The following is a 57,510-nucleotide window of genomic DNA, read 5'->3' as shown; positions in this document are numbered from 1 at the left end:
GCCCCGCGCGGGATGGCCCGCAGCACCGGGCCGAACCACACCGTTCCGTCCACATGAATGGTGGGCGTGCCCACATACACGCCCGTGTCCGGCTCGGCGCCTGCCTCGTGACTGTGCCGTACCGCCTCGTCGTAGGACGGGTCGTGGGCGGCCGCCGCGAGGTCCTGGTCGAGTCCGAGTTCGGCCAGGGACGCCGCGACCACGGAGTCGAAGTCCTCCTCCCCGCGCTCGTGGATGCGGACGCCGAACGCGGTGTACAGGTCCCGCAGCACCTTCTCGCCGTGCCGCTCGGCGGCGGCCACCGCGACGCGCACCGGGCCGATCGACTTGTCGACCAGTTCCCGGTACCAGTCGGGCAGTTCGTTGCCGGTGTTGTGCAGGTACAGGCTCATGACGCGGAACCCGAGGTCGAGCGGACGCTCGCGTTCCACCTCCAGCAGCCAGCGGGAGGTGATCCAGGCGAAGGGGCAGGCGGGGTCGAAGAAGAAGTCGACGCGGGTCGGCGAGTCAGGGGTCATGCCGTCGACGCTAGTGCGCGATTGGCACAGGATCGCGGTCCAATCAGGAGGTCTTTTCGTGGGCCACCTGGCCCGCCGGGTCCACCTGCTCCAGCGCGTCCGTCCGGCCCGCCCACCCCCCTCGGTCCGCCGGATCCACCGCGTCAGCCAGCCGCACCAGTTCCGCCGGCGGCAGCGAGCCGGGCGCCCGGCGCTCTCGCGCGAAGGTGCCGGCCAGGTGCTGGAGCAGTTCGTTCAGCGGTGCCGGTACGCCGTGCAACCGGCCCAGGAGCACGATCTCCCCGTTGAGGTGGTCTGCCTCGATGGAGCCGGTACCGCGCACGAGGGACTGCCAGGAGGAGCCGCCGCCACGCGGAGCGCCGGGCAGCGGCACCAGGGTGATCTTGTCGCCGCGGACTTTCTGCTGCTCCTCGGCGCTCGCCCACGGGATGCCGGCGGCGGCGAGCACCGCCTCGCCCTCGGCGCGCACCCTCGCGTACAGGGCCCGCGTCTCCTCGTTGTCCAGCGGGCCGCTGACCGCCTCGATCGCGTTGGCGAGGTTGCCGAGCAGCTTGGCGTACTGCCAGCGGCTCACGTCCGGCACGACCGGCGCCTCGAAGCGCGCCGACTCCAGGTCGGCGGAGACACGCCGCAGGGTGTCGTCGGTGCCGCGCGGGTAGCGGCCCAGGTGCAGCAGGCCCGTGAGCGGGGTGCCGGCCGCCGAGACAGCACCGGGTTCGACGTGGGTCGCGGGCAGCCAGACGCAGACGCCGTACACGTGCCGGAAGCGGCGCAGGGCGAGCCGCTGTCCCTCCACCCCGTTCTGCGCGCACAGCAGCGGCAGCGTCCGCTCGGCCGTGCCGCCGCTCGCGACCGGCGCCGGGCCCCAGACCGCCAGCGCCGCCTCGGTGTCCTGTGTCTTGACGGCAAGCACGAGCACGTCGTCGGCGCGCAGTTCGCCGAGCGCCTCGGGCTCGTCCACGGCGGGCAGCCGGTACGTCAGCTCGCCCTCCGGCACCGTCAGCCGCAGCCCGCCCTCCCGCAGCGCCGCGAGGTGCGCTCCGCGCGCGACCAGCACGACCTCGCGCCCGCTCTGAGCCAGCCGCCCCCCGATGGCGCCGCCGACCGCCCCTGCCCCGATGATGATGTAGCGCATGGGACGAGCCTCCCACAGCCATCCGTACGCTTCACCGGACGACCGAGGAGACCCTGTGATCCCGGAGATGTTCACGCTCGGCGGCGACCTGCCCATGCGGCGCCTCGGCTACGGCACCGCGCAGCTCACCGGGCCCGGCTACTGGGGCCCGCGCGGCGACGCCCGGGACGCGGTGGCCGTGCTGCGGCGGGCGGTCGAGCGCGGGGTGACCCTGATCGACACCGCGGACAACTACGGGCCGTGCGTCGCCGAGGAACTGGTGGCCGAGGCCCTGCACCCCTACCCCGAGGACCTGGTGATCGCCACCAAGGGCGGGGTGGTCCGCACCAGCGACAGCGCCTGGCACGTCGACGGGCGGCCGGAGGCACTGCGGGCGATGTGTGAGGCGAGCCTGCGCCGGCTGCGGCTGGAGCGGATCGACCTGTACCAGCTGCACCGGCTCGATCCCTCCGTGCCGATGGCCGAACAGCTCGGCACGCTCGTCGAGTTGCGCAAGGAGGGCAAGATCCGCCACATCGGCCTGGACACCGTCTCCGCCGAACAGCTCGCCGCGGCACTGGAGTCGACCTCCATCGCCTCCGTCCAGAACCGCTACAACCTCCTCGACCGCGCGTCCGAGCCGCTGCTGGAGCTGTGCGAGGAGCGCGGGATCGCGTTCCTGCCGTGGTTCCCCCTGGGCAACGGCACGTTGACCGGGCACCCGGAGTGCGCCCGGGTCGCCGCCGCGCACGGCACCACACCGGGGCAAGTGGCCCTGGCGTGGCTGCTGCACCGCTCCCCCGTGCTCTGCCCGGCACCGGGCACGGGCACGCTCGCGCACCTGGAGGAGAACCTGGACGCGGGCGGCGTGTCCCTCCGCGCCGCCGAGCTGTCCCTGCTGGCCGCTCTCGGGTGAGCGCGCCCGCCCCGATCGCGTCGATCGCGTCCGCCCGGGTCAGGCGTCCGGGGCGGTCAGCTCGACGAGTTTGAGCACCGTGTTCCAGTTCCGGCTGGTGGCGATCAGGCCCTTGTTCAGCCGCTTTCTGGACAGGTGCTCGGCGAGCTTGGAACGGCCGAGCCCGTCCGGCACGTACAGGTACAGGGCCCGGTCGCCGAGGCGGAACTCCTCGGGCAGGTAGGCGTCCCGGTCGATCTCCGCGTAGCGCTCCGCCTCGACGGGCGCGGAGAAATAGGTCACGTGCAGCTGCCGGCCCTCCAGTTCCGCGGCCGGGAACGGGCAGGCCTCGGCGACCGCCCGCAGATAGGCGTGGTCGCGCACGATCACGTCCACCGGGAAGCCGAACCGCTTCTCCAGCGCCGCCGTGAACTCCGCTGCCAGCGACTCCTCGTCGCCGTGACCGGCGGCGAAGACGGCCTGGCCGCTCTGGAGATGTGTGCGCACGCGGGTGTGGCCGAGCTCCGCCACCAGGGTGCGCAGCTCGGCCATCGGGACCTTCTTGGCGCCCACGTTGATTCCGCGCAGCAGCGCGGCGTACGTCGTCATCCGCCCACGATAGAGCGGCCGGCGGAACGGGCACCCTGATCCGCGCCCCCGAGAAGCCGGGATAGGTGTAGGGGGTCGGCGTACTCCCCAGTGCGGAGGAAGCGGGGTCCGGCAGGAGGAGCCCCGGCGGGCGCACTTCACCGGTCAGCACGACGAGCGGGGCATCCCCCCGCCCCTACCTTCGATGCGGAGGGCGACGGCAGGGGGCCGTCGCCGCGCACGAGGTCCGCAGGGCCTTTCACGAAGGGGCAAGCCCGTCATGGTCAACGGAGAGACACGGGTGCGGGGCCTCGCCGCGCGGGCCGGCGGCTGGAGCGCCCGGCATCGATGGGCTGCCGTCGGTGTCTGGGTGCTGTTCGTCGTCCTGGCGATGGGGCTCGGCTCGGCGGCCGGCCGGCTGGACGTCAAGGAGAGCGACCAGCTCAAGGGCGAGACACACACCGCGGCGAAGATCATCGAGGACGCGGGGATCAAGGAACCGGCGAGCGAGACCGTTCTGATCCAGGCGAAGGACGGCTCCGGCAAGGCGACGGACGCCGGCTTCCGGGCGGCCGTCGGCGACGTGATCACGGCCGTCGAGGGAACCGGTCTGGTCACGGACGTGACCTCGCCGTACGACACGAGGACCATCTCCGGGGACGGCCGCAGCGCGCTGGTGCAGTTCGCGCTGCGCGGCGAGGCGGACACCGCGGGCGAGCGGGTGGAGCCGGTGCTCCAGGCCGTGGCGAACGTCCAGAAGGACCACTCCTCGCTGCGGATCGAGGAGATCGGCGGCGCCAGCATGCAGAAGCAGTACTCCGACGCCTTCGGGGACGACTTCAAGCAGGCCGAGTTCTCCGCCGTGCCCGTGGCCCTCGGCATTCTGCTGATCGCCTTCGGCGCGCTGGTGGCCGCGCTGCTTCCGGTGGCGCTGGCGATCACCGCGATCATGGCGACGATGGGCCTGATGGGCATCGTCAGCCATCTTCAGCCGATGAGCGACACCGCCAACTCCGTGATGCTGCTGGTCGGCATGGCGGTCGGCGTCGACTACTGCCTGTTCTACCTGCGCCGCGAGCGCGAGGAGCGGGAGGCCGGGCGGGATCCGGGGACCGCGCTGCGCATCGCCGCCGCGACCAGCGGGCGCGCGATCATCGTCTCCGGCGTCACGGTGTGCGTGGCGATGGCGGGCATGCTGTTCACCGGGGTCGCCGAGTTCGAGGCGATGGGCCTGGCCTCGCTGATGGTGGTGGCCGTCGCCATGGTGGGCTCGGTGACCGTGCTGCCGGCGCTGCTGTCGCTGCTGGGCGAGCGGGTCGAGAAGGGGCGTATGCCGTTCCTGCGGCGCGGACGGCGCGGCAACGGGGAGAGCAGGTTCTGGACGGCCGTGCTGCGGCGTGTGCTGGCCCGGCCCGTGGTGTCGGCCGCGGTGGCCGCGGGCGCGCTGCTCGCCGTCGCGGCTCCGGCACTGGGCATGAAGACCTCGCAGCTCACGCTGGACCAGGAGTTCGGCGACTCGCTGCCCATCGTGCAGACCTACAAGCGGCTCAACGAGGCCTTCCCCGGCGGCTCCCAGCCCGCCCAGGTGGTCGTGAAGGCCGAGGACGTCAACGCCCCCGAGGTGCGGCAGGCGTTGACCGCGTTCAAGGAGCGGGCCATCGCCTCGGGCGCCTCGCGCGGCCCGGTCGACATCAGGCTGCACGAGGACCGGAACGTCGCCCTCGTCTCCGTCCCGCTGGTCGGCGGCTCGGACCTCGACAAGGCGGGCAGGAGCCTGGAGAAGCTGCGTGACGAGGTGCGGCCCGCCACGCTGGGCAAGGTCGACGGCCTCCAGGCGCCGATCACCGGCCAGGTCGCCGGCTCGCACGACTTCAACGCCCAGCTCGTCGGCTCCGTCGTGCCGGTCTTCGTCTTCGTCGTGGTCTTCGCCTTCCTGCTGATGCTGCTGTCGTTCCGCTCGCTGACCGTCGCGATCACCTCGATCGTGCTGAACCTGCTGTCCGTGGGCGCCGCCTACGGCATCCTCGTCGCGGTCTTCCAGCACGGCTGGGGCGCGTCCCTGGTGGGCGCCCACGGCGTCGGCGCGATCGTCACCTGGCTGCCGCTGTTCCTGTTCGTGATCCTGTTCGGCCTGTCGATGGACTACCACGTCTTCGTGGTCTCCCGGATCCGTGAGGCGCGGCTGCGCGGCCGGAGCACGAAGGACGCCATCCAGCACGGTGTGGTCACCACGGCGGGTGTCGTCACCAGCGCCGCGGTCATCATGGTCGCCGTGTTCGCGATCTTCGGGACGCTGTCCATGCAGTCGATGAAGCAGATGGGCGTGGGCCTGGCGGCCGCGGTGCTCATCGACGCCACGGTCATCCGCGGTGTGCTGCTGCCCGCGGTGATGTCCCTGCTGGGCGAACGCAACTGGTACCTGCCCAAGTGGCTGCACCGCCTGCCGGACCTCACCCACGACGAGACCCCGGAGGCGGTCGCGGCCCCGCCCGCCCCTCCTGCTCCGAGCAAGGGCGAGCCACTGGGAGTGTGAGCCTCAGCGGGCGGCGCGTGTCACCTTCTCCCGGCGGGCAGTTCGGCCTCGATGAGGTCGGCCGCCCGCCGGGTGCCGCCTTCCTGGGCCATGGCGGCCTGGACGTCCTTCAGCCGCCGCGCCACCTCGGGGTCGCCGACGAGGGCGAGGGCGGTGGCACGCAGGGTCTCGGCGGTCGCCTCCTCCGTGGCGAGGCGGCGGGCCACGCCGAGGCCCTGGAGCATGTCCGCGTTGCCGAACTGGTCGACGGCCTGCGGTACGGCGATCATCGGCGTCCCGGTGGCCAGGCCCTCCTGGCTGCCCCCGGCCCCGGCGTGCGTGACGAACAGGTCGGCCTGGCGCAGGATCGCCAACTGCGGCACCCAGGAGCGCACTTCGACGTTCGCGGGAACGACGCCGAGTTCGTCCTGACGCACGTGCTTGCCGACCTGGAGCACCGTGTGCCAGCCCGGCAGCTCGCCGAAGGCCTCGACGCACTCGCGGTAGAAGGCGGGCTGTTTGGTGAAGGCGGAGCCGAGCGAGACGAGCACCACCTTCTCGGCCCCGGCGGGCCGCTCCCAGTCACCCTGCGCCGAGCGGTCGCCCTGGCAGGCGCCGACGAAGCTGTGGACCTTCTCGTCGACCCGGTCGGCATGGGGTTGCAGCGCGCGGGGGATCAGGACGATCGAGCGGTCGGGGCGGCCGGCGAACGGGTCCGGGTGCTGGGTGATCCCGTTCTCCGCGAGCCACGCCTCGAAGCGGGCGTAGTAGGCACGGCCCCGCTCGGTCTTCCGGGGCTCGGCCCACAGCGGTTCGGCGACCTCCTCCTCGTAGCCCTCCCAGGCCACGAGGTTCGGCGAGAGGGAGATCGCGGGCACGCCCCAGCGGTGGGCGAGGACGCGGGCCGGGTAGGAGGTGATGTCGTGCAGGACGAGGTCCGGCTCGTCGCCCCGGTAGGCCTCGATCAGCTGGGGCAGGGCCTGGATCGCGTCGTTCAGGAACGGCTCGACGTTGTCGAGCAGGGTGCTTCCCCAGGCGGAGGGGTCGTCGTCGGGCGAGGGCAGCGTGGAGTTCCAGGGCCTCACCTCCGCGCCGGTCTCGGCGACCTTGTCCGCGAAGACGGGCGGGATGGCGTACGTCACCCGGTGTCCGCGTGCGACGAGTTCCCGGATCACTTCGAGGCTCGGGTTCACGTGTCCGTGGGCGGCGACGGAGAACATGGCGATGTGGGTACGAGTGGGCATGTCCCGGACCCTAGGCGAGACGATACGTCTCGTGCAACGCGGTTTCGGCACCTGCGGACGGATCGCACCGCCCGGGACACCGGACACCGGTCCCGACCTGTGCGGATGCGACACTGACCCGGCGAAAAGGGCGGGGCCCCGGCGCGGTTGCCGGGGCCCGGACGAGGACACGGAGGCGGACGATGGACGAGGCGCGGGCTCGGGAGGTACTGGCCGTGACGGGGGTGTTGCCCGGTCCGGCACGTGACGCGCGGCTGCTCGCCCTGGGCGAGAACGCGGTGTTCGCCGCCGGGGACCTCGTCGTCAAGGTGGGCCGGGACGCCGAGCTGTGGGACCGGGCGCGGCGCGAGCTGCGGATCGCGCTGTGGCTGGCCGAGGCCGGTGTCCCCGCGGTGCGGGCCGCCGCCGCGGAGGCGATCCTCGCCGAGGGGCATCCGGTGACCGTGTGGCACCGGCTGCCCGATCCGGTGCGGCCCGCCGAGCCGCGGGACCTCGCCGAACTGCTGCGCCTGGTCCACGCCCTGCCCGCCCCCGGCTTCGAGCTGCCGCGCCGCGAACTGCTCGGCGGCGTGGAACGCTGGCTGCGGCTCGCGGGCGACTCGATCGACCCGGCCGACGGGGCCTATCTGCGGGAGCGCCGCGACGGCTTCGCGACGGCCGCCGCCGCGCTCACCCCGCAGCTGCCGCCGGGCCCGATCCACGGCGACGCGCTGCCGCGCAATGTGCACATCGGTCCGGACGGGCCGGTCCTGGTCGACCTGGAGACCTTCTCCTCCGACCTGCGCGAGCACGATCTGGTGGTCATGGCCCTGTCCCGGGACCGCTACGGCCTGCCCGCCGAGGCGTACGACGCCTTCACCGGGACGTACGGCTGGGACGTACGCGAGTGGGAGGGCTGCCCGGTGCTGCGCGGCGCCCGCGAGACGGCCAGCTGCGCCTGGGTCGCCCAGCACGCCCCCAGCAACCCCAAGGCACTGGCCGAGTTCGAGCGCCGGGTGGCGTCCCTGCGGGACGGCGACACCACCGTGCGCTGGTACCCGTTCTGACCTTTCCTCCCCGGCTCGGGATCCGTCGCCGAAGCGGCAGCAGCGGCCGGCGCGGGACGAGCGGAAACCCGTCCGCGGGCACGACGACCGTGGCCGACCAGGCAAGCCGACCGCGCCGAACCGGAGCCGCGCCGCGGGCCCGACGAACACGGCCGAACCGGCAAGTCGGCCGCCCGGACCGCACCCCTCGGCAACCGTGACCGGACCGGCAGCCGGACCGGCGGGCCCGCCGCGACGAGCGGAAGCCGCCCCGCGAGCCCGACGAGCGTGACCGGAACGGCGAAGCCCGCCACTCGGGCCGCGCCCCCGGCGCCCGGGGCTCAGATCGTCTCGCCCGCCGGTTGCCGCAGCGGCCATGCGCCGTCGATCACCGCGTCCGGGTCGCCCTTGCGGCGCAGGAAGTCCTGGAAGTCCGCCGCCCAGGCGGCGTGCCACTCGATCTGGCGGCGGTGCAGCTCCGCCGGGCCGAGGGCCGCGACCTTGGAGTGGCGGCCGGCTATCGCGGCGGCCAGCCGGGCCGCCGCGAGGGCGTCGGCCGAGGCGTCGTGGGCGGCGTCCAGGACGACGCCGTACTCCGCACAGACCGCCTCCAGGGTGCGCTTGCCCGGGCGGTAGCGGTCGGCCCAGCGGTCGATGGTGTACGGGTCGACGACCGGGCCCGGCTCCGCTCCGCCCAGGCGGTCGCTCAGGGACGGCAGTCCGTACCGGCGCAGTTCGGCGGAGAGCAGGGTCAGGTCGAAGGCCGCGTTGTACGCCACGACCGGCACGCCCGTCTTCCAGTAACCGGTCAGGGCGTCCGCGATGGCGTCCGCGACCCGGTCGGCCGGCTCGCCCTCGGCGGCCGCGCGTTCGTTGCTGATCCCGTGCACCGCCACCGCATCCGCCGGGATCTCCACGCCGGGATCCGCCAGCCACTCCCGGCGACCCGCCGGCTCCCCTCCCCTGACCTCGATCACGGCCCCGGTGACGATGCGCGCCTCGCGCGGATCCGTCCCGGTCGTCTCCAGGTCGAAGCCGATCAGCAGCTCCCGGTGCCAGCCCATGGCGGCCCCCCTTCTCGGTGGTGCGTTCCCCCAGTGGCCTCCACGATCGCACGCGCCACTGACAATCCGAGGACCACGTTCCGCTTTCCGCCCGGGGACTGAGGGCGTTTCAGGACACCGGGCGCGAATCCACCCACATCAGCTCGAACTCCTCGCGATAGGCGGAGAAGAGCCCGCCCTCGTCGATCTCGCCGGGTTTGACCACCTTGTTCCCGTTCCGCAGGACGAAGACGGGGGCCTCCATGCCACGGCTGCGCCGCAGATAGGACTGCACGACCGCGATGCCGTCGGATCCGTCGCCGTCGACCAGGTAGGCGGTGACGCGGGGAGTCTCGTCGTAGACCTGGATCTCGAAGGCGCCCGGGTCGCGCAGCCGGCCGCGCACCCGGCGCATGTGGAGGATGTTCATCTCCACCGAGCGGCTCAGCTCCCCGCGCTTGAGCCCGAGTTCGCGCTCGCGCCGCTTCACCGCGCTGGAGGCCGGGTTCAGGAACAGCAGCCGCACCCGGCAGCCGGACTCGGCGAGCCGCACCAGGCGGCGGCCGGAGAAGTTCTGCACGAGCAGGTTCAGACCGATGCCGATGACGTCCAGGCGGCGGGCGCCGCCGAAGATGTCCTCGGCCGGGAACTGGCGCAGCAGCCGCACCCGGTCGGGGTGCACCGCGACCACGTCCGCGTACCGGTCGCCGACGAGGTCCTCGACCGCGTCGACCGGGAGCCGCCGGGCGGAGGGCACGTCACCGCCGGTGCCGAGGATGTCGAGCAGTCGCGCGGAGGCCCGCTCGGCCTGACTGAGCACCGTCTCGGACAGGGCCCGGTTGCGGGAGACGACGTTGCGGGTCACCTCCAGCTCGTCCAGGGCGAGTTCGACGTCCCGGCGCTCGTCTATGTAGGGCGCGAAGCACGGCCAGTGCTGCACCACCAGCTCACGCAGCTGCGGCAGGGTGAGGAAGCTGATCACGTTGTCGTCGGCCGGGTCGAGCAAGTAGCCCTTGCGGCGGCTGACTTCGCGTACCGCGACGGCCCGCTGCACCCACTCCTGACCGGCCGGTCCGGCGGCGGCCACCACCCAGTCGTCGCCGTGGACGGGCTCGTAGACGGGGCGCAGCACGGCGGCCACGACGGCGCGCAGCCGCTGTTCGACGAGGTTCAGCCAGATGTAGGCGCGGCCGGCCCGCTGGGCGCGCGTGCGCACCTCTCGCCAGGCGCCCGCGTCCCAGTCCAGCTCCGGCCCGATGGCACCCGCGTCCATCGGCCGGGCGAGGGACACCGCACCGGACGGGACGTCTGCGGAGTGCCCCTCGTGACCCTCGTCACCAGGGGGCAGCTCCAGGCCTCCCGAGCCCACCCGTGCACCGCCTTCCGCTCCCCCGGGCACTCCCCGTCCCAACGATCAAGGAAGGGTACTCCGGGAGCGGCGCGCGACGCAGCCGGATGCATAGCTCCTTTCTCAACTTCCGCACGCTATCTGCCCGTTCCGACGGGCCGGGGCCTGCCGAGTGAGCTGATTCATAGCCGGTGACCGGCACCGGCCGCCGTCCGCGTCCCGGGCGGCGCCGTACGCCCCGTGCCCGCCACCCCGCCGGGTGAGGGCCGGTCAGCCCGTTGACCCACGGGCACGCCGGGCAGGAACCGCGTCCTGCGGCAGCGGCGCGGAGTGCTGCCGCATCCGGGTTCCGGCGCGCGGAGCGCCCTGGCCGCCTGCCCGGCGGAGCCGGACGAAAGCGAACGCGTGTACCGGCATCCGCCGATCGGGGCGATCGCACCGGAAGGACGGACTCCGCCCGCGTGATCCTCGTCCGGGCAGGTCCGGACCCGGGTGGTGCCGAGGGCGCAGACCTCCTGGAGCGCTGCTCCAGGGGGCGGCCCGAGCCAGGAGTCCCCTCTCCTCCGGGGAGGGGCTCAGCCAACGCACCGGTTCGGCACACGGACGTGCGTCATAGGCGCATCCCCGACTTTCGTGGAGACTCGGAGTCAAGGCGCCACCCGCGGCGCCGCACACCTGAAAGAGTCTTGTCCATGCAGGTCTGGCCTGGAGAGGCGTACCCACTCGGCGCCACGTACGACGGCGCCGGCACCAACTTCGCGGTCTTCACGGAGGCCGCGGACCGAGTGGAGCTGTGTCTGCTGCACGACGACGGCTCGGAGACGGCGGTGGAACTGCGGGAGAGCGACGCCTTCGTCCGGCACGCGTACGTGCCCGGTGTCATGCCGGGACAGCGGTACGGGTTCCGGGTGCACGGTCCGTACGCCCCGGAGCGCGGACTGCTCTGCAACTCGGCGAAGCTGTTGCTCGACCCGTACGCGCGTGCGATCAGCGGCTCGATCCGGTGGGGCGAGGAGGTGTACGGCTACCACTTCGACGACCCCGGCCGGCGCAACGACCTGGACTCCGCGCCGCACACCATGACGTCCGTCGTGGTCAACCCGTACTTCGACTGGGGCGACGACCGGCTGCCGCGCCGCGGCTACCACGAGACGGTGATCTACGAGGCCCATGTCAAGGGCCTCACCATGCGGCACCCGGGGCTGCCCGAGGAACTGCGCGGCACCTACGCGGGTCTCGCCCACCCGGCGGTCATCGACCATCTGACCGAACTCGGCGTCACCGCACTTGAGTTGATGCCCGTGCACCAGTTCGTGAACGATCACCGCCTGGTCGACCTGGGCCTCAACAACTACTGGGGCTACAACACGATCGGCTTCTTCGCCCCGCACAACGCCTACGCCTCCTGGGGCGACCGCGGCCAGCAGGTCCTGGAGTTCAAGTCGGCGGTCCGGGCGCTGCACGAGGCCGGGATCGAGGTCATCCTCGACGTCGTCTACAACCACACCGCCGAGGGCAACCACCTGGGCCCGACGCTGTCCTTCAAGGGCATCGACAACCCGCGCTACTACCGGCTCACCGATGACCCGCGCTACTACATGGACACCACGGGCACCGGGAACTCCCTGCTCATGCGGTCCCCGCACGTGCTCCAGCTGATCATGGACTCGCTGCGGTACTGGGTCACCGAGATGCACGTCGACGGCTTCCGCTTCGACCTGGCGGCCACCCTGGCGCGGCAGTTCCACGAGGTGGACCGGCTGTCGTCGTTCTTCGACCTGGTGCAGCAGGACCCGGTGGTCTCCCAGGTGAAGCTGATCGCCGAGCCCTGGGACGTCGGCGAGGGCGGCTACCAGGTGGGGAACTTCCCGCCACTGTGGACCGAGTGGAACGGCAAGTACCGCGACACCGTGCGGGACCTGTGGCGCGGCGAACCGCGGGCGCTCGCCGAGTTCGCCTCCCGGCTGACCGGCTCCTCCGACCTCTACCAGGACGACGGCCGCCGCCCGCTGGCCTCGATCAACTTCGTCACCTGCCACGACGGTTTCACCCTGCACGACCTGGTGTCGTACAACAACAAGCACAACGAGGCCAACGGCGAGGACAACCGGGACGGCGAGAGCCACAACCGGTCCTGGAACTGCGGCACCGAGGGCGAGAGCGACGACCCCCGGGTGCTCGAGCTGCGGGCCCGGCAGGCGCGGAACTTCGTCGCGACGCTGATGCTGTCCCAGGGCGTGCCCATGATCAGCCACGGTGACGAGTTCGCGCGGACCCAGCGGGGCAACAACAACGCCTACTGCCAGGACAACGAGCTGTCCTGGGTGCGCTGGCCGGAGCCCGGCGAGCAGGACGGCGAACTGCTGGACTTCGTCCGGGCGATGGCGGGGCTGCGCAGGGACCACCCGGTCTTCCGGCGGCGCCGCTTCTTCCACGGGCGGCCGGTGGAGGGCACGCACGACGAGCTGTCCGACATCGCCTGGTTCACCCCCGAGGGCCGGGAGATGACCCAGCAGGACTGGGACTCGGCGCGGGCCTCCGCGCTGACCGTCTTCCTCAACGGCAACGCGATCTCGGAGCCCGGCACGCGCGGGGAGCGGATCGCCGACGACTCCTTCCTGCTGCTGTTCAACGCCGCGCCGAAGCCGCTCGACTTCGCCGTGCCGGTCGATCACGGGCGCCAATGGCAGGTGGTGGTGGACACCGCGCGCACGGACCCGGTCCCGCCGGGCACCGGCCCCAAGGTGCGGGCCGGGGAACGGCTCACCCTGACGGACCGCAGCCTGACGGTACTGCGACGCCCGGCTTAGCGCTCCCCGGGGCCGGAAACCGGGGTGGCGCTCCGGGTCGGCGCGAGGCGCCGGTGCAGCGCGCACCCTCCCGGGCAGGGAGCCGACGTGAGACCCCGGCCGGAAGCCGACGTGGCGTTCCCCGGGGCCGAAGCCGGCTCGGCGCCTCCCCAGGCCTGGCCCCGGGTCGGACGAGGCGCCCGGCGCAGCGCCCGCCCTCCCCAGCGGGGAGCCGGCGTGGCCCCCCAGACCGGAAGCCCGGCGCAGCACTCCCGGACGGCGCGAGGCGCCGGTGCAGCGCCCACCCTCCCGGGCGGGGAACCGGCGTGCCCCCGGGCGGAAGCCGGCGTGCCCCCCAAGCCCGGCGCAGCACTCCCAGGCGGGGCGAGGCGCCCGGTGCAGCGCCCCCCTCCCGGGCAGGGAGCCTGCGTGGCACCCTCGGCCCGGAAGCCGACGTGCCCCCCCGGCCCGGAAGCCGACGTGGCGCCCCCACCGGGCGACAACAGGCTCCCCACCCGGGTGGGGGCAAGCGTCCGTCCGGGCGAGGGCGCTCGCCCGCCCGCGTGGGGCCCGGGGCACATGGCGGCCGGGTGACACCAAAGGCGGCCGGGCGGGTACGTAGCTCTCCATGACATCCGAGACACCCGAGCGTCCCGTGCCCGTCGTGCCCACGGCCACCTACCGGCTCCAGCTCCAGCCCGATTTCCCGTTCGCGGCCGCGGAGCGGGCCGTCCCGTACCTGGCCTCGCTCGGCGTCTCGCACCTGCACCTGTCGCCCGTTCTCCAGGCCGTACCCGGCTCCGCGCACGGCTACGACGTCGTGGACCCCACACGGGTGCGCGACGAGCTCGGCGGTGAGGAGGGCCTGCGGGCGCTGGCGCGCACCGCGCGGGAGCACGGGCTCGGCCTGGTCGTGGACATCGTGCCGAACCACGTGGCCATGGCCCCGCGGTACAACCACGCCCTGTGGGAGGTGCTGCGGGAGGGCCCCGCGTCGCCGTACGCGCGCTGGTTCGACATCGACTGGGAGGCCCAGGGCGGCAAGGTGCTGCTGCCCGTGCTCGGCCGTCCGGTCGGCCGGGAGGCCGGCGAGCTGAAGGCGGACGGCGACGTCCTGCGCTACCACGACCACGCCTTCCCGCTGCGCGAGGGCACCGGGAGACTGCCGCTGCCCGAACTGCTGGACGCGCAGTGGTACCGGCCGGTGTGGTGGCGACTGGCCCGTACGGAACTGAACTACCGGCGCTTCTTCAGCATCTCGGAGCTGATCGGGGTGCGGGTGGAGGACCCGGAGGTGTTCCGGGCGACCCACGCCAAGATCCTCCAGCTGCTGGCGGAGGGGGTGGTCGACGGGCTGCGCGTCGACCACCCGGACGGGCTCGCCGACCCCGACGCCTACCTCCGGCGGCTGCACGAGGCGACCGGCGGGCGCTGGACGGTCGTCGAGAAGATCCTCTCCGACGGCGAGCACCTGCCGGCCTCCTGGCCGGTCGCGGGCACCACCGGCTACGACGCCCTGCGGCACGTCGACGGCCTGTTCACCGACCCGGCCGGAGCGGCCGAGCTGGCCGGGCGCTACCGGCGGTTCGCCGCTCCGCGCGACGACGACGGCGGGGACTGGGAGGCGACCGTACGACGAGCGGCGTACACGGTGATCACGCACGAGCTGGCCGCCGAGACGGGGCGGCTGACCCGGGTGGCGAACCGGGTGTGCGCCACCTCCCCGGACCCGGCGCTGCGCGACCGCGCTCCCTGGGCGCTGCGCACCGCGCTGCGGGAGCTGCTGGTCCGCCTCCGCGTCTACCGGCCCTACGCCTCCGTGGACCCGGCGTCCGTGGTCACCCAGCAGGCCGCCGAGGAGGCCCGGCTCGCCTTCGTGGTGCCGGAGGAGGGCGAGGCCGTCGACGTGGTGCGCGACCTGGTCGTCGGACGGGCCGGATCCGGGCCCGGCGCCATGGAGTTCCGCGCCCGGTTCGCGCAGGCCGCCTCCGCGTTGCGCGCCAAGTCCGTCGAGGACACCGCCTATTACCGGTACGTGCCGCTGCTGTCGGCCAACGAGGTGGGCGGCGAGCCCGGTCACCCGGCGGTGTCCCCGGAGGACTTCCACGCGTACTGCGCCCAAATGCAGCGCGACTGGCCGGTCACCGGGACCGTGGTCTCCACGCACGACACCAAGCGCAGCGCCGACGTACGGGCGGCGCTGGCCGTGCTCACCGAGTGCCCGCGCGTCTGGGCGGACCTGCTGGACGAGGTGACCGGCGGCGGAGAGGGCGTGCCGGACCGGCAACTGGCCTGGGCGGCCTGGCAGACGGTGTTCGGCCTCGGCCCCGCCGACGGGGAACGCGTGCGGCAGGCGCTGCTGAAGCATGTGCGGGAGGCGGGCCTCCACACGAGCTGGACCGAGCAGCAGCCCGCCTACGAGGAGGCGGTGGCGCGGTTCGTCGACGAGGGGCCGTGCGGGGCGCCGGCGGGGCCGGTGACCGCCCTGCGCACCGCGCTCGAACCGCACATCCGGGTGAACGTCCTGGGTACGGCCCTGGTGCACCTGACGATGCCCGGCGTGCCCGACGTGTACCAGGGCACGGAGGCCGAGTACCGGGCCCTGGTCGACCCGGACAACCGGCGCCCGGTGCGGTTCCCGCCCGCCGACGCGGGCGACAAGGGCGCGGTGACGGTGGCGGCGCTGCGGCTGCGCGCCCGCCGGCCGGAGGTCTTCGGCCCGGCGGCGACGTACGCCCCGCTGCCCGCCGAGGGGCCGGCGGCGGCCCACTGTGCGGCGTTCGAGCGCTCCGGTGAGGTGGTCACGGCCGTGACCCGGCTGTCGCTGCGGCTGGCGGAGGCGGGCGGCTGGCGGGACACCCGGCTGCCCCTGCCGCCGGGCCGGTGGACCGACACGCTCACCCCGGGGCGGGAGTTCGAGGGGCACGTGCTCGTGGCGGAACTCTTCGAGCGGCTGCCGGTGGCGCTGCTGGAGCGCGCTTGACAGGACCCGGCGTCCGTGGGGTACTGCGGAATGCGAAGCCGGGAGGACAGGTCGGGGGTGAGTCTCCTGCCGGAGTTGCGCTACCCCAGTGTTCCCGAACTGGTCGCCTCCGCCCGTGCGCTGGCCGCGTACCGGCCGGACCGGTGTGTACTGAGGCAGGTCGGCCACTCCCGCGCGGGACGACCGCTGCACCTGCTGTCCGTCGGACACGCCCGGCGGGCGGTGCTGGTGGTCGCCGGCGCCCACGCGAACGAGCCCACCGGCGGCTCCACCCTCCTCGCCGTCGCCCGCCGCGTGCTGCGCGAGGAGCGGTTGCGGGTGGACACCTCCTGGCACTTCCTGCTGTGCGCGGACCCGGACGGGGCGAGTCTGCACGTCACTCCTGCCCCGCGCAGCCTGCTCGACTACCACCTCGGGTTCTTCCGGCCCGCCGGGCCCGAGCAGCCGGAGTGGTCGCCCTCCGTGCTGCCGCCCGACCGGCTGCCGCCGGAGACGCGGGCGCTGACCGGGGTGATCGACGAGCTGCGGCCCTACCTCCAGGTGACGCTGCACGGCACCGAACTGGGCGGCAGCTGGGTGCAGTTGACCCGGGACGTGCCCGGGCTCGCCGAGCCGTTCGGCAAGTCGGCGGCACGGCTGCACATCCCGGTGGAGACGGGTGCCTCGGACGCGGCGGGCTGGCCGGTCTCGGGGCCCGGGGTGCGGGTGATGCCGGGGCGCGGCGCGGACCCGGCGTATCCGAGCATGCCGGACGACGCGCGGCACAGCACCTGGTTCCGCCCGCACCGGTACGGCGGCATGACCGCGGTCGTGGAGGTGCCGATGTGGGCGAGCGACCTGGTGGACGACCCCGCGCCGCATCCCGCCCCGGCGGCGGCGATACGGCGGCTCGCGCACCGGCTGCTGCGGGACGCGCGGGAGGTGGAGCTGGTCCTCACCGACGCGCTGCCGCGCCTGCGCGGGGCGGACGGGCCGCTGCTGCGGGCGGCGAAGTGGGGGCTGAGCCTGGTGCCGGGACTGGCCGCGGACTGGATCCACACCCCGCCCGCGGACACCACGATGGCGTACGTCGGCAGCGTGGACGCGTTCGGGCGCCGCCTGCCGCTGCGGGCCGCGGCGATGCTCCTGCGGACCCTGCGCGAGACCGACGACCGCGCCGCCCCGGACCTGGAACAGCTCGTGACCACCTGGAGCGAGTCCTTCGCCCACCGCTTCCACGCCCGCTGGGTCCCCCTGGCACACCAGGTGGAACACCAGAGCCGCACAGTCGTCACCACAGCCCACCAGGCCCGCACCCCACCCACCTGACCCACCCGGGCCACACCGCCCTGCGCCGAACCGGCAGCGAGCATCCGCCACCGCACCGTGCACGCACGGCAGCGGCCGGCCCCGTGCTCCGTGCCCCGTGCCCCGTGCCCCGTGCCCCGTGCCCCGTGCCCCGTGCCCCGACGGCACCTTGAGCACTCACGCCCGCCGGACACACGGCCGTCGCCGCCCGCACCGGCCGCGCCGCCCCGTGCCGACCACAGTCCCTGGCCAGCGAGCGGGCGCCCGTCACGGCGCCGCATACGCACGGCAGCGGCCCCCGCACACCCGCCCTGGCACACGCGCGTACCGCCACCCACGGCGATGGCATCGCCCGGCCGGGCGTTCCAGCGGGCGTGCCCGCCGCCGCGCCGCACGTACGACAGCGGCACACCCCCGGAAGCCCGGCCTGGGCACGCGCGCGTGCCGGGTGCGCGGTGCACGTTCCAACCGCCGTGCGTCGGGCCTCAGTTGCCCATGGCGAAGACGGCGCCCGTGCGGGCGTTCAGTTGGCAGGTGTTGGAGAAGGTCTCCGTGTAGTGGATCGTTCGGCCGTGCCACTGGCCTCGGGCGTGGGCCGTTACCGGGGCGTAGACCATCGGGCAGAGGACGTCCCGGTGGGGGATGCCGTGGATGTCGCCGCCGGACGAGCGGAGCTGGGTACAGGCGGCGGCCGCGTGGGCGTGGCCCCGGGGCGGGTCGCACAGGAGCAGGGCGCCTCGGACATGACCGGAGCGCTCGTCGCCGTGGGTGACCGTGACGTAGAGCCAGTCGGACTGGCCGGTGGGCCGGTGGGCGGCCGTGGCCGGGGCGGCGCCGGCGAGCAGCAGCGCGGCCGCCGCCGTCAGACCGCGGCGCAGGCAGGTCGTGGCCGCCTTGGTGAGGTGGGTCATTCCCGCTGTATCGGCACGGCCGCCCGCGTGCCCCACCCCGGCTCACCCGATCGTGAGCGCACGCGCGCGTGCCGCCCGGCGAGTTCGCACACGGCCAGCACCACCCGCGTCTGGTACTCGGCCTGCCGGGCGACCGGTATCCAGCGCGCCCGCAGGTTGTCGTGGTAGTCGGCGCATCCCTGCTCGATGAACCGGTCCAGTTCGGGCAGGACGCCGGCCCTGTCGTGCCCGGCACCGCGCACGAGCCGGTGCAGCAGTCCGGCGGTGCGCAGCGCCAGCCGCCGCCCCGCGATGCGCAGCGCGGCCAGGTGGGCGTTGGTCAGCGGCGGGAGCGGGCGCAGGGTGCCGTCGTCGGTGTCGGGGTCCCACGCGTCGGCGAGCCCGGGGCAGACCAGGAGGTAGTCGTCCACCGGCGCGAGCAGCCGGTCCGCGTCCGGCACGTCGGCGAGGTACGGCCGGACCCGTTCCAGCAGCCGTTCCATGAGCCGGATGTCCTCGCGCAGGGCGCGGCTGACGGTGCGCAGCACGCCGTCCGGGTCCGCGGGCGCCGAGCCGTCGGACACGGCGTCCACACCCCACATGGGCGCTTCGACGACGGCGGTCACGGTGCCGTGCCGCTGCGGGTGGAACCACGTCGACTCCACGGCCGCCTCGGTGATGGCGGCGGCCAGGCCGCTCCGGCGCGGCGGCGGGATCCGGTAGACGGCGGGCCCCAGACGCGGCCAGTACAGGGGGTCGTACGGGCCGAGTTCGCGCGGGATGCCGAGCCGGGCCGCGGCGTGCCCCACGCGCCGTGCGAGGCCGGGCAGTTCGCGGGTCACCTCGACGAAGCCGCCGCCGACGTCGACGCCGTGCAGCGAGCACTGGACGAAGGGCCGCAGCTCGTCCTGGAGTTCGAGCAGCGCCCGGGTCTCCGGCAGCGCGGCGGCCGCGGCACCGTCGGGCAGCCATTCCGGCTGCTCCAGGAACCCGGGCCGGAAGAAGTCCCGGAAGTAGTGGCCGAGGGTGTAAGGGCCCTTGAGCCAGCCCTCGTTGCGCCGTGAGCCGTCGGGGTCGAGGCACAGCAGCAGGTTCCAGGTGACGTCGGCATCCGCGCCGCCGCCGCGGCCGGCCAGCACGCGTTCGGCCAGCCTCAGTACGGTGGCTCCGCCCACGGGCTCGTTGGCGTGCGGTCCGGCGACCACGAGGGCCTGGCGGCTGCCGTGGCCGACGGAGAGCAGCCACAGGGGCAGGCCACCGCGGGAGGTGCCGACGCGGCGCAGCCGGGCGTCCCGGGGCCGGCGGGCGACGAGTGCGGCGGCGTGCGCGCCCAGCTCGTCCACGGACGGATAGCACGGGAGTGGCGGCAGGGCACACCTCCACAGTGCGGCGCCGACGCTTCACCACATGTGCATGGCGTACACACAGTCAGTCATGACGTGTCGGATACGTCAACACCAGCGTCCGAAAAAGGACTTGACCCGCCATGTCGGATGAGCCGGGGCCGGTGGCGGCGGTGTGGTTCAGTTCGCGGAGAGCCGGAACGCCACCTGCCCGAACCCGACCTGGTCGCCCTCGCGCACGACCGCCGCGCCGACCACGCGCCGCCCGTTGACGGTCGTGCCGTTGGTCGAGCCGAGGTCCCGCAGCACCCACATGCCGCCCTGGTGGCGCAGTTCGGCGTGCACCCGGGAGACCGTCTCGTGGGTCAGCCGCAGACCGCTGGCAGGATCGCGCCCTATGAGCAACGGGTGACCACTGCCGGGAAGCGGCAGCAGCAGCTTGGGCAGCCGCTCGACCTGCCAGGCCCGGCGCAGCCGGACGCTGAAACCGGACACCGCCTCGACCGTGCCGAACACCAGCCGGGAGACGCGTCCCTCGGTGCGCAGGTCCGAGGTGAGCGCGGCGAGTTCGTCCGGCCGGCGGGCGGCCAGGGCCAGCTCCATCCGCCGTACGAACGTGTCGTGCGACAGCCGTCCCATCGCGACGCCGTCACGGAGCACCTTCAGCGCCTTGTCGCGCTGCGCGTCGGAGAGCCGCGCGGGGTACGTGTGGGACTCGAAGGACGACGTCACGTTGGTGATTGTCGGTCAGTCGACCCCGCGTGTCCAGCTACCACGGCGACGCACACCAGCCACGCGGATCCGGCGACACCCACCGTGAAAGGGGGAATTCAAAAGCGGATTGATCTCTTGTGCCGCACCATGGACGGGCTACGTCACGGTGAGCGAACGAAGGGGAACCGTCCGTGCAGTTCGAGGTGTGGGCACCACAGGCCGGCCGTGTGACGCTCCAGTGCGACGGCGCCACGCGCGCGCTGGAGCACGATCCGGAGCGGGAGGGGTGGTGGACCGGTGAGGCCGAGGCGCGCGACGGCTCGCGGTACGGATTCGCGCTGGACGGCGGCCCGGTGCTGCCCGATCCGCGCTCGCCGCGGCAGCCGGACGGCCCGGACGGGCTGAGCGCGGTCGTCGAGCACGCGCGGTACCCGTGGCGCTCCGCCGAGTGGCCCGGGCACCCGCTGTCCGGCGCGGTCCTGTACGAGCTGCACATCGGCACGTACACGCGTGAGGGCACCTTCGACGCGGCCGCCGAACGGTTGCCCCATCTGGTGGAACTGGGCGTCACCCACGTGGAGTTGATGCCCGTGTGCCCGTTCCCCGGCCGGTACGGCTGGGGCTACGACGGCGTGTCGCTGTGGGCCGTGCACGAGCCGTACGGCGGACCCGAGGGGCTGAAACGCTTCGTCGACCGGGCCCACGAGCTGGGCCTGGGCGTGGTCCTGGACGTGGTGCACAACCACCTGGGTCCGTCGGGCAACCACCTCCCGCGGTTCGGGCCGTACTTCACCGACACCCACCACACCCCGTGGGGCGCCGCCGTCAACCTGGACGCGCCCGGCTCGGACGAGGTGCGCCGGTTCCTGGTCGGCAGCGCGCTGGCGTGGCTGCGCGACTACCGGATCGACGGTCTGCGCCTGGACGCGGTGCACGCCCTGGTGGACACGCGCGCGTGCCACTTCCTGGAGGAGCTGTCGACGGCCGTGCACGCGCTCTCCGCCGACCTGGGCCGCCGTCCGTTCCTGATCGCGGAGTCGGACCTGAACGACCCGCGGATCATCACCCCGCGCGCGGAGGGCGGTCTCGGCCTGGACGCCCAGTGGAACGACGACTTCCACCACGCGCTGCACTCGGCGCTGACCGGCGAGTCCCAGGGCTACTACGCCGACTTCGGACGGGCCCCGCTCGCGGCGGTCGCCAAGACCCTCACCGGCGGCTACTTCCACGACGGGACGTACTCCGGCTTCCGGGGCCGCCATCACGGCCGCCCGCTGGACCGCACCCGGGTGGCCGGGCACCGGCTGCTCGGCTACAGCCAGACCCACGACCAGGTCGGCAACCGTGCCCGGGGCGACCGCCTGTCCACGCTGCTCGCCGGCTCCCCCGGGCTGCTGGCCTGCGCGGCCACGCTGACGCTGACCGCGCCGTTCACGCCGATGCTGTTCATGGGCGAGGAGTGGGCGGCCGGCACGCCGTGGCAGTACTTCACCGACCACACCGACCCGGAGCTCGCGGAGGCGGTGCGACGGGGCCGGCGGCGGGAGTTCGCCGAACACGGCTGGGCGGAGGAGGACGTGCCCGACCCTCAGGACCCGGCGACCCGTGACCGCTCCTGCCTGGACTGGTCCGAGCCGGGGCGCGAGCCGCACGCGCGTGTGCTGGCCTGGTACCGCCGGCTGACCGCCCTGCGGCACGAGCAGCCCGACCTCACCGACCCCGACCTCGCCGACACCAAGGTGGCCTACGACGAGGAGGCCCGCTGGTTCGCCTTCCGGCGCGGGGACGTGCTGGTGGCGCTCAACCTCGCCAAGGAGCCTGCGCGGATCCCCCTCGGCAACCGTCCCACCGAGGTGCTGGCCGCCTGGGAACCGGTCGCGGCACCCGGAGCGGACGGGCTGCTGCACGTGCCCGCGGAGTCGTGCGCGGTGCTGTTCCAGCACTGAGCACGGCACCGCGCCCGGACGGCGCCTACTCGCCGGTGTCCCCGGGGTCGGCGGGGTCAGCGAGGTGAGCGGGGTCTGCGGGGTCCGCCGGGTCCGCGGCGTCCTCCCGGAACTCCGTCACCCGCTCCAGCAGAATCGCCTCCCAGGCGTGGCGCAGCTGGGACCTGAGGAGCGGCAGCGGGCTTTCGTCGCGGCCGTCGAGGCGCGCGGCGAGGCGGATCACGGTGTCGCAGCGGGCCAGCCACAGGCCGCGCAGGCAGGGCCGGGCGCTGTAGCCGGCGAGGGTGGCGGCGCGCACCGCGGCGGGGGAACCCACGGCGACGGCGACGCCGGCGATGTCTTCGGCCGGGTCGCCGACCACGGCGTCGGTCCAGTCGAGGACCCCGCGCACCCGGCCGTCGGCGCTCACCACCAGATGCTCGCCCTTGAGGTCGTGGTGGACGAGCACGGCGGTGCCGGGCTGGGCGGCGAGCTGGGCCGCGGCGGGCGCGGTGAGCTGGGCCATCCGCGCAGGGTCGAACTCGTCGGCGGCGCCGAGGCGTACGGCGGCGTGCACGGCCATGCGGCGCAGCGCCTCCAGGGAGCGCGGCGCGGTGCGCGGGACGCCGAGGGTCCGGGCCTGCCGGACGGGGACCTCGCGCAGCCCGGTGAACAGCCCGGCCAGGTCGTCCTCGCCGACGGCGGAGACGTCGTGCTCGCCGGCCGAGCCGCCGGTGATCCGGGTGTCCAGCGTGTACGTCAGCCCGGGCGCCCATTCGCCGCGCGCGACGCTGGCCGGGACGGCGACCGGAAGGTGCGGGCGGACCAGTTCGCGCAGCCGCAGTTCGCGGCGCTGGCGCTCGGCGGCCTCACGGTCGGGGGCCAGGCGCAGCACATGGCGGGTGCCGACCCACCAGGTGGAGTGCTCGCCGCCCTCGGCGACGGGCCGGATCTCGGGTCCGCGGGCGGTGTCCGAGCCGTCCTTGAGCAGGGTGCGGACCAGTCTGCGGACCGTGTCCGTGGTGGGTGTCGGTGCCTGGGTCATCGTCGCGCCGTGTCGTTGCGGTTGCGGGGTGGGGACTGCCGGTGGTCAGTCCACTATGACCATCTCCCGGGTCGTGTCGTTGAGGCGGCGGCCCCCGTCCTCGGTCACGGTGACGATGTCCTCGATGCGCACCCCGAAGCGGCCGGGCAGGTAGATGCCGGGCTCCACGGAGAAGCACATGCCGGGTACGAGGGGCTGCTCCTCGCCCTCGATCATGTAGGGCGGCTCGTGCGTGGTGACGCCGATGCCGTGGCCGGTGCGGTGGATGAAGAACTCGCCGTACCCAGCCCGGGTGATGACCGCGCGGGCGGCGCGGTCGACCTCCTGGCAGGAGACTCCGGGGCGCACCGCCCGGAAGCCGGCCTCCTGGGCCTCGCGGACGATGTCGTGCACCCGCCGCTCCTCGTCGGTCGGCTCGCCGACGTGCACGGTGCGGGTGGTGTCGGAGCCGTAGCCGTCCTTGAGGCCGCCGAAGTCGAGGACGACCATGTCGCCGCGCTCGATGACGCGGTCGCCCACCTCGTGGTGCGGATTCGCGCCGTTGGGTCCGGAGCCGACGATGGTGAAGTCGACCTGGGAGTGTCCGAAGCGCCGCAGCAGGCCGGCGAGGTCGGCGGCGACCTCGGATTCGCGGCGGCCGGAGAACCGCAGCTTCCGGATCTCCTCGAACGCGGCGTCGGCGGCCGCGCCCGCCGCCGCGAGCAGTTCCACCTCGGCCGCGTCCTTCACCGCGCGCAGCATGGGCAGGGCCTCGGTGAGGGAGGCGTAGGAGGTCTTGGGCAGCGTCTGTTGCAGGGCGAGCAGGTGCATGGCCCAGGTGTTGTCGCTGATGCCGAACCGGCCGCGGTCGTCGAGGAGGGCGGCGGTGACGGCGTAGGGGTCGGTGCCGTCGGTCCAGTCGCGCAGGGCCAGGGCGGACGCGCCGGACGCCTTGGCGGCGTCCGGGGCCTCCAGGGTGGGCACGACGAGTACGGGTTCGCGTCCGGCGGCGAGGACGAGCAGCGTGAGCCGTTCGGTGACGGCGGTGGGCGCGTACCCGGTCAGCCACGCCAGGTCCGGCCCCGGTGCCACCAGCAGTCCGGCCAGACCGGCGTCGGCCGCCGCGCGGGCGGCGCGTTCCAGCCGGACCCTGTAGTCGTCGGCGGTGAAGGGCGCGAGCGCGGTGCCGGTCATCCGGGCCTCCGTATGCGGCTGAAACGGTGAGGAAGGCTACGGGCAGCATCCTGCCCGGCCACGCCGTGCGACGCGAGCCGGTCGGGGATCTCGACCACCCTCGCGTCGTCCGCCCGCACCGGCCCCTCGGCCGACGCACGGGGGACGAGCCACGGGACGGGACACGGGCAACGAGCCGGGGCAGGCCACGGACCAGGGCGGACCACGGGCCGCGGCGGGGCACAGGACGGGGCCGGGTACGGGGCATGAGCCAGGCCGGGCCTCGGGATGCGGCGGGAGCCGTCATGTGACGATCCCCGGGGTGACCGTCAGCTGCTGGTAGCCGCCGTCGGCGTGGCGCACGGTGAGGACCACCGGCTGCCCCGGGCGGGACCCGGCGACCGCGCGGGCCAGGTCCGCCGCCGTGTCCACCCGGGTTCTGCCGAAGACGAGGAGTACGTCGCCGCGGATCAGGCCCGCCGTGTACCCGGGGCCGGGGACGTGGACGCCGACCACCCGGGCTCCGGGCCTGCCGTCGTCCACCACCTCCACGCCCAGGGTCGGACGCACCGGTGCGGGCGCGGAGACGGGCGCGGAGACGGGCGCCTGATCCGTGCGCGCCCGGGTGCCGGCCGGCCGCTGCGGCTCAACGGGGGCGGGCCTGCTCGTGCCGATCACCGTGAGGCCCACCGCGCCGAGGCCGACCCCGGACAGGACCAGGACGATCGCGGCGAGCAGCCCGCACGCCAGGGCCGCGAGCCGGCGGCCGCGGCGGCGCGCGGCGAACGGGCGTCGTACCGGGCCGTGCTCGCCACCGCCGGGCTCCTGTCCCGGCATCGGCTTGGGACGCAACGCTGTCTGTTCCATCGACCGCCTCCGGCTGCCGCTGTTCGGTGGGCGGTCAGCCCACGGGGAGGGCGGCGACCGGCGGACGGTCCGGGAGGAAGGCGTGGGCCCGGCGGCCCAGCCACTCGGCCTTGTAGCGGTCCACGTTCCGGTGCCAGTTGAGAATGCCCGCCATCCAGTTCTGCAGGTCGGCGACATAGCCGAGCAGGGCCGCCCGCGCCTCCTCGGACAGCTCGAAGTCGTCCTGGACGACGGGCAGTTCGTGGGCGACGACGTGCTCGAACTGACGCATGCGCTGGTTCATCATGTCCTGGACGACCTTGAGGGCGGCCGGGTAGTCGATGCCGAAGAAGTGCTGTACGACCAGGATCGCGTTGTGGATCTCGCCCTCGTACTCGATCTCCTTCTGGTACGAGAAGACGTCGTTGAGAAGGCAGGCGTAGTCGACGGCCGCGTTCTCCAGGGAGCGGACCGGGCCGCTGCGGTAGACCTCCGCGGGGATGGCCGGGCCGTATCCCATCCGGCACAGGCTCAGGGTGAGGTCGGAGCCGAAGGTGGCACGCCGCATCTCCAGGTAGTCGACCGGGTCGGGGACGCGGTTCTGGAGCTGGTTGGACAGCTCCCACACCCAGCTCTCGGTCATCGAGTCGATGGCGTGCTTCAGGGTGCGCCGCTGGTCGGGGGTCATCTCCGCGGTGGTGCGCGCCCACAGGTCGGTCAGACTCCGCTCCATGGCGTTGAGCGGGACCGGCGCCGCCTCCCCCGCCACGGGCATGCAGGCCGACAGGCGTGCCGTGGTCGCCTTCGCGGCGACGAGGTCGCGGCGGTGCCCGTACACCAGCGGGTAGTAGTCGTCGCCGTAGGTGCCGAAGGCGAGCCACTGCGCGCTCAGGTCGAGTGCCTCGGGCGTGGCGTCCGGGTCGATGCCGGCCGAGCACAGCGCGAGGTCGTAGGCGGCGAGCTTGTCCTCGTCCCACACGCCCTCCTCGAGGATGCCCATGCTGTGGCACCAGTCGACGAGCCTTCGCCGGGAACGGTCCAGATGCGGGCTCAGCCCCAGCGGGTAGGGCATGCGGAGGTCGGGGATGCGGGACGGACCGACCTTCTCGAAGGGCACGTGCGTGTACGCGCGCAGCCTCTCCGCCCCGGCCGCCGCGAGCAGCGCGCCCACGTCGGCCGCCGAGGTGCCGGGGCCGGCCAGTCGCTGCCAGGGGCTGGTGGGCCGGGCCCGCTCGTTCATGTACCGGCTGGAGCGCGTGTGCCACTCGTGGCCGCCGGACTGCCAGTCCTGGAGGCCCTTGGCGTACGCCGCCACCGCCGCGGTCTCGACCGGGGTGAGGCCCTTCTCCAGGGCCACCGCGGGCACTTCGGTGAGCGCGGTGTGCTCGAACTGGTGGAGGCGGGAGGTGAGGACGTCGTTGACGGAGTCGGCGGCCTCCTGGGTGGTGCACCCGAAGAAGGTCTCCAGGACCAGGACGCCGTTGCTCAACTCCCCCTCGTCCTCCACCTCACGCTGGTAGGAGAACAGGTCGTTGCGCAGGTGCACGGCGTCGGAGAACGTCTCCATCAGCACCCTGAGCGGCCGGGTTCCGGCGACGGCGGCGGGCACTTCGGCGGTCGCGTACTCCACCAGCCCCGCCGACCAGGGCGCGCCGCCGACCTTGCGGCGCATCTCGATGTACTCGACGGGGTTGGCGATCCGCCCCTCGTTGATGTTCGACAGCTCCCACAGGGACTCGTTCAGCAGGTGCTCGGTGGCCACCGCGAACCGGTGGCGCCAGTCGGCCGACATCGACGGCACCGTACGCGCCCACAGGTCGGCGAGGCCGGCCTCGACCGGGTTGCGCGGCTCGGGGACGGGGGTTTCGGGGTCGAGGGGCATGAACAGGGGAAGCCGGTCCAGGTAGGCCTTGCCGCCCGCGCGGTCCTGGCTGCGCTTGAAGGTCTCCAGGAAGTGGTCGTCGAAGAAGAAGACCCACACGTACCAGTCGGTGATGAGCGACAGGGCGGGCCCGTCGCAGTCGGGGTGGGTGTAGGCGCAGAGCAGTCCGTAGTCGTGCGCGTCGAGGTCGGACTGCTCCCAGATCCCGGAGCCCTCCAGCATGCCCATGTCGCGCGCCCACCGCGTCGAGTGGGCTCGGGCCTCGTCGACGTTCGGGTTGAGCCGCGCGGGATACGGCATGTAGAAGTGCGGGAGTTCGAAGGGCTGCTGCGTCATGGCCGGGCCCTACCCGCGACACTCCGGCACCATCCGTACGCACCAACTGGATCACTCCATCGCGTGAATCCGCACGTGAACGGGGTTGTCGCGCGGTGCGGCCGGCCGGCGGCTCAGGTCCCGACCTGGATCAGCGCGTGCGTGCCCGCGACGCGCCAGCGCTCGCCCTCGGCGGCGTCCAGCGCGGCCTCGGTGTCCGCGTCCAGGCCGGTGATCACGTCGGACTTCAGGGTGCGCAGGGCGGCGAGGGGGCCGGGGAAGTAGCCGGTGGTGTCCGCGAACGGCGTGGTCGGGGGCCACAGCCGGTCGCCCACCAGCCGCCGGTAGTTCAGGTCGCCCTTGAACACGGTCAGCGTGGCCGCGGCGAACTCCTCGCGCAGGTCGGCGGGCATGTCGGCGTAGGGCAGCGGGGCGCAGGAGAAGGGGTGTGCCCGGACCGTCAGCCGGCCGTCGGCCATCGCCGCCCACAGGCGGCGCCCGTGTTCCGCGGCCGCGCCGGGAGCCGCCGTCAGCCGGCGCACGGCGTCGACGACGTCGGCGGTGGTGGCGTCGGAGACGTAGTACGGGTACGGCTTGACGTGCAGGACCGCCCGCCGGACGCGGCCCTGGGCGAGGAGGTGGGCGACGAGGAGGAGATCGGGGACGAGTTCGCGGCCGGCGTTGTCGGCGACCAGGCAGAGCGTGCCGGTGCCGGAGGGCGGCAGCAGCGACCAGAGGGCCTCCCTGTCGTCGGCGACCAGGGCGGGGACGGGCGGTCCGGCCTCGGCGCCGCCCGCCGACAGCCGGAAGCCGAGGTCGGCGCGGTTGCCCCAGAGCGAGCCGTGCAGCAGGGCGTCCGCGCGCTCCGCCGCCGGCTTGCCCTCCAGTTCGTCGAGCGCCGCCAGTTCCTCGTCGGTCTCCGGGGATTCGAGTTCGGCGAGTTTGGACGGGCGGAAGGGGTCGATGCCCTGCCAGGGGCCGGGTGCGAAGTAGCCGACGGCTTCGAGGAGCCGGCGGTAGAAGTAGCTCTCGGACCACAGCCACGGCACGTCGAACCAGGAGTGGCCGGCGTACTGTCCCAGGCCCCAGTCCTGCCAGCGGTCGCGGTCGGGCGCGGCGGCGGGAAGGTCGTCGATCACGCCCTCGGCGCAGCTCTCCAGCAGCGTGTCCAGGGCGCGGTGCTGCCCGGGTCCGTAGGGGAACGCGTCGCGCACCTGCCGGATGACGGCCGGGTGCCGTTCGGCCAGCACGCTGTGCGGGAAGGAACCGGGTTCGTCGCCGACGAGTACGGGCGCGGACGGGTTGGCGGGCATGCGCCTCACCGTACCCGGCGGGTCATACGACGACGATCTCCCGCTCCAGCCGGGTGGCGAGGCTCAGATAGCGGGGGCGCCGGTGCACCGGCACGAGGCCGCGGATCAGCAGGTGCCACATCTCGGTCGTCCTGCGCGGCAGCCGCGCCATGGGTTCCAGGGGCCGGCCGGCGACCCGGGTGCCGACGAAGAAGCAGACGAGGGAGTGCGCGACGGCGTGGACGTCGACGTCCTGCTGGATCTCGTACTCCTTGACGGCGCCGAGGAGTTTGCCGGTGGCGATGTCCAGCCACTCGGTGAACGGGTGCCGCAGCGGCGGGCGCACCTCGACTCCTCCGGTGGCCAGTCGCAGGCCGGCGCGGGTGACGGGGCCCTCCACGGTGAGGCGGGTGAGCGCGTAGGTGATGCGTATCAGGGCTTCCAGCGACGAGTGGCCCTGCTCGTCCACGCGACTGGTCACCTGCCGGGCGGCCCGGGACTGCAACTCCAGGATGGCGTGGGCCAGATCCTCCTTGGCCGCGAAGTGGAAGTACAGGGCGCCCTTGGTGACGTGTGCGTGTGTGACGATGTCGCTCAGGCTGGTCCGTTCGTAGCCGTGCCGGTCGAACAGGTCGGCGGCGGCCGTGATGATCGTCGCGCGGGTCTGTTCGGCGCGTAACTGCCTCGGCATGGACAGAACACTCCCGGGGCCGTAACGAACGGGGCGTGCCGTTTGTTTCTCACTCCGCGTACACGATAGCTCACGGCTCCGAGGCGTCCACCAGGGCCCCTTGGACCTTCCTCCGTCACCCCCGGCGCTCCGGAAACGCGCGCCGCCGGTGGAACCAGACGGGACGCGCTGTATCGGCACCCGCCGCCCGTCCGCGCTCATGTGCCGCCACTCGCGGGCCGGTTGAACGCTTCGCGCCCGCCGCCCGTACTGGACCGCGCAGCAGCCCGTTTCCCCGCCGGCCCAGGAGACGTCTCCCGATGACCCGGACGACCGCGCCCCTCGGGCGCACCGCAGCCGCTACGGCGGTGTCGGCCCTGCTCATGGTGTGGGCGGCCGGGCCCGCACACGCGCACGGCGCCCCGACCGACCCGGTCAGCCGGGTGTTCGCCTGCTCGCCGGACGGCGGCGGCCGGGCCGGTTCGGCCGCCTGCCGGGCGGCCGTCGCCGCGAACGGAGCCCCCTTCACCGCGTGGGACAACCTGCGGGTGGCGAACGTGGGCGGCCGGGACCGCCAGGTCGTCCCCGACGGAAAGCTGTGCAGCGGAGGACTGCCCGCGTACAAGGGCCTCGACCTCGCCCGCGACGACTGGCCGTCGACCCGTCTGGTGCCGGGCGCGGGGCTCACGATGGCGTACGCCTCGACGATCCCGCACGAGGGCACGTTCAAGCTCTATCTGACCAGGCAGGGCTACGACCCGACGAAGCCGCTGACCTGGTCGGACCTGCCCGCCCAGCCCTTCGCCGAGGTCAAGGACCCACCGCTGACGGGCGGCGCGTACCGCATCGGGGCGACGCTGCCCGCCGACCGGGCGGGCCGTCATGTGCTGTTCACCATCTGGCAGAACAGCAGCACGCCGGACACCTACTACTCGTGCTCGGACGTGGTGTTCGCGAAGGCGACAAAGGCGACAAAGGGGGCCGGCGGCACGAGCGGTTCGGGCGGCACGAGCGGAACGGCCGGGCCGGCCAAGCCGGGTGACTCCGGCCGCTCGGGCGGGAGCCCGGCCGCCGGTACGCCGGAGCCGGGCACGCAGGCCGCGAGTCCGGGCCACTCGCACGGGCCGCACACGACCGATCCCGCGCGGCAGACGCCGAACTCCGCCGCCGCTCAGGCGCGTTCGGGCGCTCCCGACAGCAGCCCGGTGGCGTCCGCGACCGACGCCGGCCAGGGTCCTTCCGCGCCACTGCTGGCGGGCGGCGCCGCCGCGGTACTGGTGCTCACCGGGGGCGCCGCCCTCGCCCTGCGGCTGCGCGGCCGCTGAACACGCTCGTGCCGGCTTCCTGACCAGGAGCCTCGGCGGCGTACCCGGGCCCGACGGCTTCCGGAGTTCGCCGCTCGTACCGCCGGACCGCCGCCGCGAGGGCGAGTCCGTACGGTGCCAGGACGGCGGCGAGCAGAACGTAGTAGGGCAACGGAAGCCCCGTCATGCCCAGCGGCGGGCCCAGCGGACTGACCGGGAGCAGCAGCCCGGCGAGGGCGAGGCCGGCCGCGGCCCGGCCGACGGGTCCGGGCAGCCGCCGCCGGCCGCCCTCGTCCCGGCCGGTGCGCAGGAGCACCATCACCAGCGCCTGGGTCAGCAGGTTCTCGGTGAACCAGGCCGAGTGGAAGACGGCCTCGTCGTTCAGCGCGTCGGGTCCCCACAGAACGAGGGCGAGGACGGCGAAGGTCGCGAAGTCCGCGACCGCGTTGAGCGAGCCGAACCCGGTGATGAACCGCAGGAAGGCACGCGGCCGCAGCGCGGTCGGACGGCGCAGCGCCGCCCTTCCCGGACGGTCGTGGGCGAAGGACGACTGGGCCGCGTCGAAGCAGAGGTTCTGGACGAGCACCTGCACCGGGAGCATCGGCAGGAAGGGCAGCAGCAGGCCCGCGACGAGCATCGCTATGACGTTGCCGAGGTTGGAGGAGAGCGTGACGCGCAGATAGGAGGCGATGTTGCCGCTGGCCCGCCGGCCGGCGACCACGGCGTGGCCGATCGCGGTGAGGTCCTTGTCGGCGAGCACCACGTCGGCGCTGTCCCGGGCGATGTCACAGGCCGCCCGCGGTGCGACGCCGACGTCGGCGGCCCGCAGCGCGGGCACGTCGTTGGCGCCGTCGCCGAGGAAGCCGACGGTGTGCCCCGCGTCCCGCAGCGCGGCCACGACCCGGGCCTTGTCGTCCGGCGTGCAGCGGGCGAAGACGGTGGAACGGGCTGCGGCCGCCGCGAAGTCCCCGTCCCCGCCGGGCCCGGGGCCCACCGTGTGCACCTCCCCCACCTCCAGCCCCAGGTCACGGCAGACGCGCGCCGCCGTGCCGGGGTGGTCGCCGGTGAGGATCTTCACGGTGACACCGGCCTCGGCGAGCCCGCGCAGGGCCTCGGCCGCAGTCGGCGCGAGCGCGTCACGGAAGGCGATCAGGCCCCGGAAGGTGAGGCCGCGCTCGTCGGCGGGGGTGTAGTCGCCGGTGCGGGCGGCGCGTTCGGCGGTGGCGAGGGCCAGCAGCCGCAGCCCGGCGTCCGCCTCGCGCGCGGCGAGCTCCCGCAGGCGCTCGCGCTCGGCGGGCTCCAGCGCGCAGCGCTCCAGTACGTCCTCCACGGCGCCCCGGACGACGAGGACGTGCCTGTCGAACCGGCCCCGCACCACGGCGGTGGCCAGGCGCCGTACCGGGTCGAAGGGGACGGCCGCGACCCCGTCGTGCTCCTCGCCGACCGCTCCGGCGGCCTCCAGGAGTGCCTCGTCGAGCGCGTCCGGGGCGGGCAGTTCGGCGAGCTGGAGGGTCCACCAGGCGCCGACCGCGGCCCAGCGCAGCACCTCCGGGTCGTCCCGGCCGTCCGCGTCGAGGGCCCGTTCGACGACGGGCCGGTCCTGGGTGAGGGTGCCGGTCTTGTCGACGCAGAGCACGTCGACGGCGCCCAGGTCGTGCAGTGCGGGCAGCCGCTTGACGATGACGCCGTGCGCCCCCGCGAGCTGCCGGGTGCCGCGGGCCAGGCAGAGGGTGACGATCACCGGCAGCATCTCGGGTGTGAGCCCGACGGCCACCGCCACGGCGAAGGGCAGCGTCTCCAGGCCGCGCCCGCGCAGCGCCGCGTTCGCCACCAGCACCAGCGGCGGCGTCAGCAGCATGAACCGGATGAGCACCCAGGAGATGCCCTGCACGGAGCGGTCGAAGGCGCTGAGGGCCGTCCGGTCCCCGCGCCCGCGGCCCGCGGTGCCGTGGGCGGCGGCGAACCGCGTGCGCGCGCCCGTGTGCACCACCACGGCGGTGGCCGTGCCGGTGGCGACGCTGCTGCCCTGGAAGCACAGGTGCGCCTGTCCGAACGGGCCGCTTTCCCCGAGCCCCGGCTCCTCCACGGCCGCCTTGGCGACCGGGGCGGACTCGCCGGTCAGCGCGGCCTGATGCACGGTCAGCCCTCGGGCGCGCAGGAGTCGTACGTCGGCCGGTACGCGGTCGCCGGGGCCGAGCCGGAGCACGTCGCCCGGCACCAGTTCGGTGACCGGGACCTCCCGGGCGCGCGGCCGTTCCCCGCCGGCCGTCCGCCGCAGCACGGTGGCGGTGCCGGCGACCAGTTCACGCAGGGCGGCCATGGACCGGTCGGCCCGGTGCTCGCCGGTCGCGCGCAGCACGCAGCTGACCACGACCAGGCTGAGGATCACCGCGGCGGTCCCCCAGGAGGCGACGAGCGTGGAGACCAGGCCCAGGCAGAGCAGTACGGCCGTGAACGGGTCCCGCAGGGAGCGCACCCACAGCAGGGGCCAGGACGGGGTGCGCACCTCGGGGACCGTGTTCTCGCCGACCGCCGCCAGCCGTGCCTCCGCCTCGGCGTCGGTCAGCCCGCGCGGACCGCTGTCGAGCCGCCGCAGTACCTGGAGGGGTGTTCCCTCCGGCTCGGCCGGGCGCGCCGCCGCGAGCTCAGAGGCCACGGAGGCGGCGCGCCGGGGCGTCGGCGTCGGCTCCCCGGTCGGTGAGCCGGGCGACCGTGAGCCGTACGACGTCGACCACGTCGGGGTCGTCGACGAAGTAGACCTGCCGCCGGCCCTCGCGGCGGGAGCGGACGAGCCCGGCGAGCTTGAGTTTGGTCAGGTGCTGGCTGACGGCGGGCAGCGCCCCGCCGACCCGCTCGGCGAGCCCGGTGACGTCGCTCTCGCCCTGGGCCAGTGCCCACACGATGTGCAGCCGGGCGGGCGAGGCGAGCAGCCCGAAGGCCGCGGCCGCCTCCGCGAGCACGTCGGCGGGCGGATCCTCGAAGCCACTGCCGGCTGCCGCCACGGTCGTCTTCCTCCTGTTCGCGCACGCCCGCACGCCAGGTACGAGCCGCACCAGTCTAGGCGGCCCCGTACGAACGGGACCCGCCGGAACTCGTCCACCGGAACTTATCCGCCGCTCCGCTAGTTTCTACGTTGCTGTAGATGCAGCACGGAACGTGTTAGGCCACCCGACACCACACTTGGAGAGCACATGGCCCTGTGGGACCGCATCAAGGACTCCGCGACGCAGATGCAGACCCAGCTCGTGGCGAAGAAGAACGACCTGAAGAGCGGTGCCTTCCGGGACGCGAGCATGGCGATGTGCGCCCTCGTGGCCGCCGCCGACGGCACCGTCGACCCTTCGGAGCGCCAGCGTGTCGCACAGCTGATCGCCACCAACGAGGTGCTGCAGAACTTCCCCGCGGACGATCTGCGCCGCCGCTTCGAGGAGAACCTGAACAGGCTGACCGCGGACTTCGACTTCGGCAAGGTCAGCGTGATGCAGGAGATCGCCAAGGCGAAGAAGAAGCCCGCCGAGGCGCGTGCCGTCGTCCAGATCGGCATCGTCATCGGCGGCGCGGACGGCGACTTCGACAAGACCGAGCAGGCCATGGTGCGCGAGGCCTGTTTCGCCCTGGGGCTGCCGCCGCACGAGTTCGACCTCTGAGCCGGCGGGTCCCGCGGCTCGACGCCTCGCCGGGTGCCGGACGGTCGTCCGGTACCCGGCGAGGCGGTGTCACGGCCCCGCGGGCGTCCCCACCGCGGTCGGTCAGTCGAGGCCCGCGGACTTCAGCCAGGCCTTGGCCACGTCGAGCGGGTCCTTGTTCTGCGACTGCACCTGGGTGTCCAGGTCCAGCAGGGTGGCTGTGTCCAGCTTGACGGAGACCGCGTTGAGCGCGTCGACCCCCTTCTGGTCCAGGCCGGACTTGTACACCAGCGGCTGGACGTTCTCGAAGCCGAAGAGGTTCTTCGGGTCCTGAAGGACGACGAACTTCTCCTTGGCGATGGTCGGATCCGTGGTGAACAGGTCGGCGACCTGCACGGTGTTCTTCTTCAGCGCCGCCTGGGTCAGCGGGCCGCCCGCGTCCAGCGCCTTGAAGGACTTGAACTCCAGCCCGTACTCGGACTTCAGGCCCTTGAGGCCCTGGTGCCGGGCCTGGAACTCCGGCGAGCCGCCGATGACCAGGTCCTTGGCGGCGCCCTTGAGGTCCGCGATGGAGGACTTCTCGGTGAGGCCGTACTTCTTCGCCGTCGTGGCGTTGACGGTGACGGAGTCCTTGTCCTCCGCGGGCGCCGGTTCGAGCAGCGTCAGCCCGGAGTCGAGCTTGGCGCCGATGGCGGCCGTCGTCGCCTCGACCGTCTTCGGGGCGGCCTTGGAGTCGAGATACGCCAGCAGCGCCCCGTTGTACTCGGGCAGCACGGTGATCGAGCCGTTCTTGAGCAGTCCGTAGGTGGTCTCGCGGCTGCCGATGTTGGGCTTGTACTCGACCTTGATGCCCTTGGCCTTCAGGGCCTCGCCGTAGATGTCGGCGATCAGGATGCTCTCGGCGAAGTTGTTGGAGCCGACGACGACCGTGCCGGCGCCCGCCCTGCCCTCCGCGAGCGGGTCCTTGCCGGAGGAGCCGCCGGACGAACACCCCGCGAGAAGCGCCGCGGAGGCGGCGAGTGCGACGGCGGCCGCCCCGAAGTGGCTCTTGCTGGACTTGGTGCTCTTCGTGTTGGAAGTCACAATTCCCGTTCCCGGCTGAGAGGTTGGTCGGGCACATGGCAGCGGCGGCAGCACGCGGGACGCGAGCACCGCCGTTTGATCCAATCCAGCGGCTTCTTCGTCAGTCAAGAGGCGCCGGGTCACCGATCGGCTTCGATGCGTGGCAGGTGGTGAGGGCGGAGGGCGCCCGGGGAGGCCGGGGATCCGCCCCGGCCCCGGGGTGCCGCTTCGCCGCCCGCGGTCAGCCGCCACGGCGCACCCCGGGCGACACCGTCACCCGCGCGACCGCCCAGAACACCGCGAGCGTCGCCAGCGCCATCACGGCGACCAGCGTGGCCCCGCCCACGACCTTCTCGTAGTCGTGCTGGTAGAGGCCGTCGACGATGTACCGGCCGAGGCCGCCGAGGCTGACGTACGCGGCGATGGTGGCCGTGGAGACGATCTGGATGGCCGCCGACCGCAGTCCGCTGAGGATCAGCGGGAGGGCGACGGGCAGTTCGACCTGGAACAGGACGCGCGACTCGGCCATGCCCATGCCCCGGGCCGCGTCCACCGGCGAGGGGTCGACGGAGCGCATCGCCTCGTAGGTCGTGATCAGGATCGGCGGAACGGCGAGGACGACCAGCGGGATCATCACGGGGATCTTGCCGAAGCCGAGCAGGATCACCATCAGCACCAGCAGACCGAAGCTGGGCAGCGCCCGCCCGGCGGTGGCGATCAGGGCGAGGGCGTTGCCGCCGCGCCCGTAGTGCCCGGTGACCAGGCCGACCGGCAGGCCGATGACGGCGGCCAGGCCCAGGGCCATCAGGGAGTACTGGACGTGCTCCGCGAGGCGCGTGGGGATGCCGTCGTAGCCCTTCCAGTGGGCCGCGTCGCTGAAGAAGGCGTTGACGAAGTGGAGTACGTTCACCGGGCGGCGTCCTCCCGTGCGGGCGTGGCCGGTTCGGGCCGGGCCTCGGGGTCCGTGGGAGTGCCGCGGCGGGTGCCGCGCGGCATCCAGGGGGTCAGCAGCAGGCGTACGAGGACCAGCACGGCGTCGACGACGACCGCCAGGGCCGCCGTGGTGAGGACGGAGTTCCAGGCGAGTTCGGGCCGGTTGTAGATCTGCGCGTCGTGGAGCAGATTGCCGAGGGCGCCCTGGTTGCCGATCAGCATCCCGACGCTGACGAGCGAGATGCTGGAGACGGCGGCCACCCGCAGCCCCGCGATGATGGCGGGCACCGCGATCGGCAACTGCACCTGGAGGTACCGGCGTACGGGCCCCAGGCCCATGGCGGTGGCCGCGGCCAGTGTCTCCTGCGGCACCGAGCGGACGCCGTCGACGATCGCCGGGACGAGCACGACGAGGCTGTAGACGGCGAGCGGGATCATCACGGTGAGCTCGGTCTGGCCGGTGTAGTCGATGAGGACGACGAAGAACGCCAGCGACGGGACCGCGTACAGCACGGTCGTCAGACCCAGCACGGGCGGGTACAGCCAGCGGAAGCGCACACACAGCTGGGCGAGGGGCAGGGCGGCGAGGAGACCCGCCAGCACCGGCAGCAGCGCCTCGCGCAGGTGCAGTCCGATCAGGCCGAACCAGCTGTGCTGAAGGTCGCTCGGAATATCGAAGAATCGGTTCATCCGGCGACCCCGGCCTCAGCGCCGGCTTCCGCTCCGGCGTCGGCGCCGGCCTCCGCCGCGGCCCCCGCGCCGGCCTCCGCCCCGGTACGCCCCTCGGCGTGGGCGCTGCGGATCGCCTCGCCGATGGTCTGCTGCGAGACGACGCCGACCGCGCGGCCAGTGCCGTCCACGGCGACCGCCCAGCCGGTCGGCGAGAGCACGGCGCCGTCGAGGGCGGCGCGCAGCGAATCGGTGCCGTACTCGAAGGGCCGCCCGTAGGAGAGGAGCCGTGCGGCGTCGAGGGGGCCGTCGCCCAGCGCGCCCGGCTCGCTCCAGCCGAGGGGCCTGCCGTCCGGGTCGGTGACGAGGAGGTAGGGCACGTCGGGGATGGCGCGGGCGGCGATCTGCTCGGCGGTGGAGTCGGCGGTGACGATCGGGGTCTTCGTCAACTCCAGTCCCCCGGATGCGAAGAAGGACAGCCGGCGGATGCCGCGGTCGATACCGAGGAAGTCCTCCACGAAGTCGTCCGCGGGCGCGGAGAGCAGTTCGGCGGGCGGGGCGTACTGGGCCAGCCGGCCGCCGGTGCGCAGGACCGCGACCATCGTGCCGATTTTGACGGCCTCGTCGATGTCGTGCGTGACGAAGACGATGGTCTTGCCCAACTCTTCCTGGATACGGAGCAGTTCGTCCTGGAGGCCCTTGCGCACCACCGGGTCCACGGCGGAGAACGGCTCGTCCATCAGCAGCACCGGCGGGTCGGCGGCGAGCGCCCGCGCCACGCCGACGCGCTGCTGCTGGCCGCCGGAGAGCTGGTACGGGTAGCGCTTGGCGAGCGAGGCGTCGAGGCCGACCCGCTCCATCAACTCGGCCGCCCGCGCCCGGGCCTTCTGCTTGCCCCAGCCGAGCAGGCGGGGCACGGTCGCGATGTTGTCGACGATGGTGCGGTGCTGGAAGAGCCCCGCGTGCTGGATGACGTACCCCATGGACCGGCGCAGGGCGTTGACGGGCTGTTCCTGGATGTCGACGCCGTCGAGGAGGATGGTGCCCCCGGTCGGCTCCACCATCCGGTTGATCATGCGCAGAGTGGTGGTCTTGCCACATCCCGACGGTCCGACGAGGACGGTGATCGAGCGGTCCGGTATGTCGAGCGAGAGCCGGTCGACAGCCAGCGTGCCGTCCGGATACCGCTTGGTGACTGAATCTATCCGTATCAAAACGCCGAATACCCTTCGGGTCTGGCAGGAGCTGTCCGCTCTCCGCCAAGGTCGCGCGGGCCGTTGCAGGAATGGTCCGAGCACCTTGTGACGTGCGACGACCGCACGTGACACCCCCGTCCCCCGTAACCGCACCGTGCGCAAGCTGTGAGCCCGGCGCGCGGGCCCGCCCGACCGGACGGTTCCCAGGCCCCGTGGCGCCTTTCGACACCGACGCCTACCCAGCATCGCGCCCGCGACACCGGTCGGCCTACGCGATCCGCGCCACGTCTCCGCCCCGCCCCGCCCCCGGCGCCCCGGCCCCGGCAAGGGGCGGGGGCGGGCCCGAAGGCCCGTCCCCTGGACGGGTGCGGCCGGGGCCGGGTCAGGTCCGGCCGGGGCCGCCACCGCCGAAGGATCCGCTGCTGCCCGGGTGCCAGCGCCGCCGGTGCTGGTCCTGACTGCGGCGGGTTCCGGTGGCGTGCAGCTCATAGGGCATGAGCCGCTCCCCGTCGTCCGGGTGGAGCTCGTCCAGCTCCCGCATCTCCCTGATCTCGTGGACGGCGCCGGTGACCGGCAGGTGCGGCTGCTCCGCCTCGGTCGGCCGGTCCGGCTCGCGGCGCATCACACCGATGCCCATGCCGACGGCCCACACCAAGGCGATCACGATGACGAGTCCACCGATGAAGGCGCCGAAGGTGGCCCACACATTGGGCGCCACGGCCAGTACGGCGTAGGAGGCTATGTCCATGTCTTCCACCCGCCTCACCAAGGAAAGCGAAGAGTGCCGGTGGCGCCGATGACGCCACCTGTGTCCCACATTGTCCCACCGTGCGAGTGCCCCGCAAAGTGCCCGCGACTCCCCGGGCGGCCGCCGCCCCGGTAGCCGCCGGTGACTCCGCCGTGGCCGCCGGTGCTGGAAAATGAACACATGGCCGGACTTCTCGACCGATGCCGGATCCTGATGTCCAACGTCCGCACCGGCCGTCGTCCGCTCCGGCACCGCGCGGACCCGGAGCCGGAGCGGGGACGGCGGACTCGGACCGGCGACGCGCACGGGCCTCGGCACACGCCCGCGTGGCGGCGGCGCCCGACGCCGGGCGTGCGCAGCTTCGCCGCGCAGGCGTTCGCCGTCCAGATGGTGATGCTGCTGGTGCTCATCATCGCCGCGGGCGCCGTCCTCGTGCTCGAGACCTGGAACAACAGCCTGGCGGACGCCCGGCACCGCACCCGCTCCGTCGCCGAGTCCTTCGCCAGTGCCCCCGGGACGGCGCAGGCCCTCGACAGCCGCGATCCGACGGCGATCCTCCAGCCGCGCGCCGAGGAGACCCGGAAGCGGACGGGTGTGGCCTTCGTCGTCGTCTACCGGCCGGACGGGATCCGTCTCACGCACCCCGACCCCGCCCTGATCGGCAAGCACGTCGTAGGGCCGTACAAGCAGGCGATGGAGGGCAGGCCCTTCACGGAGGTCATCAACGCGAGCCGCGGCCCCGCGGTCGACTCGATCGTCCCGGTCTTCCGGCCGGACGGCTCGGTCGCGGGCGTCGTGAGCGTCGCGATCACGCTCGGGACGGTGAACACGACGGTCCAGCACCAGTTGCCGGTCCTGCTCGGCGGCGTGGGGGGCGCGCTCGTCCTGGCCACGTGCGGATCGGCGTGGGCGAGCAGGCGGCTGCGGCGGCAGACCCATGGTCTGGGCCACGTCGAGCTGACGCGGATGTACGAGCACCACGACGCCGTCCTGCACTCCGTGCGGGAGGGCGTCCTCGTCCTCTCGGGCGAGGGCCGGCTGCTCCTGGCCAACGACGAGGCGCGGCGGCTGCTCGGCCTGCCGGCGGACGCGGAGGGACGCCGGATCGCCGATCTCGGCCTCGAACCGCGGGTGGCCCAGCTACTGTCCTCCGGGCGGGTGGCCAGCGACGAGGTGCTCCTCGCGGGAGACCGGCTGCTGATCGTCAACACCCGTCTCACGGACCGCGCCGGAGGCCCGGCCGGCAGTGTGACGACGCTGCGGGACACCACGGAGCTGCGCGCACTCTCGGGCCGGGTCGAGGAGGCTCAGGAGCGTCTGCGGCTGCTGTACGACGCGGGTGTGCGGGTCGGCACCGCCCTGGACGTCGTACGGACCGCCGAGGAACTGGCGGAGGTCGCCGTCCCCAGGTTCGCCGACCTGGTCACCGTCGAGCTGCTGGAGCCCGTCCTGCGCGGCGACGAGCCGACGGACACGGCGGACATGCGCCGCACGGTCATCCTCGGCGACAGCCTGGACCCGCCCGTCTTCCCTGTCGGAGGGCGGATCACCTGGGTGCCCGGCACCCCGATGGCGGCGGCGCTGGAGACCGGTCACGCGGTGCTGGAGGCCGATCTGGGCGCCGCCCGCGACTGGCGGGTCCAGAGCCCGGAGACGGCCGCGAGGATCCTCGACCACGGGATCCGCTCGCTCATCGCGGTACCGATGCGGGCGCGGGGCGTCCTGCTGGGACTGGCCGACTTCTGGCGGACGGACCGGCGCAGCCCCTTCGACGACGACGACCGCTCCCTCGCCGAGGAGCTGGTCGCGCGGGCGGCCGTGTCCATCGACAACGCACGCCGCTACACCCACGCGCACGGCGTCGCCGTGACCCTGCAACGCAGCCTGCTGCCCCGGGGGCGGCCCGAGCAGAACGCGCTGGAGGTGGCCCACCGCTATCTGCCCGCGCAGGCCGGCGGCGTGGGCGGGGACTGGTTCGACGTGATCCCGCTGTCGGGCGCGCGCGTGGCCCTCGTCGTCGGCGACGTCGTCGGACACGGTCTGCACGCCGCCGCCACCATGGGCCGCCTGCGCACCGCGGTGCTCAACTTCTCGGCCCTCGACCTGCCGCCCGACGAGATCCTGGTCCACCTCGACGAACTGGTCACCCGGATCGACCAGGACCGGGCGGCCGAGGCCGAGGCCGACACGGTCACCGGGGCCACCTGCCTGTACGCGATCTACGACCCCGCCGGCGGACGCTGCACCGTGGCGACCGCGGGTCACCCCGGGCCGGCGCTGGTACGTCCCGACGGCACGGTGGTCTTCCCCGAGGTGCCCGCCTCCCCGCCCCTCGGCCTGGCGGCGGGCCTGCCCGTCGGGACCGCCGAACTGGACCTGACGGAGGGTTCGCTCCTGGTCCTCTACACCGACGGGCTGGTCGAGGACCGGGACAGGGACATCGGCACCGGCCTCGCCCTGCTGCGCGACACCCTGGCCGGCCGGCCCGACCGGAGCCCGGAGGAGACGTGCCGGGAGGTGATCGACGCCGTGCTGCCACCGCGCCCCAGCGACGACGTGGCACTGCTGGTGGCCCGCACCCGGCTGCTGGACCCGGCGGACGTCGTGGAGTGGGACGTGCCCCGCGACTCCGCGTCCGTCGCCCCGGTGCGCGCGGCGTGCGCCCGGCAGCTGGACGCGTGGGGACTGGAGGAGGTGGGTTTCGACACCGAGCTGATGCTCAGCGAACTGGTCACCAACGCGATCCGCTACGGCAGCGAGCCGATCCGGGTGCGGATGCTGCGCGACCGCGACCTCATCTGCGAGGTCTCCGACGGCAGCAGCACCTCACCGCACCCGCGCCGGGCCGCCCTGACGGACGAGGGTGGACGCGGCCTGTTCCTCGTCGCCCAGCTGGCTCGGCGGTGGGGGACCAGGTACACACCCCACGGCAAGGTCATCTGGACCGAACAGCCGCTGCACGGCGGGTCGGCGCGGCCCGGCGGGGACCTGGGCGACCTGCTGCTCGACCAGTGGGACGACGAGGCGTTGTGACGGGCGCGCCGTCCGTGCTCCCGGACACGGTCGCGGGTCCCGGCGTCCGCCGGGACCCGCGACCCGCCGCCTCAGCCCTCGTCCGGCACCAGCCGCAGGGAGATCGAGTTGATGCAGTACCGCTGGTCGGTCGGGGTCGCGTACCCCTCGCCCTCGAAGACGTGCCCGAGGTGCGACCCGCAGCGCGCGCACCGCACCTCGGTGCGCAGCATCCCGTGGGAGCGGTCCTCCAGCAGCTCCACGGCGTCGGTGTCCTTCGGGTCGTAGAAGGACGGCCAGCCGCAGTGGGACTCGAACTTGGTGCCGGAGGTGAACAGTTCCGCGCCGCAGGCCCGGCAGGAGTAGACACCCTTGGTCCTGGTGTCCGTGTACTCACCGGTGAAGGCGGGCTCCGTGCCGGCCTTGCGCAGCACGGCGTACTCGGCCGGGCTCAGCTCGGCCTGCCACTGCTCGTCCGGCTTCTCGACGTCGTACGGCATGGGTCTCGCGCCCCTCACTTCGACAGACGGTCCAGGATGCGCGGTCCGAGGTCGGTGACGTCGCCCGCGCCCATGGTGAGAACAAGATCGCCGGCCTTCGCCATTCCCGCGACCGCGTCGGGCACCTCGGCCTTGTCGTGGACGGCCGTCACGTCGGCGTCCGCCGCCCGCGCGGCGGCGATGATCAGCTCGCTGGTGACACCGGGGACCGGGTCCTCGCGGGCCGGGTAGATGTCGAGGACGACGGAGGCGTCCGCGAGGGCCAGCGCCTGGCCCATCTCCTTGCCCAGCTCCTGGGTGCGGGAGAACAGGTGCGGCTGGAAGACGACCAGGATCCGGCCGTCGCCCGCGGCCGCGCGCATCGCCTCCAGGTCGGCGGTCATCTCGGTCGGGTGGTGGGCGTAGGAGTCGACGACCTGGACGCCGGCGGCCTCGCCCTTGAGCTGAAGGCGGCGCTTGACACCGGTGTACGCGGCCAGCGCGGAGGCGAGCTCGGCGGCCGGGACGCCCAGGGCGGCGCCCGCGGCCAGCGCGGCGACGGCGTTGTGCGCGTAGTGGCGGCCGGGCACGGAGACGGCGAAGGTGAGCTCGGCGCCGTCCAGCAGGACGGTGACCTCGCTCTTGAGACCCTGCGGAACGACCGACAGGATCCGTACGTCGGCGTCCTCGGACTCGCCGTACGTCACCGTCCGCACCGCACCGGACACACGCCGGGTCAGTTCCCGCGCGCCCGGGTGGTCGGCGGCGATCACCAGGGTGCCGCCGGGGACGATCCGGTCCACGAAGGTCTCGAAGGACTCGTAGATCTCGTCCATCGAGGCGTAGTTGGCATGGTGGTCGAGCTCGACGTTGAGAACGATGGCGACCTCGGGCGCGTACTTGTGGAAGCTGCGGTCCGACTCGTCCGCCTCGGCGACGAAGATCTCGCCGTCGCCGTGCAGCGCGTTGGAGCCGGGGGCGTCCAGGTCGCCGCCGATGGCGTACGACGGCCGCAGGCCCAGCTCGCCGAGGGACACGGCGAGCATCGAGGTGGTCGTCGTCTTTCCGTGGGTGCCGGCGACCGCGATCGGGCGCAGGCCCTCCATCAGGGCGGCCAGCGCGTCGGAGCGGTGGACGACCGGGATGCCCAGCTCGGCCGCGCGGGCCAGCTCCGGGTTGTCCTCGCGGATCGCCGAGGAGACGACGACGCAGCTGGCGTCGTCGGCGAGGTGCCCGGCCGCGTGCCCGATGTGCACGGTGGCGCCCAGCGCGCGCAGTGCCTGCGCGGTCGCCGACTCCTTGGCGTCGCTGCCCGCCACCTTGGCCCCGCGCTGGGCGAGGATCTTCGCGATGCCCGACATCCCGGCGCCGCCGATGCCGATGAAGTGCGGTCGGTCCATGGCGGTAGGAAGGCCGGGTGCCATGCGCTTTTCTCCCCAGGTGGTGCGGCTGCGGTACGACGGTGCGAGCGCCCCCGTGCGGGGGCGCCGCCCAAGCCTATGCCTTGCTGTGGGAGAAGAGCTTCAGGACCGGTACGCCCACCTTGTGGCGGGCCCGGGAGGCCCAGTCGCGGTGGAAGAACTCCTCCACGTAGTGCGGGTCGGTCAGGACGATCACCTCGTCGGCGTCGACCTCGGCGACCAGGGACTTCAGGGCGTCCAGCGGGTGGTCCTCGACGAGCCGGCCGTCGGCCCGGCTGCCCGCCGCGCGCAGCGCGAGGAGGGACACGTCCAGGGCCTGCTCCCCGGCGCCCTTCGCGGCCGCGCCCTCCGGGGTCTCGCCCTCGCGCGCCGCCTCGTCGAGTTCGCCGAGCGCGATGTCGTCGATGGCCCGCAGCAACCGGTCCGCCTGATCCCCGCGCGGCTGGAGCAGCACGTGGAAGAACACCGGCTCCTCGCCGTGCAAGGTGGTGACGAACTCCACGTCGGCGGACGTCAGGGCCTTCTCGATCATCAATACGCTTGTGAACACCAGGCGCCCTTTCTCCTCCGAGGGTCCCTGGACCCTCCGTCTCCCTCCACGGGCCGTAGCAGCCCCTGCGGAAACCATCCTGCCCCGTGATCGCACGGGTATCGCGGGATTTGGCGCACCCGGCGCACACGGATCGGAACAATTGATTCCGCTGGCCCGGAGCGCGAGCCCCCGGGCAGCCGGACGGCGGGGCTCCGGTCAGGGGCGGCGGTACCTGCCGAACAGGAAGCCGTCGTCCTCCAGCAGGGAGGCCAGGGTGAAGCGTTGCGGGACCGCGACGGAGGGGCCGCTCGCGATGCGCTGGGCGTCACCGGCGGTGAGCATCGGGGAGAGCGTGAGGCACATTTCGTCGAGGACGCCGGACGCCACCATCTGACCGAGCAGGCGGGGGCCGCCCTCGGTGAGCAGGCGGGTGTGACCGAGTTCGGCCAGCGCCCGCACGGCGCGGGCGGGGTCGACGCCGGCGCCGTCACCGGCGATCACCACCCGGGCGCCCGCCTTCTCCGCGGCCGCGATCCGTTCCGGGGCCGCCGCCGCGCCCGTGAGGACCAGCGTGGGCACCAGCGGCGAGGTGAACAGCGGCAGCGAGAAGTCCAGCTCCAGGCTCGCCGTGACGACCGCGATCGCCGGAGCCGGGCCCTGCCCGGCCGCCTCTCGCAGCGCCGCGAACTCCGCCCGGGCCCGGGCCGGGCGGTACCCCTCCTGGCGTACCGTCTCCGCGCCGACCACCACCACGTCGGCCAGTGCCCGCAGGGTGCCGAAGATCCGCATGTCGGCGGCGCTGGAGATGGGCTGCGAACGTCCCTCGTGCTGGGCGGCCCCGTCGAGGGTGGCGACCATGTTGGCGCGCAGCCACGGCTCCCGCCCCGCCACCCCGCGCTCGGGGTAGGCGTACGCGGCGGCCAGCTCGGCGAAGGTCCACTCCCGGTCCACGAGGGCGCCGGGCGCGCTCGTACCACCGGCCCCGTGCGCCCCCTCCGGGGTCTGGGCTGCTGTTTCGTCGGTCACAGGGAACAGGCGTCGCATGACGTGCAGTGTTCCACGCCGCTTACCATGGGGAACCGTGTCGTCCTCCACAACCGCCTCCGGGCTCAGCTCCCTGACCGCCGCGGCCCCGCTGTCCCTGTGCGCGCGCGAGCCGCACGTCCCCGCGGACCGGCTGGTCGCCGAGATGGTGCCGCCGCCGCGCTTCGACTCGGTGCGCTTCGCGACGTACATCCCGGACCCGAAGCAGCCCAGCCAGACCGAGGCCGTCGGGGTGCTGGACGACTTCGCCGCCGGACTCGGCGTGGCGGCCGCGGCCGGTTCCGGCAGGCGCGGCCTGTTCGGCTTCGGCAGGAGCAGGACCGACGACAAGGGCAGGACGAAGGGCAAGGGCAGGGCCGCCGGTGCCGGGCCCCGCGGTGTGTACCTCGACGGCGGTTACGGCGTCGGCAAGACCCACCTGCTGGCCTCCCTGTGGCACGCCACCCCGGCCGAGCCCGCCCGCAAGGCGTTCGGCACCTTCGTGGAGCTGACCAACCTAGTGGGCGCCCTCGGCTTCCAGAAGACCGTCGAGACCCTCTCCGGCCACCGCCTCCTGTGCATCGACGAGTTCGAACTGGACGACCCGGGCGACACCGTTCTGGTGTCCACCCTGCTCGGCAGGCTGGTCGACGCGGGCGTCGCGCTCGCCGCCACCTCCAACACGCTGCCGGGCAAGCTCGGCGAGGGCCGCTTCGCCGCCACGGACTTCCTGCGCGAGATCCAGGGCCTGTCCGCGCACTTCCGCGCGCTGCGCATCGACGGCGAGGACTACCGCCACCGCGGCCTGCCCGAGGCGCCGGCGCCGTACTCCGACGAACAGGTGACGAAGGCGGCGTACGCCACCGAGAACGCCTCGCTCGACGACTTCCCGCACCTGCTGGACCACCTCGCCAAGGTGCACCCCAGCCGTTACGGCGCCCTGACCGACGGGTTGGCGGCCGTGTGCCTCACCGACGTGCGGCCGGTGCCGGACCAGTCGACGGCGCTGCGGCTCGTGGTGCTCGCGGACCGGCTCTACGACCGCGAGGTGCCCGTGCTGGCCTCCGGGCTGCCCTTCGACCGGCTGTTCAGCGAGGAGATGCTGAACGGCGGCTACCGCAAGAAGTACTTCCGCGCGATATCCCGCCTGACCGCCCTCGCCCGGGACGCCAAGGGGCTCGTCGAGACGCACTGACGCGACAGCGCCCCGGCGGACGGCTCCCCGGGGTCTACCGTGTCCCCTGGCCAGTTCTTGATCGTTGGCCGGTCCGCGCCGGAGACACGGAGTCACCCCATGCAGCCCCTGATCCACAACGCCCGTACGTTCGGACGGCGCCCCGAGGACTTCGCCCGGCTCGCCGAGGGCCAGTCCCCCGAGGTCCTGTTCATCACCTGCTCCGACTCCCGGGTCGTGCCGGCCCTGATCACCGGCGCCCGGCCCGGTGAGCTGTTCGAGTTGCGCACCGCGGGCAACATCGTGCCGCCGTACGCCTCGGCACGGCCCACCGCCGAGGCGGCCACCATCGAGTACGCGGTGGAGGTGCTGGGCGTCGGCGACATCGTCGTCTGCGGCCACTCCCACTGCGGTGCGGTCGGCGCCCTCGTGCGCGGGGACGACCTCGACGCCGTGCCCGCCGTACGGGACTGGCTGGCCCACGCGACACCCCGGCCCACCGGAGCCGTCGAGGACCCCGCCGTCGCCGAGGGCGTCCAGAGCCACGCCCTGACCCAGCTGCTGCGGCTGCGCTCGTACCCGTGCGTCGAGAAGCGGCTCGCGGACGGGCGGCTCACCCTGCACGCCTGGTACTACGAGGTGCACACCGGCGCGGTGCTGGCGCACTGCCCGCGGACGGACGCCTTCACGGCCCTGTGACGGGCCTGTGAGCCGGGGCCGTCCGGCGACTCGACCATGACCTCGGAGCGGGCATATCGTTGAAGCGGCGCATAACGCGCATATCGGCGACCGGTCGAGGAGTCCTCGTCATGGTGCAGGAACTGGTGACCGCCGTGATCAGCGCGGGCTGCGTGGGGTTCGTGTACCTCGCCGCGGCGATGCGGGTCGTCAAGCAGTACGAGCGCGGGGTGGTGTTCCGCCTCGGGCGGCAGAACGGCGAGCCGCGGCCGCCGGGCCTGGCCATGATCATCCCGTTCGTGGACCGGCTCTACAAGGTCAACATGCAGATCGTCACGCTGCCGATCCCGGCCCAGGAGGGCATCACCCGGGACAACGTGACGGTACGCGTGGACGCGGTCGTCTACTTCAAGGTCGTCGACGCCTCCAGCGCGCTCATCCGGGTGGAGGACTACAAGTTCGCGGTCTCGCAGATGGCGCAGACATCCCTGCGCTCGATCATCGGCAAGAGCGACCTGGACGACCTGCTGTCCAACCGCGAGAAGCTCAACCAGGGGCTGGAGCTGATGATCGACAGCCCGGCCGTCGGGTGGGGCGTGCAGATCGACCGCGTGGAGATCAAGGACGTCTCCCTGCCGGACACGATGAAGCGGTCCATGGCCCGGCAGGCGGAGGCCGACCGGGACCGGCGCGCCCGCATCATCAACGCGGACGCGGAGTTCCAGGCGTCCAAGAAGCTGGCCGAGGCCGCCCAGCAGATGGCGGACACGCCCGCCGCGCTGCAACTGCGGCTGCTCCAGACGGTGACGGCGGTCGCCGCCGAGAAGAACTCCACCCTGGTCCTGCCCTTCCCGGTCGAGCTGCTGCGCTTCCTGGAGAAGGCCCAGCGGGAGCCGGAGCCGGAGCCGCACCGGAGCCTGGACCGCAGCGCCGCACCGGCGGCTCCCGGCCCGCCCGAACAGCTGCCGGAGGGTGCGGGGGCAGCCGCGGATCCCGGCGACCCCGCCCCCGAGGAGGCACCGATCACGCCCGTGCGGAGCACCGCCGACGCGGTCACCCCCGACCCGGACGGCAGCGCGGCCCGCACCAGGAGCTAGCTATAGCTAGGGTCTTTCGTTTGGATCAGGCCGGATCAGGGACCCCGCGAGCCCGGCACGATCCAAACGAGAGGCCCTAGGTGCCGCGGCAGGCGACGTCTGCCCCTGAAGGAGCGGCGTCCGACGCGTCAGGAATGCCGGGCGTCGCGACGGGGCGAACGCTGTCCGTCGCGGCACTGGCTTGCCTCCGGCCCATCCCCTGTCCCCGTACCCCACCCGTCCCCCGGTCGGCCCCGCGCGGTGGCGGCGCCGTGGGGCCGTCGTTAGCGTGCGAGGCATGCGCAGCCGGTTCGTGGGGGTTGTCCTGATCGCGACGCTGGGGGGCGTCGCGGGGTGCGGTGGCGGCGGGGGCTCGAGGGCCGCCACGCCGAGCGACTCCGGCACCGCCTCACTCGGTGCCGCGGGTCGGATCACCGTGTCGAGTCCGGCGTTCACCGACGGCGGCACCGTTCCCGGCCGCTACACGTGCACCGGGTCGGACGTCTCGCCGCCGCTGGCGTTCTCCGGGGTTCCCGCGGGCACGGCGGCGCTGGCCCTGCTGGTCGAGGACCGGGACGCCCCGGGAGGCACGTTCACGCACTGGCTGGTCTGGAACATGGACCCGCGCACCACGAGCCTGCCGACGGGCGCGACCCCGCCGGGAGCCGCCCAGGGGCGCAACGACTTCTCGAAGACGGGCTACAGCGGCCCCTGCCCGCCCCCGGGCAAACCCCACCGCTACGTCTTCACGGTGTACGCCGCCGACCGCCGCCTCGCCCTGAGACCCGACGCCACGGCCGCCGACGTCCGACGCGCGCTGAGCGGCCACACCCTCTCCACCGGTACCCTGACCGCCCGCTACGGCCGCTGAGCCGGGACCGCGGCGCCCGGCCACCGGCCGGGTGACCGGACCGCCGTGCCGCCGTTCTCGTGACCGGAGAAGGTCATATGTTCATCGTGTGATCACACTTGTACGACGCATCACCGCCGTCTGCGCTCTCAGCGCCGCCCTGGCCGCCTGCGGCGGCGGCACCGAGGCGTCCCGCACCGGTATGACGGCCCCCGCCACGTCCGCGTCGGCCTCCCCCTCCGCTCCGCCCAGGCCCTCGCCCTCCCGGCCTCCGGCCCTCACCCCGGGACCCGGCGGTCTGACCCCCGTCTTCAGCCACGGCCCCCGCACCAAGGGGAAGACGGTCGCCCTCACCTTCGACGCCGACATGACCGCCGACGAGGGACCGCGCGCGGCGGCGGGCGAGCACTTCGACAACCCGGAACTCATCGCCACCCTGCGCGCCCTGAAGGCGCCGGCCACGGTGTTCATGACGGGCCGCTGGGCCGAGCAGTACCCCGACCAGGCCCGCTCCATCGGCAGCGACCCCCTGTTCGAGCTCGCCAACCACTCCTACAGCCACTACGCGTTCACCGCGAACTGCTACGGCCTGCCCAGAGTGCCCGCCCATCGGATGCGGTCGGACGTGGAGGGCGCGTACGAGGCGTTCCGCAAGGCGGGCGTGCCGCACGCGATGCCGTACTTCCGCTTCCCCGGCGGCTGCTACGACCAGCAGTCCCTGCGGGCGCTCAGCGGTCTCGGCGTCACCGCGGTGCAGTGGGACGTGGTGAGCGGAGACGCGTTCGCGACGAACGCGGACGCCGTGGTCCGGCAGGTCCTGGACGGGGTCAGGCCGGGCTCGGTCGTGGTCATGCACTGCACCCGCAGCGCCGCCCCCACCACCGAGCGCGTGGTGCGCGCCGTCGTACCGGAGCTGCGCAAGAGGGGCTACCGCCTGGTGAAGGTCTCCGAACTGATCGGCGCCTCGGCCGACCGCGCCTGACGGACCGGCCGGCTCTCGGGGAATCGTCCGCGGGCCGGCGCGCTCCGGCGGCCGGTCACCCGGCTGGCAGACTGGACGCCGTGAGCACCGACGAGAGCACCACCGCCACCGCCCCGCAGGACAGCCCGTTCCGGTCCGAGCCCGGCGCACGCGACCAGGCACGGCAGTTCGTGCTGCCGCTGGTGGTGCGGATCGAGCGGGCCGCTCCCCCGGCCCGTACGGACGCCCTGGAGACCGCGGCCCGAGCAGTCCTGATGCTGCTCGCCGACGAGCGCTCGGCCGGTGACGGGGAGTGGGCGCGGGCCGTGCGGGACTGGCAGGACGCCCGGATCCGCAAGGTGGTGCGGCGGGCGCGCGGCGCCGAGTGGCGGCGGGCCGAGGCCCTCCCCGGCATCACCGTGACCGGGGGGACCGCGCAGGTGCGGATCTTTCCGCCGGTGCCGCTGGACGGCTGGCCCAAGGACCTGGCGAGGCTTCAGGTCTCCGGCACCGAGCTGGACGACCCGGAGCCGCCCGCCGCGCCGGATCCGGCCGTCCCGGTGCTGTGGATGAGCCCCGGCCTGGAGATGTCGGCGGGCAAGGCGATGGCCCAGGCGGGTCACGGCGCCCAACTCGCCTGGTGGGAACTGTCCGAGGAGCAGCGCACGGCCTGGCGGGACGCGGGCTTCCCGCTCACCGTCCGCACCGCAGGCCCCGCCCACTGGCGGGACCTCACCTCCGGCGGACTGCCGGTGGTGCGCGACGCCGGCTTCACGGAGATCGCCCCCGGCTCCTGCACGGTCGTCGCCGACCACCCCGCGCTGCGGCCGGGCCTGATCTAGGGTCTCTCGTTTGGATCATGCCGGGCTCGCGGGGTCTGGCACCGTTCCCCCAAGCTCTTCGAGCAGGGGGTACCCCCAGCCGCGTTGTCGTCGGTTGGCAGGGCTCCGCCCTGCTGCCCTCCTCCGCCTTGCGATGCACGGCACCAGACCCCGCTCCCTGATCCGGCCTGATCCAAACGAAAGACCCTGGTGCCGCGACCGTGATGGTTCACCGGCTCGCGACGCCGCCCGGCAAACCCTCCGGTCGCAGAACTGGCTCGCAGAACTGGCTCCCCCGGCGGACTTAGCTCAAATGTTGCTCTGAAGGTGCGGGCGGCGGGGTTCGGGTCCCGGCGCCCGGGCCATACCCCGGTCACGTGCGCCGTGTGGAGGCGGACAAGAGGGGGGCGAGAGCACGATGGAGCGGCTGGGGACGGGGATCGGGTGGCGGCCGGAGATCGCGGACGCCGTGGAGGAGATGCCGGGCGTCGACTGGGTCGAGGCCGTCGCCGAGAACGTGTGTCCCACACACCTTCCCGAGTCACTGCTGCGCCTGCGCCGCCGCGGGGTGACCGTGGTGCCGCACGGGGTCTCGCTCGGCCTCGGCGGGGCCGACCGGCCGGACGAGGGACGGCTGACCGCCCTCGCCGAGCGGGCGCAGGCGCTCGGCTCGCCGCTGGTGACCGAGCACATCGCGTTCGTGCGCGCGGGCGGCGTACTGACCGCCTCCCCGCGGCTGGAAGCCGGGCACCTGCTGCCCGTGCCGCGCACCCGCGACGCCCTCGACGTGCTGTGCGAGAACGTCCGGATCGCGCAGGAGGCGCTGCCCGTGCCGCTCGCCGTGGAGAACATCGCCGCGCTGCTGGCCTGGCCGGACGAGGAGCTGACGGAGGGCCAGTTCCTCTACGAGCTGGCCGACCGCACGGGTGTGAGGCTGCTGATCGACGTCGCCAATCTGCACACCAACCACGTCAACCGGGGAGAGGACCCGGCCCGGGCGCTGGCCGAACTCCCCCTCGAAGCCCTCGCGTACGTCCATGTGGCGGGCGGCCTCGAACGCGACGGTGTCTGGCACGACAGCCACGCACACCCGGTGCCGCGGCCGGTCCTCGACATCCTGACCGACCTCGCCTCACGCGTCGCCCCGCCGGGGGTCCTGCTGGAGCGCGACGAGAATTTCCCCGAACCGGCTGAGTTGGAGCGGGAGTTGGCGGCCATCGGAACAGCGGTGGAGTCGGGGCGTACGACGGCCCGGCGGGCGGCCGACCCCGCCCCGGCCCCCACTCCAACCCCCGGTCCCGGCCCTGCCCCTGACCCTGACCCTGACCCTGACCCTGACCCCATTCTCGACCCCGACCCCGACCCCGACCCCGCCACCGCCACCGCCACCGCCACCGCCACCGCCACCGGCCAGGCGCCGGACGCCGGCGGCCGCGGTGCGCCCGGACCGGATCCGCGGGCGGCCGGCGGCACCGGGCCCGCCCGGCAGCGGCTCGCCCTCGCACAGACCTCGCTGCTGTCGGCACTCGTCGCCGGGACGCCCGCGCCGGAGGGGTTCGACCGGGTGCGCATCGGCGTGCAGGCGCGGTCGCTGGCCGCGAAGCGGGCGGACGTCGTGGCCAAGGTGGCTCCCGAACTGCCGGTGCTGCTCGGCGAGGGGTACCGGACCGCGTTCCTCGCGTACGCGCAGAGGCACCCGATGACCGGGGGCTACCGGCAGGACGCCCTGGACTTCACGGAGTCCCTGCTGCTCGCCGGCGGGCCCCGGAACCTGGGCATCCGGCGGGAGCTGCGGGAGTGGTGGCTGGACCGCTCGGGGCCGGCGCCGCGGTCGCGCCGACCGGCGGTACGGGTGGCCCGCGCGGCCCAGCGGGTGCTGCTGCGCCGCTGAGCCCGGCCACGACGCCCTGACCTCGGAAAACAAACGGAACGTCACATACCGGCAACACTCTGTCCGGATGGCGAACAAGGCATGGCGTTTCCCAGGCCTCTGGCATAGAAACGCGTCATGTTCTGGGTCCTTCTCCTGCTCCTGGCCTGGGCCTTCGCGGGCGCGGCGTGCCTGCGGCTGTGCCTGGCCGCGGTACGCGCCGCGGCCGTCGACGTGGACGCGGGCCGGGGCCGCGATCTGACGCTCTATGAGGCGGCGTTCCTCTCGGGCGGACCGGCGCGGGTCGCCGATCTGACCCTGGTCTCCATGGCGCGCCAGCGCCGGCTGCTGCTCGCGCACACCGGCTGGGCGACGGTCGTGGATCCCCGCGGGCGGGACGAGATGGAGCGCTCCGTCATAGGGGCGATCGGCCCGGAGGGACAGTCCCGGATCGCGCCGGTGCGCGCGGCCGCGGCCACCGCGGACGCGGTGCGCGGCCTCGCCGACCGGCTCGTCAGCGCCGGTCTCGCCGTGCCGGACGGGGACGGGTCCACGATCGCGGCCGGGGTCCGCCGGGTGCGGACGGCCACGCTGGCCGTGCTCGCCCTGGGCGCGACCGCGCTGCTGCTGCCCGGCCCGACCGGGATGCCCCGCGAGCTGATCGCCCTGTGGTTCGCGCTGCCGCTCACGCTCACCCTGAGCTGCCTGGCCATCGCCCGCTTCGAGGTCCACCCGTACTCGCGTTGGGCGTCCCCGGCCGGACAGCGCCTGCTCGGCGCGCTGAACCGGCGGGTGAACGGCGCCGGTGACGAGCGTACGTATCTGGCGTCCGTGGCCGTACACGGCATCAGCGCGATCGGCGAACCGAACCTGCGCGCGGCCTTCGCCCATCGCGACCAGCCCTCGCCCGACCGTCCCTCGCACGGCGGGCCCCCGCACGGCCGGGCCCTCCGGGACGGGTAGCCCGCGACGCGACCGGCCCGGGCCAGGGTCAACGGGCGTACGGGCCAACGGGCGTGGGGGGCGTACGGGCCAACGGGCCAACGGGCCAACGGGCCAACGGGCGTACAGACAGCGGTGCGGGCCGGAGCGCGCGCCCGGCACCAGCGCTCGCGCGGGGCGCGACGGGCGCATCGGCGCCGACACCGGCGGGACGGTGCTTGCCCTCCCCACCGGGGCGACGAAACATCTCTTCTGTCGCTGCCGTGCACCGAAGGGATACGCGATGACCGCTGCCGCCGTCTGGACGGCCGCCGGGTCCCTGGTCCTCACCGCCCTCGCCGGCGCCCCGGCCTCGGGCGCCGCGCGCCTTCCCGGCACCGTGGCGGAACTGCGCGGCACCGCGGCGGAACTGCGCGGCACCGTCGTGGCCGCGGCGCGCGCCCGCGCGGCCGGAATCGACTTCGGCGCGTGCCCGAAGGCGCGGGACCTGCCCGGCACCCTGGAGTGCGGCACGGTCCCGGTGCCCCTCGACTACGCGCACCCCGACGGCAAGCGGATCCGGCTCTCCGTCAGCCGGGTGCGGGCCACCCACACGGACCCGAGCAACAGCAAGCGCAGAGTGCCCCGTCAGGGCGCCCTGGTGTTCAACCCGGGCGGTCCGGGCGCCGACGGCACCTCCTTCCCGCTCATGGGCCTGCTGCCGGAGTGGAAGCGCGTCGCCGCCGCGTACGACCTCGTCGGCTACGCCCCGCGCGGGGTGGGCCGGTCGGCCCCGCTGTCCTGCCAGGACCCGAAGGGCTTCTTCAAAGCGCCCGCACCCGCGCCGACGCACCCCTCACGGGCGTACAAGGAGCGGCGCGTCACCGAGGCCAAGGCGTACGCGGGCGGCTGCGCCCGGCGCGCGGGCCAGGCGCTGCGGCACTACAACTCCCTCAACAACGCCCGTGACCTGGACGTGCTGCGGGCGGCGCTGGGTGAGGACCGGCTGACGTTCGTGGGCGCCTCGTACGGCACCTACTTCGGCGCGCTGTACGCCACGCTGTTCCCCTCGCACGTACGCCGGATGGTCTTCGACGCGGCGGTGAACCCGGCGCCCGACCGGATCTGGTACCGCAACAACCTGGACCAGTCGGCCGCGTTCGAGGCGCGCTGGGCGGACTTCCGGGAGTGGACGGCCCGGCACGACGACGTGTACGCGCTGGGCCGCACGGCCGCGCAGGTGCAGAGGAGCTACGACAGGGCGCGGGCGCGGCTCGCCGCCGAACCGGCGGGCGGCTCGGTGGGGCCGGGGCAGTTGCAGGGCCTGTTCCTGACGGCCGGGTACTACGACGACCACTGGCCGGGCAGCGCCGAGGCCCTGTCGGCGTATCTGAAGGGCGACCCCGAGCCGCTGGTCGCGCTGGCGGCCCCGCACCGGGAGGGGGCCGCCGAGGCGGAGAACGGCAACGCGGTCTACACGGCCGTGGAGTGCAACGACGCTGCCTGGCCGGCGGACTTCGAAGTCTGGGACCGGGACAACACGCGGCTCGCGCGGGTGGCGCCGTTCGAGACCTGGGGCAATGTGTGGGCGAACCTGCCGTGCGCCTACTGGAAGGCACCCCGGCAGCGGCCCCTGGATGTGCGGACCTGGCCGGGTGAGCTGCCGCCGACGCTGATCCTGGCCGCCAAGCGGGACGCGGCCGCGCCGTACGACGGTGCCCTCGAGCTGCGCCGGCGCCTGGCCGGTTCGGTGCTGGTGACCGAGCGGGGCGCGGGCACGCACGGCATCGCGGGCGGGCCGAACGCGTGCGTCAACGCGTATCTGGACGCCTACCTGCTCCAGGGCCGCCTGCCGGTGCGGCAGGCGGCGTGCGCCCCGCGCGCGGAGCCGAGGCCGGACGGCCCGACCTTCCACGAGTCCCGCGCACGCCAACTGCGCGAGGCCCTGAAGAACGCCACCCGCCGGCCCACCGCCACCCGCTGACCGAGCCGGATCCCGGGGCCCGCCCCGGGACCCGGCCGGGTGTCAGGCCAGACCCGCCACCAGCTCGGCGATGTCCTTGCGGCGCCCGGTGAAGAACGGGATCTCCTCGCGGACGTGCCGGCGGGCCTCCGAGGCGCGCAGGTGCCGCATGAGGTCGACGATGCGATGCAGCTCGTCGGCCTCGAAGGCGAGGACCCACTCGTAGTCGCCGAGGGAGAAGGACGCGACCGTGTTGGCCCGCACGTCCGGATAGCCCCGGGCCATCTTGCCGTGGTCGGCGAGCATGCGGCGGCGGTCCTCGTCGGGCAGCAGGTACCAGTCGTAGGAGCGCACGAAGGGATAGACGCTGACGTAGTCGCGCGGCGTCTCGTCGGCGAGGAACGCCGGGATGTGCGAGCGGTTGAACTCGGCGGGACGGTGCAGCGCCATGTTCGACCACACCGGCTCCAGCGCGCGGCCGAGCCTCGTGCGGCGGAAGAGGTTGTACGCCTCCTGGAGCTGGTCGCTGGTCTCGGCGTGCCACCAGATCATGAGGTCGGCGTCGGCGCGCAGGCCCGAGAGGTCGTACGTGCCGCGGATGGTCACGTCCTTGGCGGCGAGCTGGTCGAACAGTTCCTGGACCTCGTCCGCGTAACCCGCGCGGTCCTCGGGAAGCAGGTCCTTCAGCTTGAAGACGGACCACAGCGTGTAGCGGATGACCTCGTTGAGGTCCTTGGCCAGCTTGCCCTTGTTCGGGATCCTGCCGGAGTCGGTGGTAGGAGCGTCGTCACTCATGAGGCTATTCTCCCGCTCCGCCGTGCAGACTCTGCACCGGGTCCGCGGTCAGCTCCCGCACGGCGCGCAGGTCGCCTTCCAGCTGGTCCACGGCCGCGTACGCGCTCGCGACGCACGCGGGGATGCCCACCCCGTCGTACACCGCGCCGCACACCGCCAGACCGGGCAGCTTGCCGATGTGCTCGCGGATGCGGGCCACGCGCGCGTGGTGGCCGACGGGGTACTGGGGCAGGCCGTCGGTCCAGCGGGTGACACGGGTCTCCAGGGGCGCGGCGTCCAGGCCGGTCGCCTCGCGCAGGTCGTGCCGGGAGACCTCGACGAGGTCGGCGTCCTCGCGCTGGAGGATCTCCGTCTCGCCGTACCGCCCCACGGAGGTGCGCAGCACGACCACGTCCGGGTTCTCGTCGGCGATCCAGCCCCACTTCTGGGAGGCGAAGGTGGACGCCTTGATGGTGCGGCCGTCGACGGGCGGCACCAGGAAGCCGCTGCCCTCGGGCAGGGCGGTGCCGGCGCGGCGGTAGGCGAGGGTGATCAGGGCCATGGAGGCGTACTCGACGGCCCGCAGCTCGGCGGCGGCCTCCGGGGACTCGGCGCGCAGCAGCCCGGCGGCGGCGGGCGCGGGCACGGCGACGACCACCGCGTCGGCGTGCAGCACGCGGTCACCGGCGGCCACCCGCCAGGACGTACGGTCCTGCCGGCACAGCTCCGTCACGGGGGTCCCGGTCAGGATCTCACCGCCGCGGGCCCGCACCGACTCCGCGACCGCGAGCGGCAGCCGGCCCACACCGCCCTCGATGCCCATGAACACCGGCCCGGTCTGCTGTGCGGCGGCCGCCGCGTCCTGGATCTCGCGGACCCCTTCCAGCAGCGAGTCGTGGGTCTGCACGGCCCGGAAGAGCTGCGGGACGGCCGAGCGCATCGAGATGCGGTAGGCGTCACCGGCGTAGACCCCGCCGAGCAGGGGCTCGACCAGGCG

The 57,510-nt window shown here is 73.6% G+C and carries 46 protein-coding genes and 1 pseudogene (2 of these 47 only partly in view); 19 read left to right on the top strand and 28 right to left on the bottom strand.

Annotated features, from left to right (window positions below; translation table 11 throughout):
* Together ACIQMV_RS09810 and ACIQMV_RS09805 are read right to left on the bottom strand one after the other, a co-directional pair.
* Positions 1-518, bottom strand: the 5' portion of a protein-coding gene (locus ACIQMV_RS09810; RefSeq protein ID WP_402592231.1) for a DsbA family protein. The gene continues 100 nt to the left of window position 1, outside the view; 518 of the gene's 618 nt are visible here — the first part of the coding sequence; it begins with the start codon at positions 516-518; its stop codon lies beyond the left edge, outside the window.
* A gap of 43 nt (positions 519-561) precedes the next feature.
* Positions 562-1,653 (bottom strand): ketopantoate reductase family protein, encoded by a 1,092-nt coding sequence (locus ACIQMV_RS09805; protein WP_402592230.1) that lies wholly within the window; start codon positions 1,651-1,653, stop codon positions 562-564.
* A 67-nt stretch (positions 1,654-1,720) separates the two neighbouring features.
* On the opposite strand from ACIQMV_RS09805, the gene ACIQMV_RS09800 reads away from it, so the two are divergent.
* Positions 1,721-2,548, top strand: coding sequence for an aldo/keto reductase (locus ACIQMV_RS09800; protein ID WP_402592457.1), 828 nt, complete (start codon positions 1,721-1,723; stop codon positions 2,546-2,548).
* Between the two features lie 39 nt (positions 2,549-2,587).
* Here ACIQMV_RS09800 and ACIQMV_RS09795 read toward each other — a convergent pair whose 3' ends face one another.
* Complete coding sequence (locus ACIQMV_RS09795) at positions 2,588-3,136, bottom strand: DUF1697 domain-containing protein (RefSeq protein ID WP_402592229.1); 549 nt, start codon at positions 3,134-3,136, stop codon at positions 2,588-2,590.
* Between the two features lie 259 nt (positions 3,137-3,395).
* Between ACIQMV_RS09795 and ACIQMV_RS09790 the strand changes: the two genes are divergently transcribed.
* Complete coding sequence (locus ACIQMV_RS09790) at positions 3,396-5,648, top strand: MMPL family transporter (protein WP_402592228.1); 2,253 nt, start codon at positions 3,396-3,398, stop codon at positions 5,646-5,648.
* 20 nt (positions 5,649-5,668) lie between these two features.
* Here ACIQMV_RS09790 and mgt read toward each other — a convergent pair.
* Positions 5,669-6,908 (bottom strand): annotated as a pseudogene (gene mgt / locus ACIQMV_RS09785) (macrolide-inactivating glycosyltransferase).
* Positions 6,909-7,053: 145 nt separating this feature from the next.
* Between mgt and ACIQMV_RS09780 the strand changes: the two are divergent.
* Positions 7,054-7,917 carry a phosphotransferase enzyme family protein gene (locus tag ACIQMV_RS09780; protein WP_402592227.1) on the top strand — a complete coding sequence of 288 codons (864 nt, stop codon included), beginning with the start codon at positions 7,054-7,056 and terminating at the stop codon, positions 7,915-7,917.
* Positions 7,918-8,237: 320 nt separating this feature from the next.
* Here the strand turns inward: ACIQMV_RS09780 and ACIQMV_RS09775 are convergent, their stop codons facing one another.
* Together ACIQMV_RS09775 and ACIQMV_RS09770 are read right to left on the bottom strand one after the other, a co-directional pair.
* The gene (locus ACIQMV_RS09775) at positions 8,238-8,960 is read right to left on the bottom strand and encodes a 3'-5' exonuclease (protein WP_402592226.1); all 723 of its coding nucleotides are present in this window, start codon (positions 8,958-8,960) and stop codon (positions 8,238-8,240) included.
* A 109-nt stretch (positions 8,961-9,069) separates the two neighbouring features.
* Positions 9,070-10,308, bottom strand: coding sequence for an SAV2148 family HEPN domain-containing protein (locus ACIQMV_RS09770; RefSeq protein ID WP_401779010.1), 1,239 nt, complete (start codon positions 10,306-10,308; stop codon positions 9,070-9,072).
* A gap of 671 nt (positions 10,309-10,979) precedes the next feature.
* Here ACIQMV_RS09770 and glgX point away from each other — a divergent pair.
* The 3 genes from glgX to ACIQMV_RS09755 all read left to right on the top strand — a co-directional run bounded on the left by glgX (position 10,980) and on the right by ACIQMV_RS09755 (position 17,367).
* Positions 10,980-13,097, top strand: coding sequence for a glycogen debranching protein GlgX (gene glgX, locus ACIQMV_RS09765; protein WP_141357152.1), 2,118 nt, complete (start codon positions 10,980-10,982; stop codon positions 13,095-13,097).
* A 607-nt stretch (positions 13,098-13,704) separates the two neighbouring features.
* Positions 13,705-16,059: a malto-oligosyltrehalose synthase gene (gene treY / locus ACIQMV_RS09760; protein ID WP_402592225.1), complete on the top strand. Its 2,355-nt coding sequence runs from the start codon at positions 13,705-13,707 to the stop codon at positions 16,057-16,059.
* A 57-nt stretch (positions 16,060-16,116) separates the two neighbouring features.
* Positions 16,117-17,367, top strand: coding sequence for a M14 family zinc carboxypeptidase (locus ACIQMV_RS09755; RefSeq protein ID WP_402592224.1), 1,251 nt, complete (start codon positions 16,117-16,119; stop codon positions 17,365-17,367).
* A 464-nt stretch (positions 17,368-17,831) separates the two neighbouring features.
* On the opposite strand, the gene ACIQMV_RS09750 is transcribed toward ACIQMV_RS09755, so the two are convergent.
* The 3 genes from ACIQMV_RS09750 to ACIQMV_RS09740 all read right to left on the bottom strand — a co-directional run bounded on the left by ACIQMV_RS09750 (position 17,832) and on the right by ACIQMV_RS09740 (position 20,311).
* On the bottom strand, positions 17,832-18,257 hold the full coding sequence (locus ACIQMV_RS09750; RefSeq protein ID WP_402592223.1) for an SSI family serine proteinase inhibitor: 426 nt from the start codon (positions 18,255-18,257) through the stop codon (positions 17,832-17,834).
* Positions 18,254-19,579, bottom strand: coding sequence for a M14 family zinc carboxypeptidase (locus ACIQMV_RS09745; protein ID WP_402592222.1), 1,326 nt, complete (start codon positions 19,577-19,579; stop codon positions 18,254-18,256). Before ACIQMV_RS09745 ends, ACIQMV_RS09750 begins: the two co-directional genes overlap by 4 nt.
* Before the next feature lie 180 nt (positions 19,580-19,759).
* Complete coding sequence (locus ACIQMV_RS09740) at positions 19,760-20,311, bottom strand: FHA domain-containing protein (RefSeq protein ID WP_402592221.1); 552 nt, start codon at positions 20,309-20,311, stop codon at positions 19,760-19,762.
* A 173-nt stretch (positions 20,312-20,484) separates the two neighbouring features.
* Here ACIQMV_RS09740 and treZ point away from each other — a divergent pair, with 173 nt between their 5' ends.
* Positions 20,485-22,239 carry a malto-oligosyltrehalose trehalohydrolase gene (gene treZ, locus ACIQMV_RS09735; RefSeq protein WP_402592220.1) on the top strand — a complete coding sequence of 585 codons (1,755 nt, stop codon included), beginning with the start codon at positions 20,485-20,487 and terminating at the stop codon, positions 22,237-22,239.
* Between the two features lie 25 nt (positions 22,240-22,264).
* On the opposite strand, the gene ACIQMV_RS09730 is transcribed toward treZ, so the two are convergent.
* The 6 genes from ACIQMV_RS09730 to ACIQMV_RS09705 all read right to left on the bottom strand — a co-directional run bounded on the left by ACIQMV_RS09730 (position 22,265) and on the right by ACIQMV_RS09705 (position 29,441).
* Entirely contained in the window at positions 22,265-23,263 is a 999-nt protein-coding gene (locus ACIQMV_RS09730; protein WP_402592219.1) for an aminoglycoside phosphotransferase family protein, read from the bottom strand.
* Between the two features lie 45 nt (positions 23,264-23,308).
* Positions 23,309-24,436: an aminopeptidase P family protein gene (locus tag ACIQMV_RS09725; protein ID WP_402592218.1), complete on the bottom strand. Its 1,128-nt coding sequence runs from the start codon at positions 24,434-24,436 to the stop codon at positions 23,309-23,311.
* 282 nt (positions 24,437-24,718) lie between these two features.
* Positions 24,719-25,282 (bottom strand): PDZ domain-containing protein, encoded by a 564-nt coding sequence (locus tag ACIQMV_RS09720; RefSeq protein ID WP_402592217.1) that lies wholly within the window; start codon positions 25,280-25,282, stop codon positions 24,719-24,721.
* Between the two features lie 34 nt (positions 25,283-25,316).
* Positions 25,317-27,479, bottom strand: coding sequence for a germacradienol/geosmin synthase Cyc2 (gene cyc2 / locus ACIQMV_RS09715; protein ID WP_402592216.1), 2,163 nt, complete (start codon positions 27,477-27,479; stop codon positions 25,317-25,319).
* Between the two features lie 113 nt (positions 27,480-27,592).
* Positions 27,593-28,771, bottom strand: coding sequence for a damage-control phosphatase ARMT1 family protein (locus ACIQMV_RS09710; protein WP_402592215.1), 1,179 nt, complete (start codon positions 28,769-28,771; stop codon positions 27,593-27,595).
* Between the two features lie 22 nt (positions 28,772-28,793).
* Positions 28,794-29,441, bottom strand: coding sequence for a ScbR family autoregulator-binding transcription factor (locus tag ACIQMV_RS09705; RefSeq protein WP_402592214.1), 648 nt, complete (start codon positions 29,439-29,441; stop codon positions 28,794-28,796).
* A 299-nt stretch (positions 29,442-29,740) separates the two neighbouring features.
* Between ACIQMV_RS09705 and ACIQMV_RS09700 the strand changes: the two genes are divergently transcribed.
* Positions 29,741-30,745, top strand: coding sequence for a lytic polysaccharide monooxygenase (locus tag ACIQMV_RS09700; RefSeq protein ID WP_402592213.1), 1,005 nt, complete (start codon positions 29,741-29,743; stop codon positions 30,743-30,745).
* On the opposite strand, the gene mgtA is transcribed toward ACIQMV_RS09700, so the two are convergent.
* Positions 30,702-33,380, bottom strand: a complete 2,679-nt coding sequence (gene mgtA, locus ACIQMV_RS09695; RefSeq protein ID WP_402592212.1) for a magnesium-translocating P-type ATPase — start codon at positions 33,378-33,380, stop codon at positions 30,702-30,704. The two genes, ACIQMV_RS09700 and mgtA, sit on opposite strands and share 44 nt — an antisense overlap.
* Positions 33,370-33,726 carry a metalloregulator ArsR/SmtB family transcription factor gene (locus tag ACIQMV_RS09690; protein ID WP_141357181.1) on the bottom strand — a complete coding sequence of 119 codons (357 nt, stop codon included), beginning with the start codon at positions 33,724-33,726 and terminating at the stop codon, positions 33,370-33,372. The genes mgtA and ACIQMV_RS09690 overlap by 11 nt, the downstream gene beginning before the upstream one ends.
* Before the next feature lie 189 nt (positions 33,727-33,915).
* Here ACIQMV_RS09690 and ACIQMV_RS09685 point away from each other — a divergent pair, with 189 nt between their 5' ends.
* Positions 33,916-34,371: a tellurite resistance TerB family protein gene (locus ACIQMV_RS09685; RefSeq protein WP_402592211.1), complete on the top strand. Its 456-nt coding sequence runs from the start codon at positions 33,916-33,918 to the stop codon at positions 34,369-34,371.
* A 102-nt stretch (positions 34,372-34,473) separates the two neighbouring features.
* On the opposite strand, the gene ACIQMV_RS09680 is transcribed toward ACIQMV_RS09685, so the two are convergent.
* The 5 genes from ACIQMV_RS09680 to ACIQMV_RS09660 all read right to left on the bottom strand — a co-directional run bounded on the left by ACIQMV_RS09680 (position 34,474) and on the right by ACIQMV_RS09660 (position 38,958).
* A complete protein-coding gene (locus ACIQMV_RS09680; protein WP_402592210.1) occupies positions 34,474-35,433 on the bottom strand; it encodes an ABC transporter substrate-binding protein in 960 nt (319 codons plus the stop codon).
* Positions 35,434-35,653: 220 nt separating this feature from the next.
* Positions 35,654-36,322, bottom strand: a complete 669-nt coding sequence (locus tag ACIQMV_RS09675; protein ID WP_141357187.1) for an ABC transporter permease — start codon at positions 36,320-36,322, stop codon at positions 35,654-35,656.
* A complete protein-coding gene (locus ACIQMV_RS09670; protein ID WP_402592209.1) occupies positions 36,319-37,035 on the bottom strand; it encodes an ABC transporter permease in 717 nt (238 codons plus the stop codon). Before ACIQMV_RS09670 ends, ACIQMV_RS09675 begins: the two co-directional genes overlap by 4 nt.
* A complete protein-coding gene (locus tag ACIQMV_RS09665) occupies positions 37,032-38,228 on the bottom strand; it encodes an ABC transporter ATP-binding protein (protein ID WP_402592208.1) in 1,197 nt (398 codons plus the stop codon). Before ACIQMV_RS09665 ends, ACIQMV_RS09670 begins: the two co-directional genes overlap by 4 nt.
* A 364-nt stretch (positions 38,229-38,592) precedes the next feature.
* Entirely contained in the window at positions 38,593-38,958 is a 366-nt protein-coding gene (locus ACIQMV_RS09660; RefSeq protein WP_141357191.1) for a DUF6479 family protein, read from the bottom strand.
* A 180-nt stretch (positions 38,959-39,138) separates the two neighbouring features.
* Here ACIQMV_RS09660 and ACIQMV_RS09655 point away from each other — a divergent pair, with 180 nt between their 5' ends.
* Positions 39,139-41,991, top strand: coding sequence for a SpoIIE family protein phosphatase (locus tag ACIQMV_RS09655; RefSeq protein ID WP_402592207.1), 2,853 nt, complete (start codon positions 39,139-39,141; stop codon positions 41,989-41,991).
* 71 nt (positions 41,992-42,062) lie between these two features.
* On the opposite strand, the gene msrB is transcribed toward ACIQMV_RS09655, so the two are convergent.
* From msrB to ACIQMV_RS09635, 4 genes are all read right to left on the bottom strand, one after another.
* Positions 42,063-42,470 carry a peptide-methionine (R)-S-oxide reductase MsrB gene (gene msrB, locus ACIQMV_RS09650; RefSeq protein WP_141357193.1) on the bottom strand — a complete coding sequence of 136 codons (408 nt, stop codon included), beginning with the start codon at positions 42,468-42,470 and terminating at the stop codon, positions 42,063-42,065.
* A gap of 14 nt (positions 42,471-42,484) precedes the next feature.
* On the bottom strand, positions 42,485-43,873 hold the full coding sequence (murC, locus tag ACIQMV_RS09645) for a UDP-N-acetylmuramate--L-alanine ligase (protein ID WP_402592206.1): 1,389 nt from the start codon (positions 43,871-43,873) through the stop codon (positions 42,485-42,487).
* Positions 43,874-43,946: 73 nt separating this feature from the next.
* Entirely contained in the window at positions 43,947-44,420 is a 474-nt protein-coding gene (locus tag ACIQMV_RS09640; protein WP_172632809.1) for an indole-3-glycerol phosphate synthase, read from the bottom strand.
* Between the two features lie 198 nt (positions 44,421-44,618).
* Positions 44,619-45,446 (bottom strand): pyrimidine reductase family protein, encoded by an 828-nt coding sequence (locus ACIQMV_RS09635; RefSeq protein ID WP_402592205.1) that lies wholly within the window; start codon positions 45,444-45,446, stop codon positions 44,619-44,621.
* A 37-nt stretch (positions 45,447-45,483) separates the two neighbouring features.
* Here ACIQMV_RS09635 and zapE point away from each other — a divergent pair, with 37 nt between their 5' ends.
* From zapE to ACIQMV_RS09590, 9 genes are all read left to right on the top strand, one after another.
* A complete protein-coding gene (gene zapE, locus ACIQMV_RS09630) occupies positions 45,484-46,620 on the top strand; it encodes a cell division protein ZapE (RefSeq protein ID WP_402592204.1) in 1,137 nt (378 codons plus the stop codon).
* Between the two features lie 99 nt (positions 46,621-46,719).
* A complete protein-coding gene (locus tag ACIQMV_RS09625) occupies positions 46,720-47,298 on the top strand; it encodes a carbonic anhydrase (RefSeq protein WP_225075713.1) in 579 nt (192 codons plus the stop codon).
* Between the two features lie 110 nt (positions 47,299-47,408).
* Positions 47,409-48,374: a slipin family protein gene (locus tag ACIQMV_RS09620; protein WP_402592203.1), complete on the top strand. Its 966-nt coding sequence runs from the start codon at positions 47,409-47,411 to the stop codon at positions 48,372-48,374.
* Between the two features lie 277 nt (positions 48,375-48,651).
* The gene (locus tag ACIQMV_RS09615; protein WP_401778939.1) at positions 48,652-49,224 is read left to right on the top strand and encodes a YbhB/YbcL family Raf kinase inhibitor-like protein; all 573 of its coding nucleotides are present in this window, start codon (positions 48,652-48,654) and stop codon (positions 49,222-49,224) included.
* An 88-nt stretch (positions 49,225-49,312) separates the two neighbouring features.
* Positions 49,313-50,185, top strand: coding sequence for a polysaccharide deacetylase family protein (locus ACIQMV_RS09610; protein WP_402592202.1), 873 nt, complete (start codon positions 49,313-49,315; stop codon positions 50,183-50,185).
* Between the two features lie 71 nt (positions 50,186-50,256).
* Entirely contained in the window at positions 50,257-51,006 is a 750-nt protein-coding gene (locus ACIQMV_RS09605; RefSeq protein WP_402592456.1) for an aminoacyl-tRNA hydrolase, read from the top strand.
* 397 nt (positions 51,007-51,403) lie between these two features.
* Positions 51,404-52,876 carry a DUF692 domain-containing protein gene (locus ACIQMV_RS09600; protein ID WP_402592201.1) on the top strand — a complete coding sequence of 491 codons (1,473 nt, stop codon included), beginning with the start codon at positions 51,404-51,406 and terminating at the stop codon, positions 52,874-52,876.
* Positions 52,877-52,993: 117 nt separating this feature from the next.
* Positions 52,994-53,818 (top strand): TIGR04222 domain-containing membrane protein, encoded by an 825-nt coding sequence (locus ACIQMV_RS09595; protein ID WP_402592200.1) that lies wholly within the window; start codon positions 52,994-52,996, stop codon positions 53,816-53,818.
* Between the two features lie 262 nt (positions 53,819-54,080).
* Positions 54,081-55,760 (top strand): alpha/beta fold hydrolase, encoded by a 1,680-nt coding sequence (locus tag ACIQMV_RS09590; protein ID WP_402592199.1) that lies wholly within the window; start codon positions 54,081-54,083, stop codon positions 55,758-55,760.
* A 42-nt stretch (positions 55,761-55,802) separates the two neighbouring features.
* Here the strand turns inward: ACIQMV_RS09590 and hemQ are convergent, their stop codons facing one another.
* Together hemQ and hemG are read right to left on the bottom strand one after the other, a co-directional pair.
* Entirely contained in the window at positions 55,803-56,534 is a 732-nt protein-coding gene (gene hemQ / locus ACIQMV_RS09585; RefSeq protein ID WP_141357216.1) for a hydrogen peroxide-dependent heme synthase, read from the bottom strand.
* Between the two features lie 4 nt (positions 56,535-56,538).
* On the bottom strand, positions 56,539-57,510 hold the 3' portion of the coding sequence (hemG, locus tag ACIQMV_RS09580; RefSeq protein ID WP_402592198.1) for a protoporphyrinogen oxidase. Its footprint extends 483 nt past the window's final position; only the last 972 of its 1,455 coding nucleotides appear in the window; its start codon lies beyond the right edge, outside the window — the gene reads right to left on this strand; it ends in the stop codon at positions 56,539-56,541.

Source organism: Streptomyces sp. NPDC091412 (assembly GCF_044756885.1).
GTDB lineage: Bacteria > Actinomycetota > Actinomycetes > Streptomycetales > Streptomycetaceae > Streptomyces.
Note: the sequence above shows the minus strand (reverse complement) of the source record. Positions and strands in the feature narration are given on the sequence as shown.

Coding starts and splice junctions, on each gene's coding strand:
- glgX (WP_141357152.1), top strand. CDS start 10,980: ATGCAGGTCTGGCCTGGAGAGGCGTACCCACTCGGCGCCACGTACGAC.
- ACIQMV_RS09625 (WP_225075713.1), top strand. CDS start 46,720: ATGCAGCCCCTGATCCACAACGCCCGTACGTTCGGACGGCGCCCCGAG.
- ACIQMV_RS09595 (WP_402592200.1), top strand. CDS start 52,994: ATGTTCTGGGTCCTTCTCCTGCTCCTGGCCTGGGCCTTCGCGGGCGCG.
- ACIQMV_RS09700 (WP_402592213.1), top strand. CDS start 29,741: ATGACCCGGACGACCGCGCCCCTCGGGCGCACCGCAGCCGCTACGGCG.
- ACIQMV_RS09775 (WP_402592226.1), bottom strand. CDS start 8,960: ATGGGCTGGCACCGGGAGCTGCTGATCGGCTTCGACCTGGAGACGACC.
- cyc2 (WP_402592216.1), bottom strand. CDS start 27,479: ATGACGCAGCAGCCCTTCGAACTCCCGCACTTCTACATGCCGTATCCC.
- ACIQMV_RS09620 (WP_402592203.1), top strand. CDS start 47,409: ATGGTGCAGGAACTGGTGACCGCCGTGATCAGCGCGGGCTGCGTGGGG.
- ACIQMV_RS09730 (WP_402592219.1), bottom strand. CDS start 23,263: ATGACCCAGGCACCGACACCCACCACGGACACGGTCCGCAGACTGGTC.
- ACIQMV_RS09725 (WP_402592218.1), bottom strand. CDS start 24,436: ATGACCGGCACCGCGCTCGCGCCCTTCACCGCCGACGACTACAGGGTC.
- ACIQMV_RS09660 (WP_141357191.1), bottom strand. CDS start 38,958: ATGGACATAGCCTCCTACGCCGTACTGGCCGTGGCGCCCAATGTGTGG.
- ACIQMV_RS09685 (WP_402592211.1), top strand. CDS start 33,916: ATGGCCCTGTGGGACCGCATCAAGGACTCCGCGACGCAGATGCAGACC.
- ACIQMV_RS09720 (WP_402592217.1), bottom strand. CDS start 25,282: ATGGAACAGACAGCGTTGCGTCCCAAGCCGATGCCGGGACAGGAGCCC.
- ACIQMV_RS09655 (WP_402592207.1), top strand. CDS start 39,139: ATGGCCGGACTTCTCGACCGATGCCGGATCCTGATGTCCAACGTCCGC.
- ACIQMV_RS09795 (WP_402592229.1), bottom strand. CDS start 3,136: ATGACGACGTACGCCGCGCTGCTGCGCGGAATCAACGTGGGCGCCAAG.
- ACIQMV_RS09590 (WP_402592199.1), top strand. CDS start 54,081: ATGACCGCTGCCGCCGTCTGGACGGCCGCCGGGTCCCTGGTCCTCACC.
- ACIQMV_RS09780 (WP_402592227.1), top strand. CDS start 7,054: ATGGACGAGGCGCGGGCTCGGGAGGTACTGGCCGTGACGGGGGTGTTG.
- msrB (WP_141357193.1), bottom strand. CDS start 42,470: ATGCCGTACGACGTCGAGAAGCCGGACGAGCAGTGGCAGGCCGAGCTG.
- ACIQMV_RS09750 (WP_402592223.1), bottom strand. CDS start 18,257: ATGACCCACCTCACCAAGGCGGCCACGACCTGCCTGCGCCGCGGTCTG.
- treY (WP_402592225.1), top strand. CDS start 13,705: ATGACATCCGAGACACCCGAGCGTCCCGTGCCCGTCGTGCCCACGGCC.
- ACIQMV_RS09600 (WP_402592201.1), top strand. CDS start 51,404: ATGGAGCGGCTGGGGACGGGGATCGGGTGGCGGCCGGAGATCGCGGAC.
- murC (WP_402592206.1), bottom strand. CDS start 43,873: ATGGCACCCGGCCTTCCTACCGCCATGGACCGACCGCACTTCATCGGC.
- ACIQMV_RS09790 (WP_402592228.1), top strand. CDS start 3,396: ATGGTCAACGGAGAGACACGGGTGCGGGGCCTCGCCGCGCGGGCCGGC.
- ACIQMV_RS09705 (WP_402592214.1), bottom strand. CDS start 29,441: ATGCCGAGGCAGTTACGCGCCGAACAGACCCGCGCGACGATCATCACG.
- ACIQMV_RS09710 (WP_402592215.1), bottom strand. CDS start 28,771: ATGCCCGCCAACCCGTCCGCGCCCGTACTCGTCGGCGACGAACCCGGT.
- hemQ (WP_141357216.1), bottom strand. CDS start 56,534: ATGAGTGACGACGCTCCTACCACCGACTCCGGCAGGATCCCGAACAAG.
- ACIQMV_RS09670 (WP_402592209.1), bottom strand. CDS start 37,035: ATGAACCGATTCTTCGATATTCCGAGCGACCTTCAGCACAGCTGGTTC.
- ACIQMV_RS09635 (WP_402592205.1), bottom strand. CDS start 45,446: ATGCGACGCCTGTTCCCTGTGACCGACGAAACAGCAGCCCAGACCCCG.
- ACIQMV_RS09615 (WP_401778939.1), top strand. CDS start 48,652: ATGCGCAGCCGGTTCGTGGGGGTTGTCCTGATCGCGACGCTGGGGGGC.
- ACIQMV_RS09805 (WP_402592230.1), bottom strand. CDS start 1,653: ATGCGCTACATCATCATCGGGGCAGGGGCGGTCGGCGGCGCCATCGGG.
- ACIQMV_RS09800 (WP_402592457.1), top strand. CDS start 1,721: ATGTTCACGCTCGGCGGCGACCTGCCCATGCGGCGCCTCGGCTACGGC.